Origin of the sequence: Streptomyces sp. MBT53 (assembly GCF_016654115.1) — a bacterium.
Lineage (GTDB): Bacteria > Actinomycetota > Actinomycetes > Streptomycetales > Streptomycetaceae > Streptomyces.
Window position 1 is genome coordinate 1 of the sequence record NZ_JAEQAZ010000032.1, and the last position, 57671, is coordinate 57671.

Consider the following 57671-nt stretch of genomic DNA (forward strand, 5'->3'; position numbering starts at 1 on the left):
GTGGGGGGCAGGGGACAATCAGTGGGTGGAGAAGCGTGCGTCGACTTCGTCGGCGGTGGCTTGGCCGTAGGCCAGCGGGGTGACGGAGTCGCCGTCGACGGCCAGCAGCGTGGGGAACCCGGTGACGCCGAGCTGGACGGCGCGGCGGAAGTCGGCGTGGGCCGCGGCCTGTGCCCCGGGTGCTTCGAAGGCGGCGACGACGGCATCCGGGTCGAGCCCGGCGGCCTGGGCGACCGTCCGGTAGGTCATCGCTTCGGACAGGCTGTGTCCGTCGACGTAGAAGGCGGTCTGGAGGGCCGCGGCCAGCTCCGCCGCGCGGTCGGGGGCGGTCTGGCGCAGGGCGGCGACACCGCGGGCGGCGGCCTCGGAGTCCATCACGAAGGAGCCGTCGGCGATCAGCCGGTCGTAGCCCTCGCCGAACTCGGCGCCGGTCAGCTCGGCGATCTTGGCGTTCGCGCCCTGGACGTAGCCGAACTCGCGGATCGGTACCCGGCGCGACCCGGTGAACAGGCCACCGGAGACGACCTCGACCGGCAGTTCGGGATGGCGGGCGGCGACCTCGCTCAGCGTTCCGGAGAATCCGTGCGACCAGCCGCAGTAGGCGTCGAAGACGTAGACGAGCTTCATGGATGACCTCGAAGGCGTGTCCTGCCCACCCGGTGTGGGCATTCGTCTGACGAAACAGTAACTGACTAGTCAGGTATTTCCTGGTGGGTGTGAGGTGGGACACACGGGTGGAGCTGTGGTCATTACATCGGGGCGGTCGCCCGCCCGCAGGTCAGGGCGGTCGCCGGTCCGCAGGTCAGGGCAGCCGGGGCAGCACGTCCCGGGCGGTGTGGCTGAGGATGCGGAGGTCCTCCGCGAACCGCTCGCGGTCCTCGGCGGGGAGCGGCGCCACGAAGTACCGCTTGATGTTCGCCACGTGCACCCGAGACGCGTGCACCACCGTCTCCTCACCCAGCGGAGTGAGCCGCACCAGCTTCGCGCGCCGGTCCTCGGGGGAGTCGGTGCGCGCCACGAGTCCCGCCGCCACCATCCGGTCCACCAGTCGGGTGGCGCCGCCCGTGGTCAGGACCTGTTCCTGGGCGATGGCCCGCATCGACATGCCCGGTGCGCCCGCCCGTCCGAGAATCAGCAGCACCTCGAACATGAGATGACTGATCCCGCACTCCTCCTCCAGGGCCCGCCCGAGGATGTACTCCAGCCGGTTCGCCGCCCCCTGGAGCCGCCCGAACGCGAGGATCAGTTCGTGGTCGGCGGCCGCCTTCGCCGTACCGATGCCCGCCTGCTCACTCACGGCCTCGCCGCCCCTTCTGCCGTCCCGGGTATCACCGTACCGATCATGCCCGGGACGGCGGGGTGTCAGGTCCGGCGGGCGCGGTCGCGGGGCACCGACCGGCGTGCCCACCCCAGGGCTACACCCCTGGGTGCAGTCCCAGCCAGCCGGGCGTCGGGTCGCCCTTGACCTCGCCGAAGTACAGGGCGAAGGTCTGCTTCCAGCGTTCGACCGCGGCACGGTCGGCCATGAAGCGGGGGAAACCGTCCACGTGGGCGTTCGGGTACTCCCAGATCGGCTTCAGTCCGGCCGGGGGAGTGACGTCGGTGCGGACGGACCAGCCGTTGAACGACCCGTTCTGCATCTCGGTCGACAGCTGCCAGTTGAGGAAGAGCTTGGCGGCCGTGGAGTTCTTGGCCTGCGCGAGGATCGCGGTGCGCTGTCCCCAGGCCATGAAGGGGTGCCCGGCGCCGATGGCGAACGTCACGGGAGAAGTGCTGACGGCGGACCCCGCCGTGCCGACGCCGATCGTCTTCTCGCCGCCGAAGACGGCGTCGCCCGGGGAGTTGCTGCCCCGCCCGAACTGCACGTCCTGTGTGGCGAGTTGGGCCACCCAGTCCCAGCCGTACGTGCGGGCGTACAACGAGTAGAGGTAGAGGACCGCGTCGTCGTCGTGCGGGTAGGCGGAGGCGATCCTGCCCTTCCACTTCGGGTCGACCAGGTCGCGCGGGGTGAGCGGCGTCGTCCCGCCGACCGTCGCCGTGTCGTACAGGAAGCTGAAGGCGATCGCCCCGGTGGCCACCCACGCGCCCTGCGGATCCTTGAACGCGTCGTGGACCTTGGAGAACCCGGCGGGCTTGTAGTGCAGCAGGCGGCCCTGCTGCTTCCAGCGGTCGAAGTCCTGGAGGGTCTGGAACTGGACGACGTCCGGGACGAGGGTGTCGGTGGCGAACTGGTTGTCGACGCGGACGTCGTGGTACTTGCTGTAGTCCACGATCAGCGTCAGGTCGATCTCCGGGAACCGGGCCTTGAAGGCCGCTTTGGTGCCGTCCTGCTGGGTGGGGGTGTCGCCGCCGGCGTAGACGACGAGCCTGCCGCCCTCCGTGAGCGCGGCCCGGTAGAGCTCGTCGAGCGTCCGCGTCTCCTCGCGCCCGCCCGTGCCGCGGAATCCCGCCGGGGCGGCCGCGGCCGGAGTCGTCGTGGCGCCGAGCGCGCCGACGCCGAGTGCGGCGCCGGTGGCGAGGACATGTCGTCTGCTGAAGGTGGACATGGTGGGGTGCCTCTCTGGTGGGGGGTGTCGTACAGAGGTCCGGCGGTGGAGCAGGGCAGCGCCATCGGGGCCCTCTCGCCATGTGTCTCCCGGACGATGGGCAACGTTACCCAATGCTTGAACTTGCAAGCAACTGGTGGGTTGGAGGTCCCACGGGCCCCGGGGCCAGGGTTCTCAGTCCGACGGCCGCGTCGTGCTCCGGCGCGGCACGAGCGTGGGGGAGAGGGTGACCTGGGCCGAACGCCGGCCACGGTCGGCGATCCGTTCCAGGAGGAGGCGTACGGCGTTCTCGCCCATCTCGCGGCCGCCCTGGTCGACGCTGGTGAGCGAGATCGGGCCGAACGCGGCGAACGTGGTGTTGTCGTATCCGGCCACCGAGAGGTCGCCGGGAACGGACAGCCCGGCCTCGGCGACCGCTTCGAGCACGCCCATGGCGACGATGTCCGCTCCGGCGAAGACCGCCGTGGGCCGGACGGGCCGGGCCAGCAGCTCCTTCGTGCCCCGGTGGCCGCCTTCCTGGGTGTAGCTGGTGGAGACGACGTCGATCCACTCCTCCAGCCCGTGCTTCCGCATGGCCAGCCGATAACCGTCGGCGCGACGGGCGTTGGGCATCTCCGTGAGGCGTGTCGGGTCGGTCTCGTGATGTTCGATGTGGGCGATCCGGCGATGTCCCAGGGCGGCCAGGTGGCCGACGACCAGGGCGGCGCCCTCGACGTCGTCGTCGACCACGGTGTCGTACGCGGGCGACGACCCGTGGCGGCCGATGACGACGGTCGGCACCGCGGTGCCGACGCGCTCCAGGTGGGCGCGTGACGACACGGGCGCGACCAGGATGATGCCGTCCATGCCCCGGTCGATCATCGCCTCGGTGACGCGGGCCTCCTCCTTCTCCCCGTTGCAGCCCGGGCCCAGGAGCACCTGGTACTCGGTGTCCGCCAGAGAGGTGGTGACGCCGTCGAGGATCTCGGGGAAGAAGGGGTTGCGGATGTCGGGCAGCATCACGCCGACGGTGTACGTCTGCCCGCGCAGGCTCCTGGCGCCGGCGCTCGGCCGGTAGCCCAGCTCGTCGATCGCGCGACGCACCTTGGCGCGCATCGCCGGGCTGGCGCCGTACGCGTTGCGCAGCACCTTGGACACAGCGGTGGTGGACACGTTCGCGTGACGGGCGACGTCGACGATGGTGACGCGTCGAGGCCGGGCCTGCGGCTCCATCCGGTTCCTTGTCCCTTCGGGAAACGTTGTCGGTGAGTGTAGGACGGAATGCGTGATTCGGCGGGGCCGTCGCAGACGCCGAGCCGTGCCGCCGTCGTAACGATCGCGCAGCCTGCGCGGCATCTTGACGTCACGCGGGACGCTCTCTAGGGTCTGGCAACATCTTTGGGGAACGTTACCCACATCACCCACGACGACGACCGGTCGGCACCCCCGCACAACAGCCCGAAGTGCCGGAGCCTCGATTCGACGCCCAGTTTGAAACGTTTCAAGGAAGGAGGTCCGACGGTGCCGAAGGTACGGCGAGCCCGAACCACCCCGCCCTGGTGGTTCGCGCTGCCCGCGATGCTGCTGTTCGCCTTCGTGGTCCTGGTGCCGAGTGCCCGCGGTGTGTACTACGCGTTCACCGACTGGGACGGTCTCGATCCCGACTTCTCCTTCGTCGGCCTGGACAACTTCTCCGAGATGTTCCGCGATGCCGATGCGGTGCAGGCCATCTGGCACACGTTGCTGATCGCCGTGGCGATCACGGTCGTGCAGAACGCGCTGGGTCTGTTGCTGGCGCTGGGGGTCAACTCGGCCATCAAGTCCCGGAACGTGCTCCGGGTGTTCCTGTTCGCCCCGGCCGTGATCACCCCGATCGTCACCGCCTACCTCTGGCGCAACCTGCTCGGCCCGGACGGCGCGGTCAACAGCCTGCTCGGCGCCGCGGGGTTGAGCGGCTGGAAGCAGGACTGGCTGGGCAGTCCGCGGGTCGCCCTGTGGTCGGTGATCGGCGTGATCGTCTGGCAGTACGCGGGCTACTCGATGGTCATCTTCCTGGCCGGACTCCAGTCCGTCCCCAAGGAGATCCACGAGGCGGCCGCGATCGACGGCGCGGGCCCGGTGCGCCGCTTCTGGTCGGTCACACGGCCCCTGCTGGCCCCGGCCCTCACCATCAACCTGATGCTGTCGATCATCGGCGGCATCAAACTCTTCGACCAGGTCTACGCGTTGACCGGCGGCGGCCCCGGCCACGCCACCGACACGCTCTCGACGCTGATCTACAAAGACGCCTTCACCCTCGGCGAGTTCGGCTACAGCATCGCGCTCGCGGTCGTCCTCACGATCATCGTGGCGGTCGTCTCGACCGGCCAGTACCTCGTGCTGTCCCGCAACGAGAGGGCCACGTCGTGAACCGCTACCGCCGTCGCACCTTCGCTCTGGAACTGTCGATGATCGCCATCGCCCTGGTGGTCGGCTTCCCGGTGTACGTCCTGGTCAACCTGGCCGTGCGGCCCGCCTCGGACACTGCGTCGCCGATCAGTCCGACCACCTCGCCGACCCTGCACAACTTCACCCAGGCCTGGCAACAGGGCGCCCTCGGTGGCGCGTTGGGCAACAGCGTGCTGGTGACGGTGTGCAGCGTCGTCGTCGTGCTGGCCGTCTCGTCCCTGGCGGCGTACCCGCTGGCCCGTGTCACGGCGCGCTGGTCCCGGGGCACGTTCCTGGCCTTCCTCCTGGGGCTGGTGCTGCCCTTCCAACTCGCGTCGCTGCCGCTCTACCAGACCATGCGCGACCTGGGCCTGCTCGGCACCCCGTGGGCCCTGGTCCTCTTCTACTCCGGCCTCCAGGTCCCGTTCACCGTCTTCCTCTACGTCGGCTTCCTGCGCGCCCTGCCCCGCGACTTCGAGGACGCCGCCCTGATCGACGGCTGCACCCCGCTGCAGGGCTTCCGCCACGTCGTCCTGCCGATGCTCAAGCCGATCACGGTGACCGCCCTGGTGCTCAACGCGGTCGCTGTCTGGAACGACTTCTTCACTCCGCTGCTGTACCTCAGCGGCAGCGCCCAGCAGACCATGCCGGTCGCGATCGCCGGGTTCGTCGGTCAGTACGTCACCGACTGGAACCTCATCTTCGCCGCACTGGTGATCAGCATCCTGCCCGTCCTGCTCGTCTACTTCCTGCTCCAGCGCAGCATCATCAACGGCTTCGCGGGAGGGCTGCGCGGATGACATCCGAGGTCCACCCGTCACCGATGCCCGGTGGCCCTTCCCCGAGGGGGACAACATGAAGACACGCCAACTGCCGGTCCTGATCGCCGCGTTGACGGCCGGCGCCCTGCTGGCAGCCTGTAGCGGCGGCACCAGGGCCGGGGGATCCGGCGGCGGTTCGAAGACCCTGACGCTCGCCTCGGTCGACCAGGGCTCGGTCGAGGACGTCGTGAAGGCGTTCGAGAAGGCCAACCCTGGTGTCAAGGTCCGCTACACCACCAGCGGCGCCGACCAGTACCAGCAGCAGATCCGTACCCAACTCGCCTCGGGCACCGCGCCCGACGTGATGTCGGTCTGGCCCGGCAACGGCAACCCGGGCGCCACGGTCGTGCTGGCCAAACCGGGCTACCTGCGCGACCTCTCGGGGCAGCCCTGGGCGGCAAAGATGCCGGACGCCATCAAGACCGTCGCGCAGTACAAGGGCAAGACCTACAACGCGATCTTCGGGCAGAACGGCATCGGCGCCGTCTACAACCAGCAGGCCATGGCGAAGGCCGGACTGACCCCGCCCGACACCTGGACCAGTCTGCTGGCTTTCTGCAAGGCCGCGAAGGCCAAGGGAACCCCCGCCTTCGCGCTGGGTAACCAGGACAACTGGGTGACCCAACTCGTCCTGTACGCGCTGGTCGCCACGACCGTCTACGGCCCCGACCGCGACTTCGACCAGAATATGCAGGCGGGCCGGGCCACCTTCGCCCGGTCGCAGTGGGCCACCGCGCTGGACAAGTACCTGACGATGGAGAAGACCGGCTGCTTCCAGAAGGACCCGCTGGGCACCACCTACGAGGCCAGCCAGGCCCTCGCCGCCTCCGGCAGGACCCTCGGCATCATCCAGGGCAACTGGGTGATCGCCCTCCTGAAGGGCAAGAACCCGCAGGGCACGTTCACGCTCAAGGCGCTCCCGGCCACCGACGACCCTTCCCAGACCCTCGTCCCGGCGGCGGCGGGCGCCGGCTACGGCGTCAACGCCAAGGCGAAGAACCCCCAACTCGCCCTGAAATTCGTGAACTTCGTGATGTCGCCCGCGGGCATGACCCTGTTCGTCAAGAAGCAGGGCGGTCTGCCCTCCCTGCCCGACACGGGCTACTCCGCGGACCCGTCGCTGGCCGAACTCTCCACGTTCATCGGGTCGGACCGCACGGTGCCGTTCATGGACCAGCGGTGGCCCAACGCCAAGGTCCAGCAGACCATGCTCAGCGGCCTCCAGGAGATCTTCAGCGGGCAGTCCACGCCCGAAAAGCTCCTCGACGAGATGGACGCCGACTACAAGGCCGGCTCCTGACCACCCCCCCAACACCCGAAGGGATGACGGTGTGAGCAATGCACCCCAGCACGCGGACGGCACGGACCGTGACCTCGGCAAGAGCGATGCCCCCGGCGGAGGCCACGCGGGAATCCGCCGTAGAACCATGCTCGTGGCGACGGCCGGCGCGGTGCCGGTAGTGGCCGGTGCCGTCGGCGGCCCGGCCACCGCGCAGGCGGCACCGTCCGGCCGTCCGGACGCCTCGGTGACCGGACTGACCGCGGAACACCGCACCGACCCCGTGGGCGTGGACGCCGAACGGCCGCGCCTCGGCTGGCACATGCGGTCCGCCTCGCGCGGGCGGAGCCAAGGGGCGTACCGGATCCTGGTGGCGAGCGCACCGGACAGGCTGACCGCCGGTCGCGCGGACGTCTGGGACAGCGGTCGCGTGCGCTCCGCCGATTCCGTGGCCGTCCGCTACGCGGGCAGGGCCCTGAACGCCTCGACCCGCTACCACTGGACGGTCACCGTCTGGGACGCCGAAGGCCGTTCGGTCGGCACTGCGCCTCGCGCCTTCTTCGAGACCGGCCTCATGAGCACCGACGGCGTCGGCGGATGGGCGGGCGCGCAGTGGATCGGGATGAAGGGGAAGGCCCCCAACTCGGCCGGGGCGCCGATGTTTCGGAGGCAAGTGGTCCTGAGGAAGGGGGTCCGCGAGGCGCGGCTGTACGTCTCCGCCCTCGGCGTGTACGAGGCCTACGTCAACGGACGCCACGTGACCGTCCCACAGGACGACGGCACCGCGATCGAACTGCTCCCCCCGGGCTCGACGAACTACGACGCGCGCGTCAACTACATGACGTACGACGTCACGGACCTCGTGACGCGAGAGCGCGGGGACGTCACCCTCGGGTTCGTCCTGGGCAACGGCTGGTACAACGGCCGTATATCCGACGGCAGTACGTACTACTCGGCGGACGGCAACGCCCTCGCCGTCAAGGTCAAGCTGCTGATCCGGTACGCCGACGGGACGTCGCAGACGGTCGTCACCGGGCCGGACGGCGGTTGGAAGGCGACCGACACCGGCCCCTACCGCGCCGACGACATCTACGACGGCCAGACCTACGACGCCCGGTTGGAGCTGCCGGGCTGGGCGGAGCGGGGGTTCGACGACTCCGCCTGGTCGGACGTGGAGCGAGTCGCCTTCGACGACAAGTTCCCGGACGCGCGGCTCCTCGCCTACCCGGGCGAGACCGCGCGCTTCCTGCACCGCTGGGACCGGCGACCGCGGTCGATCACCGTCGCCACGGGGGTGACCGGGCAGGACGGCAGCCCCAACGGCAGGGGCCGTATCGTCGTGGACCCCGCCCGGACGGTGACCGACCCCGCGAAGGCGGCCTCCGCCCCGGTCACGATCGGCAGCGGCGAGACGGCCGTCTTTGACCTCGGCCAGAACATGGTCGGCGTGGCCCGCTACAGCCTGCGCGGACCCGCCGGAGCCAAGGTCGAGTTCAGGTTCGGCGAGATGCTCAACGACGACAGCGCCGGCGCCGACGGCCCCGAGGGTTCCCTCTACCGGGCCAATCTCCGCAGCGCCAAGGCCACCAGCACGTACGTCATGAAAGGGAACCGGCACGGGGAGACCCACCAGGACTCCCTGACCTTCTACGGCTTCCGGTACGTGTCCGTCACGGCGACGGACACCGTCACGATCACCGGTCTGACCGGCAAGGTCGCCACGTCCGCGATCCGCGAGATCGGCACCTTCACGACCGACGATCCCGACGTCAACCAGCTGGCGAGCAACATCCGTTGGGGTCAGCGCGGCAACTACCTCTGGGTGCCGACCGACTGCCCGCAGCGCGACGAACGCCTCGGCTGGACCGGCGACACCCAGGTCTTCTCCACGACCGGTCTGTACAACGTGGACGCCGGGGTCTTCCTCAGTCACTTCCAGGACACGGTCGTCGACTCCCAGGCCATCTACGGTACGGACAAGGCCCAGTTCACCGGGGTCGCCCCCACCGGACGTTTCAACTTCCCGGGTGGTGGCAGCGGTTGGGCGGACGCCGGTGTCATCGTGCCGTGGGCCGTGTGGCAGATGACCGGGGACGCGACCGTCGTCAAGGACAACTGGCCCGCGATGACCCGCTACCTGGACTGGATCCAGGAGCAGACCGGCGACACCTACGCCGGACAGGGCTCCCTCACCGGCGACTGGCTGGGGCCCCAGAAGACCAGCGCCCAGCTGATGAGCGACGTCTACTACGGCTACAGCACCCGGCTGATGGCACAGCTGGCCCGCGCGATCGGCAGGACGGCCGAAGGGGACGCGTACGACCGGCTGTTCGGACGCATCAGGCAGGCGTTCATCACCAAGTACCTGAGCACAGCGGGCGGCACGGTCACGGTCAGGTCCAGCCTCGGGGACGCCTCCCCGATCGAACCGGGCTCCGACCCCAACCAGAAGACGGAGGACAACAGCCAGACCGCGCTGCTCTGGGTCCTCAAGCTCGGCTTCTACGAGACGGAGGCCCAACACCGCACACTCGTGGGCCTGTTGGCGGACAACATCGGCAACGACGCGGCCTACAAGGCGGCGCACCCGAACAGCAGCCGGGTCAGGTACGCCGAGAACACGCTGTCCGTCGGCTTCCTCGGCGTCAACGTCCTCGCCCCCGTCCTCACCGACGAGGGGCGCGCGGACCTGGCGTACAGGCTGCTCCACCAGGACGCCCTGCCGTCCTGGCTGTTCTCCGTGAAGAACGGCGCCACCACCGTCTGGGAGCGATGGAACTCCTACTCCAAGGAGGACGGGTTCGGGCCGGTCAGCATGAACTCCTTCAACCACTACGCCTACGGCGCGATCATGGAGTGGATGTACGCCTACATGGCCGGCATCGCCCGCGACCCGGACAGCCCCGGCTTCAAGCACTTCGTCCTGCGACCCCACGTCGATCCCACCGGCAGGATCACGCAGGTGTCGGGCTCGCACGAGTCGCCGTACGGCGAGATCAGGAGCGAGTGGAAGACGGAGGACGGAGGCGGGAGCCTCGTGTACGACGCGCTCGTGCCCGCCAACAGCGAGGCGACGCTGCGGCTTTCCGCCGTTTCCGCCGATGCCGTCCGCGAAGGACGGACTCCGCTGGCCCAGGTGGACGGGGTGCGTCTCCTGGGCCACAAGGACGGCGTGGCCTCGTACAGGTTGCCCTCGGGCCGATACCACCTGACCGCCCGGCTCCGCTGACCTGCCGCCAGATGTCGTGCACGGAGAGCCCGTTGCTGCACGGGACTTGGGGCACGGTTCGGCGAGGTGGGGCGAGGGCTTTGGAGAGGCCCTCGCGAAGTTCCGCCACCGATGCTGTGGCCCCCCGGAGCGTCCAGGAATTCCGCTTGCTCCGAGGCGTCGAGGGTGGATTTGGTCATCCAGCCAAGGGCGTGTGAACTGCAGTCGGCAGGGATCACTCGTACCTGGCCCGGTTTGCTGAAGTTCCGACTTTCCTTGTGGCAGGTCGGAGGTCGTTCTCTCATTGATGAGAGGGCGGCCTTTCGGCCACGGCTTCGGCTTCGGGCTTGGGCTCGGGTTCCTCGAGCGGGATGTCGCGCATGCCTCGTAGCGGTGAGAAGAACAGCCACAGTCCCGCGCAGCAGCCGCCGATCACGGCGATCCACAACGTGGTCCGGACGCCGAGCGCGGTGGCGAGTGCGCCGCCGGCCAGGCCGCCGAGCGGCAGGGTGCCCCAGGTGACCCAGCGGGCTGCGGCGCTGACCCGGCCGAGCATCTCCGGAGGGCAGGCGGCCTGGCGGTAGCTGGTCAGGGAGATGCCCGCGACGGTCGAGGAGAAGGTCCACGAGATCCAGCCGACGCCGAACAGCAGGACCCACCAACCGTGCCCGGCCAGGGGGATGAGCAGACCGGGCAGCGACAGCACGGTCATCGAGATCCAGCTGATCCGCGCCGAGCCGAACCTCAGGGCGAGGAACCGTGCCGCCACACCGCCCGCCACCCCGCCGACGGCCCCGAGCGCCAGCAGCAGCCCGACCAGGCCCGGCCGTAGATGCAGCGTGCGGATCAGGAATATCGGGCCGAGGGTCTCCACCATGATGACGAAGAAGTTGGCGGTGCCGTTGAACGCCACCGAGTTGCGCAGGATGGGGTCGCGGAAGACGTGGTCGAGGCCCTCACGGATCTGCGACCGCAGCGTGGGACGCCGGTCGGTCCGTGGCCGGGTACGGTGCGGTTCACGGGTACGGATCGCCGACAACGAGCACGCCGAGAACGCGAAGGAGATCGCGTCGGCGGCCATCGCCCCGGCGGCGCCCACCAGCGTCACCAGCCCGGCGCCCGTACTGGGTCCGGCGATCTGCGCGACCGACCGGGAGGCGGCGAGTTTGCCGTTGCCGTCCATGAGCCGGCCGCGGTCGAGGACCGTCGGCAGATAGGCCTGGTAGGCGACCGAGAAGAACACGGAGAGCACGCCGGAGACCAGTGCGACAACGTAGAGCTGAGCGAGCGTCAGCGCTCCGGCGGCGTGGGCCAGCGGCACCGAGCCGATCACCACGAACTGCGCGAGGTCGCACCAGATCATCAGCCGGCGCTTGGCGATCCGGTCCACTATCGCGCCGGCCGGCAGCGCCACCAGGAGAAACGCACTTGTCTCCGCCGCCGCCAGCAGGCCGACCTGGAACGCGGAGGCATCCAACAACACGACGGCGACCAACGGCAGGGCGAGAACGGTGATCTGCGTCCCCATCTCACTGACCGTCTGGCCGCCCCACAACAGCAGGAATTCGCGATTGCGCCAGATCGAGGAACGCGTTCCGCTGTCGTCGGCCATTCGTCGGATGGTGTCAGCGCGGCCCCGCTCATGTCCATGCCGCCCTCAGCCGCAGACATAGGCGAAATTCCGTCAGCTCCTTGCGGCCGGCCGGTTGTGAGTCAGGTCACCGAACTTTTCCTGTGCACCGCACAACTCACTGAGTGGACAGCGGTGCCGCACAGGCCCCGGACAGCACTCGCCTTGCACAGGAGCGAAGTGAAGATCTCGGAAGACCCGGAACGTACGGTCCGGCGTGCGCGGTTGACGCGGATTCCCCGGTTGTTCATCGCGCTGGCGGTGACGACCGTCGCCGCGGTCGGCTGCGGTGACGTACAGCCCGGAGCCGACAGCCCCGACCGGTCCACCTCCACCTCCGCCGTGCCCACGACCGGAGCCTCGCCTGCCGCTTCCTCCTGCGCCGCTCGTGTCCTGGCGGGAATGAGCCGGTCGCAGCGGGTCGGCCAGTTGTTCATGGGTGCAGTCTCGGCGGGGCCGGACGCCACCGTCGGCAGCGAGCGGGCGCAGGTGGCGGTGTTGAAGCGGCATGACGTCGGTTCGGTCATTCTCATGGGTCCCGTTCGGTCCGGGCTGAGCGGCGTGCGGGGGGTGGTGGGCGACATCGGGCAGCTCGACCTGTCGGTGGCTCACACCACGGTCGGCACCCTGGTCGCCACGGACCAGGAGGGCGGGCAGGTCCAGCAGTTGAGCGGGGCGGGATTCACCGACATCCCGAGCGCCCAGGTGCAGGGCGGGTGGACCGCGTCCCGGCTGCAACAGCAGGCGGCCGGCTGGGCGGAGGAACTGCACGAGGCGGGCGTACGCCTCGATCTCGCCCCCATCGCGGACGTGGTGCCCGTCTCGATCGGCCGGGCGAACGGCCCGATCGGCCGGTACGACCGGCAGTTCGGTTCCGGTCCGGAGACGGTCGGCGGCCAGGACGGCGCCTTCGTCAGGGGGTTCGGCCAGGCGCACGTCCTCACCACGCTCAAGCACTTCCCGGGGCTCGGCCGGGTCCGGGACAACACCGACACCACGGCCGGTGTCACGGACACGACCCTGACCCGCGACGCGCTGGATCTGAACTCCTTCCGCACCGGGATCGCCGCCGGCGCACGGTTCGTCATGGTGTCGCTCGCGACCTACACACGGATCGACCCGGCGCACCAAGCCGTGTTCTCGACCACCGTGATCGACGGAATGCTCCGCAAGGATCTGGGATTCGACGGCGTCGTCGTCTCCGACGACCTCGGCAACGCGGCCGCCGTCCAGGCCGTTCCGCCGGGGCGGCGGGCGCTGGCGTTCCTGCGGGCTGGCGGGGACCTCGTCGTGACGGTGGACACGGACGACGTACCTGCCATGACCTCCGCCGTCCTCGACGCGACGCGGTCCGACCGGGTACTGCGGACCCGTGTCGACGCGAGTGTGCGGCGCGTCCTCGCGGCGAAGCAGGCGGCCGGCCTGATGACCTGCCCCGCCTGATGACCTGCCCGGCCGCCTGATGGCCTGCGCCGCCTGACGACCTGCCCTGCCTGAGGCCGGCCTCGTACGGCCGGCACACACACGCGTGCCATGCCGCGGGTGACGACGTCCCGCCACGGCGGGCGAGCCCGCACCCCCGCACCGCACACACCGAGGCAAGGAGCCCCCACGCCATGCGCATCACTTCCATCGGCCATGCCGGCCTGCTGCTGGAGACGGCCGCCGGACGGATCGTCTGCGACCCCTGGTTCACCCCGGCCTACTTCGGTTCCTGGGTGCCGTTCCCCGACAACACGGGCATCGACCCCGGTCCGCTCACCCATGCCGACTACCTCCACGTCTCCCATCTGCACCGCGACCACTTCGACCCCGACTGGCTGAAGCGGCACATGTCGAAGGACGTGACGGTGCTGCTGCCGGACTATCCCGTCCCGCATCTGCGCGACGCCCTCGCCGACCTCGGGTTCCACCGGTTCGTGCAGACCCGGAACGACGAGGTCACGGAACTGGACGGCGGACTGAGAGTCCTCATCAGCGCTCTGGTCTCCCCGACCGACGGACCGATCGGAGACTCGGCGCTGGCGGTCGACGACGGCCGGGTGCGGGTGTTCAACCAGAACGACGCCCGCCCGGTCGCGTCGGGCCCCATCGAGGAGTTCGGGCCGCTGCACGCGCACTTCCTGCAGTTCTCCGGCGCCATCTGGTACCCGATGGTCTACGACTTCCCGGAGCGGATGAAACGGACCCTCGGGCAGCGCAAACGCCTCAACGGCATGGCGCGGGCGCTCAGTTACATCGAGCAGTACCGGGCGTCGCACGTGCTGCCGTTCGCGGGGCCGCCCTGCTTCCTGGACGAGGACCTGTTCCACCTCAACGACTTCGGCCAGGACGACACCAACGTGTTCCCCGACCAGTTCGCCTTCCTGGACTTTCTGCGCGAACGGGGGAGGGACAACGCGCATCTGTTCCTCACCGGCACCACGGTCGAGCTGACCCCGGACCACGAGTGCGCGGTGACACAGATACCGGACGAGGAGATCGCGCGCATCCGGGACCGGCGCCCGTACCTGCTGGCGTACCAGCAGAAGACCCGGCCGGTCATCGACCGCATCCTCGGTGAACTGCCGCAGGACCGCTCGGACTTGGTCGGCCGGCTCAAGGAGTGGGTCGAACCGCTGCTGCGGACCGCCGACCACACCTGCGCCGGAGTGAACGGCCGCATCCTGCTCGACGTCGGGGCCGTGGACGGCGGAGACGACGAGGCGATCGTCTTCGACTTCCTCAGCCGCGAGATCGTCGCGCACGACGGCCGGCCGTTCCGCTACCGGTTCCGCGCGGCAAGACCCCTGATCGAGCGGCTCGTTCGGGACCGGGCCGAGGACTGGGTGAACGAACTGTTCCTGTCGTGCCGCTTCGAGGCGTCCCGCTCGGGGCCGTACAACGAATTCGTCTATACCTTCTTCAAGTCGCTGTCGCAGGCCCGGATGGCGTACGTGGAGGGCTACTACGCGGAGTCGTCCGGGGTCGAGGAGTACGCCCTCGCCGACGGCCATGTGGTCCAGCGCCACTGCCCGCATCTCAAGGCCGACCTGGTCCGTTTCGGCACCGTCGCCGACGGTGTACTGACCTGCCGACTGCACGGATGGGAGTTCGAGTTGGCGACCGGGCGCTGTCTGACCAGCGACGACCGCAAGCTCGCCGTCCGGCCGCAGGAGCCGCTCGACACCCCGCCCGGCGAGGCGGACGCTGCGTACCCGCGGATCGCCGGTGGCTTCCCGGCCGACCCGGCGGTGAACGGCATCACCTCCTGACCCCACCGCCTTCCGGCCGGGACGCCGTACGAACGGCCGCCCAAGAACCACGAGTTCATCGTTGATCCCAGGGGTCCTCTCGCGTCAGGATTCGTGCTGCGATGACATCTTTCGAGCACCTTCCGATCCTCTCCGCCGCCGACGTCGAGCGGGCCCTGACCCGGGACCGGGCGGCAGCGGCCCTGACTCGCGCGCTTCGGGCGGGACTTGAGCCGGGCGAGGACCTGGAGCGGTCCGTCCTCGACGTGGCCGGCGGTCAGTTGCTGCTCATGCCGTCGGCGGGGGCAGCCGCCGTAGGTCTGAAGGCGGTGACGCTCGCCCCGGGAAATCCGGGCCGCGGACTGCCCCGGATCCAGGGCGCCTACCTGCTGTTCGGCGCGGAGACGCTCGAACTGCGGGCCATCATGGACGGGGTCGCGGTGACGAACCTTCGCACGCCGGCCGTCTCCGTCGCGGCGACCGATCCGCTGCTCACCCGGTTCACCCGGCCGATCGAGCTGGTGGTCTTCGGCGCGGGCCCCCAGGCGGTCGGCCACGTGGACGCGATCCGGGGCAGCCGCTCGGTCGAGCTGGCCGACGTCACCTATGTGGTTCGCCGCCCCGACCGGGCTCGCGAGCAGCTGCCGCCCCACGCCACGGTCGTCGCCGCGGACTCACCGGAGGTGCCGGCACGGCTGGGGCGGGCACAGGTGGTGGTCTGTGCCACCAGTGCCCGTGGCCCGCTGTTCGACTCCGCGCATGTCACGGACGGTTCGGTCGTCATCGCGGTCGGGTCCCATGAGCCGGACGTGCGTGAGCTGGACGGTTCGCTGATGGCCCGCGCGAACGTCGTCGTCGAAGACGTGGGCACGGCGTTGCGTGAGGCCGGGGACGTCGTCCTGGCGATCCGCGAGGGTCGCCTCCGCGCCGACGAGCTGATCCCGATGGCGGACGTCGTCCGGGGGACGCGCACCCTCGCCCCGGACCGCACCGCGGTCTTCAAGAGCGTGGGAATGTCCTGGCAGGACCTGGTCGTGGCCGAGGAAATCGTCGAACAGCACCTGCGCGGCCGATGAGGCGAACACCGCGCGGTCCGCTGCCGGATGAGCCGCGGGCCAAGATGCGCAATTCCCGGGGACGGGCACCTCTCCGTCGCTTTCCCGCCATTCGTCGACCGCGTCCGCGACGGCCGGGGCCCGCTGGAACCGGACAGCTCCGACTTCGGCGTCTCCGGTGCCCGGCGACCGCGTCCGGTCGTCCCGGAACGGTGGCGACGACAGTGCCCACGACCACGCCGGCGGCCTCACCAGCCCCCGGAGCGGTGAAGTCCTCTTCCCTGGCATATTCGATCAGTGCCGGACACCTCTGATTGCCAGTGCCAACGGTCCGGAGAACTCCCGCCGTCACCGGGCACACGGCATGTTTTGCGTCACCGAAGCACCTGCGGGCAGTCACAGATCTATCGACTCGGCGTCAAATGTTGTGCACAAATTCCACACAGACCTCTCTTCAGGCGGGCACACATGGTCTAGATTGACCTTGCTTCGCACGGTGTGACACCAGGCGACAAAAGATGATCTATGTGTCCGGCGATGCAGATGGCCAGCAGTTGTGTCTCTCGCGCCGGATGTGGGGGTGATCAATTCTGTTGGCCCGAGGGGGGCTTGGGGCATGGAGAGCATCCGAGGTCGCTACGGGTTCCCGTGCGGTTCAGGAGTCTGGTGGGACCTGCGAGTCCGTTGTCGACAGGATGAGGTACTCGCGAAGTATTGACATGGCCGAGACGCCAGGCGCCGGGGGCGCGGGCTTCCCGAGGGGGAACAGCGGAGCGGAAGCTTCCGCGGGGGAGTTGCAGTGCGGGGGGCGGGGGCCTCCCGTAGGGGAGTGACAGTGTGCGGCGACCACGTCAAAACCACTGGGGACCTTGGGGGGTTCTGTGCGGCAGGGGGGAATAGTCGGGCCCTTTCCGTCGGCGCGCGAGCGTCTGGCGGGCGGGGCGATAGGACAGCCGGCGATCGAATGGGAGCAGCGGTACAGACGTACCGTGATCTTCAGCGACACCGTGGCCACCGCCTGTGTGGTGGGGGCGATAGGCGACTTCTTCGGGGCCCGGGACGCGGCCAACTGGCATGAGAAATGGGGCATTCTCGCCTTCGGCACCCAGCTGCTGGTGCTGGGCGCGCTGGCGGTGAGCCGCTCGTGGTCCCCGGCCGTGCTCGGCCAAGGAGCCGAGGAATTCCGCCGGTTGGGGCGTTCGCTGTTCACGGCGACGGTCGTGCTCGCGCTCGGCGGGATCGCTCTGACCTCGCGCAACATCAAGCTCTGGATCTTCGTCGCGATCCCCGCGATCGCGATCGTCACCATGACCGAGCGGTATGTGCTCCGCCTCTGGCTGCACAAACAGCGCAACGAAGGCCGCTGCCTGAGACCGGTGCTCGCCGCCGGGAGCCCGGCGACCGTGCGCGACCTGATCAGCCGGACCCGCAAGTTCCCGCACCTCGGCTGGCGTGTGGAGGCCGTGTGCACGACGGACGGCCGCGGGGTCGACGGCGAGCAAGGCGCCCTGGACGGCGACCAGTTGGACGGCGTGCCGGTCATCGGCCTGCTGGAGGACGTCGCCAAGCACGTACGCCACGACGGCTACCGGGTCGTCGCGGTCACACCCGACCCGCACTGGTCACCCGACCGGTTGCAGCGGCTGGCCTGGAACCTCGAGGGCAGCGACGCCGAGATGATCGTCGCCCCCGTGCTCATGGAGGTGGCCGGCCCGCGGCTGCACGTCGACGCGGTGCTCGGGATACCGCTGCTGCGGGTCAGCATGCCGACCTTCACCGGAGGCCGCCGGGCCATCAAGGGGGTCGTCGACCGGCTGGGTGCCGCGATCCTGCTGCTCGTGTTCGCGCCGCTGATGATCCTCGTCGCGCTGTTCGTGCTGCTGGACAGCCGGGGCGGGGTGTTCTACCGCCAGCGCAGAGTCGGCAAGGACGGCCAGGAATTCACCATGCTGAAGTTCCGCAGCATGGTCGCCGACGCCCACAGCGCACGTGCCGCGCTCGCCGAACGCAACGAGGGCGCGGGCCTGTTGTTCAAGCTCCGCCGTGATCCGCGGGTGACCCGGGTCGGCACGGTGCTGCGCCGGTACTCGATCGACGAACTCCCGCAGCTCTTCAACGTACTCACCGGATCCATGTCGCTCGTCGGACCCCGGCCCCCGCTGCCGGAGGAGTCCGCCGCGTACGACCCGGACATCCGAAGACGGCTGCTGGTCAAGCCCGGGCTCACCGGCCTGTGGCAGATCAGCGGACGCAGCGACCTGCCGTGGGAGGAGGCCGTCCGCCTCGACCTCCGGTACGTGGAGGACTGGTCGCTCGCCCTGGACACAGTGATCTTGTGGAAGACCTTGCGTGCCGTGATCCACGGGCAGGGGGCCTACTGATGCGCGGGGGTCGTCCGACCGGCGCGCGGACCGCAGGCCGCAGGGGCCTGCCTGGGGGGAGAGACCGGTCATGAGAGTCAGCGTTTTCGGGCTCGGCTACGTGGGCTGTGTGTCGGCCGCGTGCCTGGCCAGCATGGGCCACGAGGTCATCGGGGTGGACGTCAACCAGGTGAAGGTCGACCTGGTCAACGACGGCAAGGCCCCGGTGGTGGAGGAACGTATCGGTGAGCTGATCGCCGAGGTCGTACGGACCGGCGCGCTGCGCGCCACCCGCGACGTCCGCGAGGCGATCGCGGACAGCGAGGTGTCCCTGATCTGCGTGGGCACCCCGTCGGAGCCCAACGGCAGCCTGTGCACGACCTACTTGGAGCGGGTCACCGAGGAGATCGGCGCCGCGCTCGCCGAGCGGGGCGGCCGCCAGACCGTCGTGTTCCGCAGCACCATGCTCCCCGGCACCTGCCTCAACCTGCTCGTGCCGATCCTGGAGAAGCACGTCGGCGGCACCGCCGGCGTGGACATCGGGGTCGCGGTCAACCCGGAGTTCCTGCGCGAGGGCACCAGCGTCAAGGACTTCTTCGACCCGCCGAAGACCGTCATCGGCGAACTCGACCCGGCCAGCGGCGACGCGGTCGCGGCGCTCTACGACGGCCTGCCCGGCGAGGTGTTCCGGGTGCCGATCCCGACCGCCGAGGCCATCAAGTACGCGGACAACGCCTTCCACGGCCTCAAGATCGGCTTCGCGAACGAACTGGGCGCCGTGTGCCAGGCCCTCGGCGTGGACTCGCACCAGGTGATGGACGTCTTCCTCGCCGACCGCAAGCTGAACATCAGCCCCGCCTACCTGCGCCCCGGCTTCGCCTTCGGCGGCTCCTGCCTGCCCAAGGATCTGCGCAGCCTGGTCTTCGCGGCGCAGCGGGCCGACGTCTCCGTGCCGATCCTGTCCCACGTGCTGGCCTCCAACTCCGACCATCTGCAGCGCGCGGTGGACCTGGTCGAGCGCACCGGCAAGCGCAAGGTGGGCCTCTTCGGACTCTCCTTCAAGCCCGGCACCGACGACCTCCGCGAGAGCCCGCTCGTCGAACTCGCGGAGCGGCTCTTCGGCAAGGGCTACGACCTCAAGATCTACGACGCCAACGTGAGCCTCTCCCGGCTGCTCGGCGCCAACCGCGAGTACATCGAGAGCCGCCTGCCGCACCTCGCCCAACTCCTCGCCGACTCCGTCGACGAGGTGCTGGAGCACGCCGAGGTGTGCCTGGTGGGCACCAAGGACGCGACCGTACTGTCGGCGCTGCCCCACACGGGCGACCCGGCGATCATCGACCTCATCCGCCTTCCCGACGCCGACGCGCGCCGGACCGAACCGGGGTACATAGGCCTTGCTTGGTAACGAGACCAGTGGCGACGGCACGAACCGTCGCGCGCTGATCCTGGTGGAGAACCTCTCGGTCCCCTTCGACCGACGGGTGTGGCAGGAGTGCACCACGCTGCGCGACGCGGGCTGGGAGGTGCACGTCATCTGCCCCCGTGGAGAGAAACGGGACACGGAGGCGGAGGCGGTGATCGACGGGGTGCGGATCCACCGCTACCCGTTGCGCGCGGCCACCGGAGGACCCGCCGGCTATCTGCGGGAGTACGGATCGGCGCTGTGGCACACGCTCCGGCTGGCCCGCAAGGTCGGCCCGGTCGACGTGGTGCACGCCTGCAACCCGCCCGACCTGCTGTTCCTGCCGGCCCTGTGGATGAAGCGGCGCGGCGCGCGGTTCGTCTTCGACCAGCACGACCTGGTGCCCGAGCTGTACCTCTCCCGGTTCGACCGCGGCGAGGACCTCCTCTACCGCGCCGTGTGCGCGCTGGAGCGGCGCACCTACCGGGCCGCGGACATCGTGCTCGCCACCAACGAGAGCTACAAGGACGTCGCGCTGAGCCGTGGCGGCAAGCGGCCCGAGGACGTCTTCGTGGTGCGCAGCGCGCCCGCGACCGACCGGTTCCAACCGGTGCCGCCGGAGCCTGAGTTGAAGCGCGGCAAGCCCCATCTGCTGTGCTATCTCGGCGTCATGGGCCCCCAGGACGGCGTCGACTACGCCCTGCGGGCCCTGGCGAAACTCCGCGACGAGGTCGGCCGGACCGACTGGCACGCGGTCTTCGTCGGCGCAGGCGACGCCTTCGACGCGATGGTCGAACTGTCCCGGCAGCTCGGCCTGACCGACCAGGTGCAGTTCACCGGACGCATCCCGGACGCCGACCTGGTGCGCTACCTGTGCACCGCCGACGTCTGCCTCTCCCCCGACCCGCACAATCCGCTCAACGACGTGTCGACCATGAACAAGGTCCTCGAGTACATGGCGATGGGACGGCCGATCGTCTCGTTCGACCTCCGGGAGGCGCGCGTCTCCGCCGGTGACGCCGCCGTCTACGCGCCCGCCAACGACGAGGCCCAGTTCGCCAAACTCGTCGCGCTGCTCCTCGACGATCCCGAGAAGCGGGACCGGATGGGGAAGATCGGCCAGGAGCGGATCGGCGGACCGCTGTCCTGGGAGAACTCGCAAGCGTCACTGCTCGCCGCCTACACCGCCGCCTGCCGGGACCAGGTCCCGGTGTCCGCGGGTGGGCCGGTCCGTACGGGGAAGAGGCCGCACCATTGAATGACGACACGATCCGTCTGGCCACGATCGGACGGATTCTCCGCCGGCGCTGGCGGCTTCTCGCCGTCCTCGCCGTAGTGGGCGCGCTCTTCGGCTACGGCACCTCGGTGCTGCTGCTTCCGCCGCGCTACACGGCAGAGGCATCGGTCCTGCTGCCGGGCCAGTGGGAAGAGCGCGAACTGCTCACCCAGGTGGACATCGCGACCAGTTCGGCGGTGGTCGACCGCGCGGCCGACGCGCTGAAGTGGGGCGTCAGCGGCACCGAGTTGCAGAAAGACGTGAGTGCCAAGGCCGACGACGGGAACATCATCAAGGTGTCCGGTACGGCCGACACCCCGGAGCGCGCGCAGCGGCTCTCCGACCAGCTGGCCCAGCAGTTCGTCACCTTCGCCACCCGTATCGCGGGCGGCGACACCGACCCCGCGGCGGACACGGCGACGGAGGCACTGCGCAAGCAGGTCGCCGAGACCAACCGCCGTATCACCGACCTGGCCAACTCGGCGGACCCGGGGCAGACCGTGGAGGGCGTGCAGGCCCGCACCGAGCTCGAAGGCCTGCGCACCGGACTCCAGGACGCCATGAAGAAGCTGGAAGAGGCCAACCCGGCGTCCGCCAAGGCCAACATGGTCGTCATGGGACCGGCCCCCGCGCCCACCGGCGCCGCCGCGCCGACCAGGACACAGCTCATCGGCGCCGGAGCACTGCTGTTCATCCTGCTCGGCGTCGTCGGCCATCTCGCCGCCGCACGCGTGAGCCGCAGGCTGCGCACCGAACCGGAGATCGTCGCCGCGCTCGGCTCGCCGCTCCTCGGCACCGTCGACGTGCCCGGCGAACGGCACGGGCACCGGCCCGAGAGCCATGGCGCACGGGCCCGGCTCCGCCGGCTGCTCGGCACCGACGTCCGATGGGACGTACCGGCCCCGCAGCGCTCCGGCGACGAGGCCGAGCGGCGGATCCGCTACCGGCGGGTGTGCGCCCGCCTCCGGGACCAACTGCCCGCCCCCCGGCGGCTGTTGGTCGTCGTACCGGAAGGCGACGAGGTTGCCCGGCTGGCCGCGGGACAGCTTGTCGCCGAGGCCACCAACGACCCCCGGCTGCGGGTCGTGGAGGTCTCGGTGGACCGGCCGATCGTGCCGGACCGCGACACCGAGTCCGGCGCCCTCGCCGTCCTCAGCGCGGGCAGCTGGACCGCCGCCGAACTCGCCGGCATCGCCGAGGCGTGCGCGGACGGCGGGCACGAGCTCGTCGGCGTCGTCGTCGCCGGCACGGTCCGCACCCGGCCGACGGAAAAGACCGCCGACCGACTTTCCGACGACGCCACTTTGACGTTCGCGGTCCATGGCCACGCGACAGGAGATCCAGCGTGACGACGAGCACGACTTCGGAGTCGTCGGCCGCCACCCCGCTCCTCGACCTCCAGGCACTGGTGGTCGCGGTGCGCAGACGCCGCCGCCTGTGGGGCGCCATGGCGCTGCTCGGACTGCTGGCCGGCGCGGCCGTGGCGGTCCTGCTGCCACCTGCCCCGGCCGCCGTGACCAAGGTCCTGGTCGCGCACCAGGAGGACCAGCCGAACGACACCGGAACACTGATCCGCACCGACGCCCAGCTGCTGGCGACCTCGCGGATCGCCGGTGCGGCCCTGAAGATCCTCAAGTCCCCGGAAAAACCCGAGGACTTCATGAAGGACTACCGGGGCACCGGACTCACCAACAACGTCCTCGAGATCGATGTGACGGGCAAGACCGACGCGGAGGCGGTCGCCCGCGCCAAGGCACTGGCCCAGGCGTTCGTCGCGGACCACGCCAAGCGCATCAACGACATCGCGAACGCCAACGCCCAGGGCCTGCTCGACCAGCAGGCCCGGATGCAGGCGGAACTCGCCGACGTCAACAAGACGATCGGCGGCCGGACGCCCGACACCGACCCGAAGGACTCGGCGAACCTCGAATCGCTCTTCGCCCAGCGGGCCGAACTCACCTCGCAGATCTCCGACTTCGGCCAGCGCGCCGAGGAGGCACGCGTCGGCGCCCCCCAGCTCGTCGCCGGCACCCAGATCGTGGACGCCCCGCGCGCGGTGGCGCACTCGCTGCCCAAGGCCCTCGTCACCGACGGCGTGGTCGGACTCGTCCTCGGGCTCTTCGTCGGGCTCGCGCTGGCCGCGGTCGGCGTGGTCGTCGGGGACCGGCCCGTGCTGCGCCGGGACATCGCGGCGAACCTCGGCGCCTCGGTCATCGCCGAACTGCCGCGCCGCTCCGGCAGGTTGTGGCAGCGGCGGCGGACCCGGGTGGCCCGCGAACGCCTCACCACCACGCTGGCCCGCACCTCACGCGGCGCGGCGGAACCGCTGTCGCTGCTGGAACTCGGCTGCGCGCGCAGCACGGCCGGGATCGCCCTCGGTCTCGCCCGGGCACTGGGGGAGGACGGTCCGGTGACCGTCGTCGACGGTCTCCCCGGCACCCAGCTCTCGGGCCGCCGCCCGAAGCCCGGAGACCCCACCGTGGTCGGCGGCGAGAAAGCCGCGACCGTGTCCCCGCAGGACCAGCGGATCGGCGTCGGCTCGGTCGCACCCGGCACGGCGTGGACCGACCTCCAGTACCTCGGCACCCGCACCGTGCTCGTCGTACGCGCCGGACACGGCAGCGCCACCTGGCTGCACATCGTGGCACGGCAGCTCGCCGACCAGGGCATCCCGGTCGTCGGTGTGGTGCTGATCGACCCCGACCCGCGCGACCGCACCGACGGCACGCTGTGGGACGGGCTGGCCAACGCCCTGCGCGGCCGGACCGAGCCGCCCGCCTGGCAGAACGCGCCGGGCCGACGGCTCACCGAACGGCAGCCGATACGGGCCGCACGGGTCCCGGACAACGACCAGGAGGTGCGGTAGACGTGTGCGGCATCGCGGGCACATACCGGTGGCCGGACGGAAAGGCCGTCACCGACCGGCTCACCGACACCCTCGCCCACCGCGGCCCGGACGGCTCGGGCCGCTACGGCCACCCCCTGGGCGACGGCGAAGTACAGCTCGGACACCGCCGGTTGGCGATCGTCGACCTGTCCGAGACCGGCGCGCAGCCGATGGTCTCGGACGGCCTCGCCCTCACCTACAACGGCGAGCTGTACAACGCGCCCGAACTCCGCGCCGAGTTGGAGGCCACCGGGGTGCGTTTCCGGGGCACCTCCGACACCGAGGTGGTCCTGGAGGCCTGGCGGCGCTGGGGCACCGACTGTCTGCCCCGGCTGCGCGGCATGTTCGCGTTCGGCATCTTCGACGAGCGCACCGGCGATCTGGTGCTCGTCCGCGACCAGCTCGGCATCAAGCCGCTGTTCCTGCTCCGGCGCGGCGAGGGCCTGATGTTCGCCTCCGAGCTCAAGGCGCTCGCCGCCGCGACCGGCAAGAAGCTGGAGGTCGACCAGGCCGCGCTCGTGGCCTCCCTCCTCTATTACTGGGTGCCGGACTCGCGCTGCGCGTTCCGCGAGGCGGAGAAGCTGCCGCCGGGCAGCTGGCTGCGGTGCCGGCCCGACGGCCGGGTGGAGCGCGGCACCTTCTGGAACCTGAAGGACGTCGCCGCCGAGGGCCGGGACCGCGCCCTGGCCGGTGAGCGGCCGGACCTCGCCGCCATCGTCGAGGAGTCGACCCGCCGCCACCTCATGTCCGACGTGCCGGTGGCGACCTTCCTCTCCGGCGGCCTCGACTCCAGCTATCTGACCGCGCTGGCCGCCCGCCACCAACCGGGGATCTCCGCCTACACGATCGGATTCCGCGCTGAGGACGCCAAGTTCGAGGCGATGCCGGACGACCTGCGCTACGCCCGGCAGGTCGCCCAGCAGTTCGGCGTCGACCTGCACGAGATCGAGATCGCCCCGAACGTGCTCGACCTGCTGCCGCAGATGACGTACAGCCTGGACGAGCCGATCGGCGACCCCGCCGCGATCAACACGTATCTGATCTGCATGGCCGCCCGGGAGGCCGGGGTCAAGGTGATGCTCTCGGGCATGGGTGCCGACGAGCTGTTCGCGGGGTACCGCAAGCACTTCGCCAACCTGCTCGCGCTGCGCTACCAGCGCGTCCCGCGACCTCTGCGGCGCGGGGTGTCCGGGATCGTGGACCGGCTGCCGGTCGCCTCGGCCACCCGCGGCTACCGGTCGGTGCGCTTCGCGAAGCGGTTCCTCTCCTTCGCCGATCTGCCGGAGGAGACCGCGTTCCGGCGCAGCTACACCATGTACGACCAGGACGAGCTGCTCGCGCTGCTCAACCCGGACCTGGCCGGGACGGTCGACGACGTGATCACCGAGCACACGGACGTCTACCAGGACAACGACCTCGACGACTTCGTCAACCGCATGTGCCTGACCGACTCCCGCATGTTCCTGCCGGGCCTCAACCTCGCCTACACGGACCGCTCCAGCATGGCCGCGTCCACAGAGGTCCGGACGCCGTACGTCGACATCGAGGTGGTCAGGGCGGCGTTCGCCGTGCCCGGCAACCGCAAGATCGTCGGCCGGCAGGGCAAGGCCGTCCTCAAGGAGGCGGCCACCTCGATCCTGCCCAAGGAGATCGTGTACCGGCCCAAGGGCCTGTTCAGCGCCCCGCTGCGGGCCTGGATGAGCCGGGACCTGGCACCGCTGGTGCGCGAGGTGGTCAACGACGGCGAGCTCGTCCGGTCCGGGCTGCTGCGCCGGGACGCGCTGGCCCGGATGGTCGCCGAGGACGCCGCCGGACAGGCGGACTACTCCAAGCATCTGTGGCACGTACTGACCCTCGAGTACTGGTATCGCGACGCGACCTCTGGCCCGGCCCAGAGCGCTCGGACGACGGCTTAGAAAACAGGAGTTCTGGTGAAGCAGGTTGTACAGAACTACAAGAGCGGCGAGCTGGCGGTGCTCGACGTTCCGGTACCGGGGTGCAAGCCGGGCGGGGTGCTGGTGCGCAGCGCCTACTCGCTGATATCCACCGGCACCGAGCTCATGAAGGTGTCCGAGGCCGGCATGTCGATGCTGGGCAAGGCCCGCTCCCGGCCGGACCAGGTGGCCAAGGTCATGCAGAGCGTGGCCACCAACGGACTGCCCGCCACCTACCGCAAGGTGATGGGCAAGCTCGACTCCTACACCCCGCTGGGCTACTCGCTGTGCGGGGTCGTCGAGCAGGTCGGCGCCGGCATCGACGACGTGAAGGTCGGCGACCTGGTGGCCTGCGCGGGCAACGAGCACGCGCTGCACGCCGAGCTGAACTGGGTGCCGAAGAACCTCTACGCCCCCGTCCCCGAAGGACTCGCGCCGCAGCACGCCGCCTTCGGCACCGTCGGCTCGATCGCGATGCAGGGCGTCCGCCAGGGCGAGCCCCAGCTCGGCGAGGTCGCCCTCGTCATCGGCCTCGGCCTGATCGGACAGCTGGTCGTCCAGCTCCTCACCGCCGCCGGAGTCCGCGTGGTCGGCGCCGACCCGGACCCGGCGCGCTGCGAACTCGCCGAGCGCCTCGGCGCCGCGGCCTGCGGCGACCCCGCCTCCGCCGCCGTGGAAGCGGCCGTCGCCGAACTCACCGACGGCCACGGCGTCGACCAGGTCTTCCTGGCCGCGGGCGGCGGCAGCAACCAGCCCGTCGAGCTGGCCGCCCACCTCGCACGGGACCGCGGCCGGGTCGTCGACATCGGCAAGTGCCGCCTCGACCTGCCCTGGAACGCGTACTACGAGAAGGAACTCGACGTCCGCTTCTCGCGCTCCTACGGCCCCGGCCGCTACGACCCGTCGTACGAACTGGAGGGCCGCGACTACCCGATCGGCTACGTCCGCTGGACCGAGCGCCGCAACCTGGCCTGCTTCCTCGACCTCGTCGCCCGCGGCCGCGTCGACGTGGAGCCCCTGGTCTCCCACATCGCCGACTTCGACGACGCCGTGGAGACGTACCAGCGCCTGAAAGACGGCGAGTTGAAGGCCGTCGCCGTGCTGTTCCGCTACCCCGAGCAGACGGAGGAGGCGGGGGAGCCGGAGGCCCCGTCGGTGGCCGTGCCCGCGGTGCCTGCCGCCACCAAGGTGTCCGCCCAGGCCCGGTCCGCGAAGACTCCGGTGCGTCTCGCGTTCGTCGGCGCCGGCAACTACGCGACGTCGATGCTGCTGCCGCACCTGGCCCGGCGCGAGGGCGTCGAGCTGGCGACCGTCGTCACCACGACGGCGCTCTCCGGGGCCAACGCGCAGCGGAAGTTCGGCTTCGCCCAGGCGACCACCGACCTCGACGCCGTCCTCGGCGACAAGTCCGTCGACGCCGTGTTCGTGGTCACCCGGCACAGCTCGCACGCCGAACTGACCCGGCAGGCGCTGCTCGCAGGCAAGACCGTGTTCGTGGAGAAGCCCCTCGCCCTCACCGAGGACGAGCTGGCCGGCGTCCTCGCGGCGGTCGAGGAGTCCGGCAACGACCGCCTCCAGGTCGGCTTCAACCGCCGCTTCGCACCGCTGCTGACGGAGGCCAAGGAGCGGTTCGGCGCCCGGACCGGTCCGGCGAACCTGCGCTACCTCGTCAACGCGGGCAAGCTCCAGCACGGCAGCTGGTACCTCCAACAGGGCGCCGAGGGCTCGCGGTTCGCCGGTGAGGGCGGCCACTTCATCGACACGGCGAGCTGGCTCCTCGACGCCGACCCGGTCTCCGTGTACGCGACGGCCGCGCCCGGCAACGAGGACCTCCAGGCTGTCCTGCGCTACCCGGACGGATCCACCGCCACCATCAGCTACGTCACCACCGGCGCCTCCGGCTTCCCCAAGGAGACCCTGGACCTGGTCGGGGACGGCAAGGTGCTGCGGCTCGACGACTTCGTCCGTGCCTCGGTCCACGGCCCCAAGAAGTGGGTCAGTTCGCGGCTGCCCAAGGCCCGGGACAAGGGGCAGAACGCCGAACTCGCCGCGTTCGTCAAGGCAGTTCGGACCGGTGGACCCATGCCGGTGCCGCTGGAGTCGCTGGTCGCCACCACGGCGGCCACCCTCGCCGTGGGCACCGGTCTGGCCGCCGGTGCTCCGGTGACGTTGGCGAGGACGCCATGACCATGAGCGCGGGCTGGTACCTGCGCCGGCTCTCCCGGATGGGCCCGCGCGAGATCGCGGGCCGGGCGGGCGACACCGTGCGCAGACGGCGGTGGCGTTCGGCGCGGCCCGACTCCCCGAGCGTGACCGGCGCCCGGTTCACCGCCGTCCTGCCCGCGGGCACGGCCGCCGCGGTGCCGCCGGACGCCGTGAAACGCCTTGTAGCCGAGGCGGACCAACTCATGGCCGGGCACGCCGAGTTCTTCGGAGTGGTCCGCGACGACCTCACCGACCCGGACTGGTCCTACGACCCGAAGACCGGGCGCCGGGCCCCGTCCGGCTACGCCTTCGACGTGCCGTACCGCGACGAGGAGTCGGCCGGGGACATCAAGCAGATCTGGGAGCCGTCCCGGCACCAGTACCTCACCGTCCTCGCCGCCGCCTACGCGACCACCGGGGACGAGCGGTACGCCGAGCGTGTCGCCGCGCACCTGCGGTCGTGGTGGAAGGCCAACCCGCCGCTGTCCGGCGTGCATTGGATCAGCGGCATCGAGCTGGGCATCCGGCTGCTGTCCTGGGTGTGGATCCGCCGACTGCTCGACGGCTGGGAGGGCGCGGCCGAGCTGTTCGAGGACAACCCGGTCGCCCTGAACCAGATCTGGCACCACCAGCGCTGGCTGGCCGCCTTCCCCAGCCGGGGCTCCTCGGCGAACAACCACGTCATCGCCGAGACCGCCGGACAGTTCGCCGCGGCCTGCGCCTTCAACTGGTTCTCCTCGTCGGCGCGTTGGCGCTCCGAAGCGCTGCGGTCGCTGGACCGGGAGCTGCGCGCCAACACCTTCGACTCCGGTCTCAACCGCGAACTGGCCACCGAGTACCACGGACTCGTCCTGGAACTCGGCCTGGCCGCACTGGCCGAGGCCGACGCCGCCGACGTGCCGGTGCCCGATTCGCTCCGGCTGGTGCTGCTGCGGATGACCGACGCGCTCGCCGCCGTGGTGGACAACCGGCTGCGACCGCCCCGCCAGGGGGACGCGGACGACGGCTTCGGCCTGATCCTGGACGGCGAGGGCACCGACCGCTGGGGCTCGCTCCTCGCCACCGGCGAGGCCGTGTTCGGCCGGCTCGACTGGTGGCCCGCGGTCACCGGCACCGACGTGCGCACCCCGCTGCTGGCCGCGCTCATCAGGCCGTACGCGAAGGACGGCACCGCCCGCCCGGCGACCAGGCCCGACCGCTTCGCCGACGCGGGGCTCACCGTCCTGCGCGGTCCGGAGGAGATCTGGTGCCGCTGCGACGGCGGTCCGCACGGCTTCCTGTCCATCGCCGCGCACGCCCACGCCGACGCGCTGTCCGTGGAGGTACGGCACGACGGCATCGACGTGCTCGCCGACCCGGGGACGTACTGCTACCACGGGCAGCCCGAGTGGCGGGAGTACTTCCGCTCGACCCTCGGCCACAACACCCTCCAGCTGGACGGCGGAGACCAGTCGGTCTCGGGCGGCCCGTTCCTGTGGACCCGGCACGCCCGCACCCGCGTGCTGGACGTGGACAACTCCGGTGCGGGGGTGGCCCGTTGGGCCGCCGAGCACGACGGCTACCAGGGCTCGGTGCACCGCCGCCGGGTGGAACTCACCGCCGAGAGGCAGGAGTTGAGGATCGTCGACGAGGTGCGCGGCGGCCCGCGCCGGGACGTGCGGCTGGCGTTCCACCTCGGACCCGAGATCGCCGCGGACCTGGTGGGACACCGCGCGGTGCTCACCTGGATCCGCGACGGCGAGGGGCGTTCCGCCGTGCTCGACCTGCCGGAGCAACTGTCCTGGCAGGCGCACCGCGGCGAGAGCGGACCGCCGCTGGGCTGGTACTCCGCCGGATTCGGGCGCAAGGAACCCACCACCACGCTGATCGGCACCGGCTCCGCCGACGGCACGGACGGGTTCACCACCGTGCTCGGGTTCCGCGGCCAGGGGGGCGAGTGCGGAACATGAGACGGCACTGGGCGTCGGCGGTGGCACCGCTGGCGCTGATCCTGCTGACGGCGACCGGCTGCGACAGCGCGTCGAGCGCCCCGGCCACGACGAAGCCGAGCGCCGCGCCGTCCACGGCCACGTCCGCCGCCCGGTCCGTGGCCCGGGTGTGCGCCAACCCCGCCGCCGGACCGGCGAAGGCGCCTGCCGGTGCGGTGACCGTGGACCCCAAGGTGGTCGGCGACCTGGCGACGAAGACCAAGAACAGCCCCCCGAACACCACGTTCTGGCTCAAGCCGGGCACGCACAGGTTGGAACACGACCGCTTCGCCCAGGTCATCCCCAAGAAGGGAGACCACTACATCGGCGCGCCCGGCGCGGTGTTCGACGGCAAGAAGGTCAACCAGTACGCCTTCACCGGCAACGCCGCCGACGTCACCATCCGCTATCTCACCGTGCAGGGATTCGTCGCGCCTCAGGACGAGGGCGTCGTCAACCACGACTCGGCCGACGGATGGGTCATCGAGCACTCGACGATCAAGGACAACTCCGGCGCCGGACTGATGGCCGGCGCCCGCCAGCAGGTCCGCGCCGACTGCCTGCGCGACAACGGCCAGTACGGCATGAACGCCTACAAGGGCAACGGCCCCCTCACCGGCCTGGTGGTCCAGGGCAACGAGATCGTCGGCAACAACACCGGCGACTGGGAGCGGAAGAAGAAGGGCTGCGGCTGCACCGGAGGCATCAAGTTCTGGGAGGTCAACGGCGCCGACATCAGCGGGAACTGGGTGCACGACAACCGCGGTGCCGGGCTGTGGGCGGACACCAACAACAACGACTTCCTCATCGAGAACAACGTGATCGAGGCCAACGACGGTGCCGCACTGATCTACGAGACCAGCTACAACGCGGTCATCAAGGACAACACGATCCGGCGCAACAACTGGGTCGAGGGCCGCAAGGCGGCCGACAGCGGCGACAACTTCCCGTACGCGACGATCTACCTGTCCGAGTCCGGCGGCGAACCCCGGGTCCCGGCCCGCACCGACAAGATCGAGATCTACGGCAACGTGCTGGAGAACAACTGGTCCGGGATCACCCTCTGGGAGAACGCCGACCGGTTCTGCAACAGCCCCGCCAACACCTCGTCCGGCGACTGCACCCTGCTGGTGAAGAAGACGAGCAGCTGCGTGCGGCCGGCGATCACCAAGGCACCGCTCTTCTCCGACTGCCGGTGGAAGACCCAGCGGGTGGACATCCACGACAACCGCTTCGTGCTCGACGAGTCCGTCGTCAAGTGCACGGAGATGTGCGACCGCATGGGGGTGCTCTCCAACTACGGCACCTATCCGGACTGGTCGCCGTACCACGGCGAAGGGGTGGCCGACGCCATCACCGAGAAACAGCACAACAGTTGGCACGACAACGTCTACGTCGGGCCGTGGAAGTTCGTCGCCGAGGACCAGAGCAAGGTGCTCGACTTCGGCCAGTGGCAGACCGCCCCGTACCAGCAGGACAAGGGCAGCACCCTCGACCTCCAGGCAGGTGGTTGAGATGAGCGAGAACTCGACGCGCGGACCGGACCCGGCGCAGACGCCGCCCGGCGCCGCACCGCGCCCGGCCGGCACACCGAAGATCGTCGGGCTCGTCTGGGGGCTGCTGGTCCTCAACACGCTCGGCTCCGCCGGGGCGAAGACCATCGTCCCGCTGCCCCGCTCCCTCATCCAGATGGTCACCATGGGCTCGCTGGTCGCCGCGTTCGGCCTGGCACTCCTGGTCAACCAGCGGGTGCGCATCAGGTCCAGCGCCTACGTGCTGCTGCTCAGCCTGCTGCTGGTGTCCAGCGTGATCTCCAGCGCGAGCCTGGAGTCCGGGATGGGCGCGCTGTTCCGCTGCTTCCGGCTGACGCTCTTCGTCGGCACCCTGTGGCTGCTCAGCCGCTGGTGGGACGGCAGCCTCACGTTCGTCCGGTACCACATCCGGGCCTACTTCGCGGTCCTCGGCTCGGTCGCCCTCGGCCTGCTCGTCTCCCCGGGCAAGGCCCTGCCCGACCTCTACGGCGGACGCCTCGTCGGCGCGCTGTGGCCGCTCACCCCGCCCCAGATCGGGCAGTACGCGGCGGTCATCATCGGGCTCACCGCGCTGCTCGTCATCGGCAGACGGACCGACCGGACCAGCGCCGTGCTGGTCATCGTGCCGTCGCTGGTGCTGCTCGCGCTGACCCACACCCGGACGGCCACGCTCGGCCTGCTGCTCGGGCTGACGCTGGCGATCGGCTCGCTCATCCTGACCAGCGCAGCGGCCCGCCGCTTCTTCAGCTGGTCGGTGCTGATCTCCGTGGTGGCCGCGGTCGGCTTCGCCTCCGCGCTGCAGACCTGGTTCCTGCGCGGACAGAGCCAGGAGAACTTCTCCAGTCTCACCGGCCGGGCCAAGGTCTGGAACGCCCTGCTGGCAGAGCCCCGGTCGACCGCGCAGCAGCTGTTCGGCGTCGGCCTCGGCGACAAGTCCTTCGGCGGGCTGCCGATCGACAACAGCTGGCTGGCCGTCTACAACGAGCAGGGCCTGGTCGGTGTCACTCTCGTCGCGGTGATCATCGTCGTGCTGGGCAGTGTCGCGCTGCTGCGCCCGCCCTCGCTCCAGCGGGCCCGCGCGATCTTCCTGATCAGCTACTGCGCGATCGCCTCGTACACCGAGGCCGGCCTCGGCGACGCCTCGCCGTATCTGCTCCATCTGGCCCTGGCCGCCTCGCTGTTGGCGGCACCCGCCCAGGCCGCTCCGCTGTCGACGCAGCCGGGGAAGCCGCTCGGCAGGCCGCTCGCGAAGCCTCTCTCGAAGACCTTCGCGAAGTCCGAGGCCCCTCGACGGCACGTCCCGCGCTGGGCCCGTGGCTCGGAGGTGAACTGAGCATGCACGTCCTCGTGGTGCACAACCGCTACAACTCGGCGCAGCCGAGCGGGGAGAACAACGTCGTCGACCAGGAGGTGGAGCTGCTGCGCGCGGCCGGCCACCGGGTCGAGCTGTTCGAGCGCCGTAGTGACGACATCGGCGGACGCTCCCTCCTCGGCAAGGTCGCGGTGCCGCTCCTGGTGCCGTGGAACCCGGCCGTGCGCAAGGAGCTGGCGGCCAAGCTGCGCGCCGAGCGACCGGACGTGGTGCACGTCCACAACGTGTTCCCGCTCCTGTCGCCCGCGGTCCTCGCCGCCTGCGCCGACGCCGGAGTGCCAGCTGTCGCCACGCTCCACAACTACACGCAGGTCTGCCCGCCCGGCACCCTCCAGCGGGACGGCCGGCCGTGCACCGAGTGCGTCGGCTCGACCCCGCTGCCCGCCGTCCGGCACGGCTGCTACCGCAACTCCAGCCTCGCCACCGTGCCGCTCGCGGTCAGCCTGTCGGTCAACCGGAAGCGCTGGTGGACCGGCGTCGAGCGTTTCCTCTGCATCTCCGCCGCGCAGCGCGACGTCCTGGTGACCTCCGGCATGCCGGCCGAACGCCTCGCGGTGAAGCACAACTTCGTCCCCGAACCGGACATCCGCCGGGAGGGTGGGGGCGAGCAGCTGCTCTATCTCGGCCGGCTCGCGGAGGCCAAGGGCGTACGGCTGCTCATGGCCGCGTGGGACGAGATCGCGGCGGGCGGAGGTGTCGGCGTCCCGCTCGCGATCGCCGGCACCGGGCCGCTGGAGAAAGAGGTCGTCTCCTGGGCGGCCGGCCGCGACGACGTGCGCTACGTCGGCCTGCTGGACCCGGCGGAGTGCCGCAAGGCCATCGCGCGGTCCGTCGCCGTCGTCGCGCCCTCGACCTGGCTAGAGGCGTTCGGCCTCGTGGTCGTGGAGGCGATGGCGGCCGGGGTGCCGACCGTCGCCGCAGGGCACGGCGCCTTCGTCGAACTCGTCGAGGACGGCGTCACCGGGCTGCTGCACACGCCGGGCGACGCCGCCTCGCTCGCGGCCGGCATCCGCCGGATCGCGGCCGACCCGGACCGCAACCGGGAGATGGGCGAGGCGGCCCGTCACCGTTACGAGCAGGGATTCAGCCCGGCCGTCGGCCTGGAGCGCCTGCTGGAGGAGTACCGCACCGCGATCGCGGGACGGTCAGCACTGGCTCGCGGTGGGGACACCCACGCGGGCAGGGGGGATGGGGAGAGCACATGACACGATGCCGACTCTGCGGCTCGGAAGCGACGGCGAGCGTCGTCGACCTGGGGGCGACACCGCCGTGTGAGAGCTTTCTCGCCGCGGACCAACTGGACCTGCCGGAACCGGCGTACCCGCTGCATCTGCGGGTCTGCACCGACTGCTGGCTGGCGCAGATACCGCCGCTGATCACGCCGGAGGAGACGTTCAAGGAGTACGCCTACTTCTCCTCCTTCTCGACCTCCTGGGTGGAGCACGCGCGCACGTTCGTCGAGGGCGCGGTGGACCGCCTCGGCCTCGGCACCGACTCCTTCGTGGTCGAGGTCGCGAGCAACGACGGCTATCTGCTGCGGCACGTGGTGGACCGGGGGATCCGCTGCCTGGGCATCGAGCCCTCGGTGAACGTCGGCGCCGCGGCCCGCGAGGCGGGTGTGCCCACGTTCACGGACTTCCTGAGCCCCGAGACCGGCGCGACCGTCCGCGCCGAGCACGGCCCGGCGAACCTGGTCGTCGCCAACAACGTGTACGCGCACATCCCCGACGTGGTCGGCTTCACCCAGGGCCTGCGCGCCCTGGTCGCCGACGACGGCTGGGTCTCCATCGAGGTGCAGCACCTGCTGACCCTGATCGAGGACAACCAGTACGACACGATCTACCACGAGCACTTCCAGTACTACACGGTCGCCTCCGCGATCCGGGCCCTCGCCAGCGGCGGACTCACGCTGGTGGACGTCGAGTTGGTGCCCACGCACGGCGGCTCCATCCGCCTGTGGTCCCGCCCGGCCGAGGTCGCGGGGGAGCCCTCGCAGCGGGTGGCCGACGTACTGGCCCGCGAAAAGGCCGCCGGGCTGGAGGAGTTGGCCGGGTACACCGAGTTCTCCGCCCGGGTCGCCAAGGTCCGCCGCGATCTGCTGCGGTTCCTCATCGACGCGGCCGACCGCGGCGAGACGGTCGTCGGCTACGGCGCCCCCGGCAAGGGCAACACCCTGCTCAACCACTGTGGCATCCGCCCCGACCTGCTCGCGTACACGGTCGACCGGAACCCGTACAAGCACGGCCGGTTCACCCCCGGCACCCGCATCCCGATCCTCCCGCCCGAGCAGATCGCGGTCGACAAACCGGACTACGTCCTCGTCCTCCCGTGGAACCTGCGGGCCGAACTGGTCGAGCAACTGGCCTACGTCCACGAGTGGGGCGGCCGGCTCGTTTTCCCCATCCCCGAACTGAGCATCGTCGAGGTCGAGCGGTCGAAAGAGGTCACAGCATGAAGGTCGTCCTGTTCTGCGGCGGTTACGGGATGCGCATGCGCAACGGAACCTCCGACGACGTCCCCAAGCCCATGGCGATGGTCGGGCCGAGACCCCTGATCTGGCACGTCATGCGCTACTACGCGCACTTCGGGCACAAGGAGTTCATCCTCTGCCTCGGCTACGGCGCCCACCACATCAAGGACTTCTTCCTCAACTACGAGGAGACGGTGTCCAACGACTTCGTCCTGCGCGGCGGCCAGACCGAGTTGCTCTCCACCGACATCGCCGACTGGACGATCACCTTCGCGCAGACCGGCATCGAGTCGCCCATCGGTGAGCGACTGCGCCGGGTGCGTCACCACCTCGACGGCGACGAGATGTTCCTCGCCAACTACGCCGACGTGCTCACCGACGCCCCGCTGCCGGAGATGATCGACAAGTTCGCCCAGCGCGACGCGGGCGCGTCGATGATGGTCGTACCGCCCCAATCCTCCTTCCACTGCGTGGAGTTGGGCGAGGACGGTCTGGTGGGCGGTATCACCGCGGTGAGCGACATGCCGCTGTGGGAGAACGGCGGCTACTTCGTGCTCCGCCAGGAGGTCTTCGACCACATACCGGAGAACGGTGACCTGGTCGCCGACGGATGCGCCCAACTCGCCAAGCAGGGGCGGCTGGTGGCGCATCAGCACCGCGGCTTCTGGAAGCCGACGGACACCGTGAAGGAGCGTGCCGCGCTCGACGAGTCCTACACCCGGGGCGACCGCCCGTGGGCCTTGTGGGAGCGGGACAGCGCGGGGGTGCGTGCGTGATCAGGCTCGGAGCCGGTCCGCTCGACCGGATCGTGGCGGTGGGCGCCCACTGCGACGACATCGCCATCGGCGCCGGCGGCACCCTGCTGACCCTGTGCCAGGCGCGGCCCGGCATCCGCGTCGACGCACTGGTGCTCTCCGGCGGCGGCACCGATCGCGAGCAGGAGGAACAGGCCGCGCTCTCCGCCTTCTGCCCGGGCGCCGACCTGCGCCTGACCGTGCACAAACTGCCGGACGGCCGCCTGCCGGCGCACTGGGAGGAGGCCAAGGCCGCCGTCGAGGAACTCCGCGCGCAGACCGAGCCGCAACTGGTCCTCGCGCCGCGCACCGACGACGCCCACCAGGACCACCGCGGCCTGGCGCAGTTGATGACCACGGCGTTCCGTGACCACCTCGTGCTCGGCTACGAGATCGTCAAGTGGGACGGCGACCTCGGCCGCCCTGCGGCCTACCAGCCGCTGGAGACCGAGACCGCCGAACAGAAGGTACGGCTGCTGCAGGAGCACTACCCCTCGCAGCGGCACCGCCCGTGGTACGACCGGGAGGCCTTCCTCGGCCTCGCCCGGATCCGCGGTATCGAATGCCACGCGCGCTACGCCGAGGCCTTCGCCGTCACCAAACTCACGCTCAACCTGGGGGGTTGAACACCTTGCGCGTACTACTGACCGGACACCAGGGATATCTGGGCACCGTGATGGCACCCGTCCTCACCGCCGCAGGACACGAGGTCTTCGGCCTCGACTCCGGCCTGTTCGCCGACTCCGTCCTCGGCCCGCAGCCCGCCGACCCGCCCGGCGTGCGGGTGGACCTGCGTGACCTCACTGCCGAGCACGTGGCCGGATTCGACGCGGTGATCCACCTGGCCGCGCTCTCGAACGACCCGCTCGGCTCGCTGGCCCCGGAACTCACCTACGACATCAACCACCACGCGTCCGTACGGCTGGCAAAGCTGGCCCGCGACGCGGGAGTCGGCCGCTTCCTGTACGCGTCGACCTGCTCCGTCTACGGTGCCTCGGGCGGCGACGACCTGGTGACCGAGGACGCCCCGTTGCGCCCCGTGACGCCGTACGCCGAGTCGAAGGTGCGCGTCGAGGACGACGTGCACGCGCTGGCCGACGACGACTTCACCCCGGTGTTCATGCGCAACGCCACCGCCTTCGGCTACTCGCCCCGCCTGCGCGCCGACATCGTGCTCAACAACCTGGTCGGCCACGCGCTGCTCTCCGGCGAGGTGCTGGTCCTCTCCGACGGCACCCCCTGGCGCCCGCTCGTGCACGCCGCCGACATCGCTCGCGCCTTCACCGCCGCGCTGACCGCGCCGCGCGAGGCGGTCCACGACCGGGCGTTCAACATCGGCAGCGAGGTCAACAACGTCACCGTCGCCGAGATCGCCGAGCAGGTCGCCGAGGCGGTGTCCGGCGCGAAGGTGGTCATCACCGGCGAGAACGGCGCCGACCCGCGCTCGTACCGGGTGGACTTCTCCCGCTTCCGCACCGCGATCCCCGACTTCGACTGCGAGTGGACGGTCAAGCAGGGCGCCCTCGAACTCGCCGACGCCTACCGGAAGTTCGACCTGACCCGGGAGGACTTCGAGCAGCGCTTCACCCGCCTCGCCGTGCTCAAGGCTGCCTCCGAGGCCGGCACCGTCGACGACACCCTGCGGTGGCGCCGATGACCCAAGTCGGCGAGGAGATGCACGCACTGGTGGAGCGGCTGTACCCGCTCTGCCGGAGCATCACCGGCGACGGGGTGCGCGCCACCCTGGACATCGTCGGCGAGTACGTCCCGTTGCAGGTGCACGAGGTGCCGACCGGGACGCAGGTGCTCGACTGGACCGTTCCACAGGAGTGGAACATCCGGGACGCGTACATCGCCGACGGCACGGGCCGGCGGGTCGTCGACTTCGCCGCGAACAGCCTGCACGTACTCGGCTACAGCGTCCCGGTGTCGAAGACCATGCCGCTCACCGAGCTGCGCGAACACCTGCACACGCTGCCGGACCACCCGAACTGGGTGCCGTACCGCACGAGTTACTACAAGCCGGAGTGGGGATTCTGCCTGTCCCAGGAGACCCTGGACGCGCTGCCCGACGGCGACTACGAGGTGCACGTCGACTCCACCCTCGCCGACGGCCACCTCACCTACGCCGAGCACGTCGTCCCCGGACAGGTGGCCGACGAGGTCATCGTCTCCTGCCACACCTGCCACCCGTCGCTGGCCAACGACAACCTCGCCGGCATCGCGGTGGCGACCTTCCTGGCCCGCGCGCTGGCCGAGCAAACGCCGTACTACACCTACCGGTTCATCTACGCGCCCGGCACCATCGGGGCGATCACCTGGCTGGCCCGCAACGCGGACCGGATCGACCGGGTCAAGCACGGCCTCGTGCTGGCCTGCGCGGGCGACTCGGGTCAACTGACGTACAAACAAAGCCGACGCGGCGACGCGGAGATCGACCGCGTGCTGCAACACGTACTCGCCGCGTCCGAACGCCCGCACCACATCAACGAGTTCACGCCGTACGGCTACGACGAGCGGCAGTACTGCTCACCCGGGTTCAACCTCGGCGTGGGCTCGCTCAGCCGGACCCCGTACGCGGGCTACCCCGAGTACCACACCTCGGCGGACAACCCGGACTTCGTCTCCCCGGAGGCGATGACCGACACCCTCGCGGTCTGCCGCGAGGCGTTCGCCGTTCTCGACCGCAACCGGCGGTACCTCAACCTCAGCCCTTACGGCGAACCGCAGTTGGGCCGGCGCGGGTTGTACGACGCGCTCGGCGGGCGCAGCGACACCAAGCAGGCGCAGATGGCCATGCTCTGGGTGCTAAACCTCTCCGACGGCGAGCACAGTCTGCTGGACGTCGCCCAGCGGTCCGGGCTGCCCTTCGACACCGTCGCCGGCGCGGCCGACGCCCTGCACGAGGCCGGACTGATCAAGACATGACATCGACGACCACCGACGGGGAGAAGGCGGCACCGGTGCGGTCCGCCAAGCGGGCCCTCGTCGGCCGGCTCTCCTGGGGGCTGGCCGACCAGGCGGCCTCCAGCATCAGCAACTTCGCGGTGGGCATCTACGTGGCCCGCTCGCTGGGGGTCACCGCCTTCGGCGTGTTCAGCCTCGCCTGGGTGACCTACGGCGTGGTGCTCAACGTCTCCCGCGGCCTGGCCACCGACCCGCTCGTGGTCCGCTTCAGCGGAGTGCCGGAGCCGTCCTGGCGCGGGGCGGTGGCCCGCTCGACGGGTACCGCGCTCTGCGTCGGTTCGGCCCTCGGCGTGCTGTGCCTGGCGGCCGGGCTCGGCCTCGGCGGCCGGGTGGGGCCCGCCTTCGCCGCCCTCGGTCTGATGATGCCGGGGCTGCTGCTCCAGGACGCCTGGCGGTTCTCGTTCTTCGCCGCGGGCGACGGGCGCAAGGCGTTCGTCAACGACATCGTGTGGGGCGTCGCGCTGATCCCCGCCATGGTGGTGGCGGCCCATGTCGACACGGTGGCCGCCTTCGTGCTCGCCTGGGGCGCGTCCGCCACGGTCGCGGCCGGATACGGCTGCATCCAGTCCGGCATCCGGCCCCGGATGGCACAGGCACGCGGCTGGCTGCGCGAACAGCGTGACCTCGGCTACCGGTACCTGGTCGAGAACGTCAGCCTCAGCGGCGCGAGCCAACTCCGGGCGTACGGCCTCGGCGTGATCGTCGGAGTGAGCGCGGTGGGCGCGGTGCGCGGTGCCGAACTCCTCCTCGGCCCCTTCCTCGCCGTACTGATGGGGCTCTCGCTGGTCACCGTCCCGGAGGCGGCCCGCGTGCTGCGGCAGGCCCCGCAACGGCTGGGCCGGTTCTGCCTCTACCTCGGCGGGGGACAGGCCACCGGAGCCCTGCTCTGGGGCTCGGCCCTGCTGCTGATGCCGGACCGGCTCGGCGAGTTGGCGCTCGGCGACGTCTGGCGCTCCTCCTCGCACCTCATCGTGCAGATCACCCTCAGCGTCGCCGGGGCGGGCCTCGGCACCGGCGCCGCCGCCGGACTGCGCGCGCTCGGCGCCGCCAGGCGCAGCCTGCGCTGCCAGCTCTTCGCCTCCGCCTGCTATGTCGGCGGCGGGCTCGGCGGCGCGGCCATCGGCGGCACCTCCGGTTCGGCCTGGGGCGTCGCCGCCGCGACCATCAGCGGTTCGGCCGTGTGGTGGCTGCAACTGCGCTCCGCCCTGCGCGAGCGCCACCGCGAACCCATCCCCGAAGTGAGGACCTCATGACCGACCGACCGCGGCTGAGCATCGGCCTGCCCGTGTACAACGGCGAGGAGTACCTGGCCGAGTCGTTCGACGCCCTCCTCGGCCAGACCTACGAGGACTTCGAACTGGTCGTCTCCGACAACGCCTCGACCGACGGAACCGAGGCCATCTGCCGCAAGTACGCCGCGCAGGACTCCCGCATCCGCTACCTCCGGCTGCCCCGCAACATCGGCGCCACCCCGAACCACAACTACGTGTTCGCCGAGGCCCGCGGCGAGTTGTTCAAGTGGGCCTCGCACGACGACCTCTACGGCCGCGACCTGCTGACCCGCTGCATAGAGGCCCTGGACGAGCGGCCGGACGTCATCCTCGCCCACACCGACCAGGCGGTCATCGACGGCGACGGCCAGGTGACGGTCCCGTACGAGTACACGCTCGCCACCGGCTCCCCGAGCGCGCCGGAACGCTTCCGCAGCCTGCTGTTCGAGCCGGGCGGCGACGACTTCTACGGAGTCATACGCGCCGACGTGCTGCGCCGGGTGAAACCGATGGACAGCTACCACCACGCGGACCGCACGTTCGTCGCCGAGATCACCCTGCACGGCCGCTTCCACCAGGTCCCGGAACTCCTCTACTTCCGCCGCGACCACCCCACCCGCGCCGAACGCGCCAATCCCTCCAAGCGCGCCCGCTGCGTCAACCTGGACCCGCGCCGGGCGGGCGCGCTGCACCCGACGCCCCGGCTGCTCGCCGAGTACATCTGGGGTTTCGCGTCCGCGATCCGGCGGGCACCGCTGTCCCCGGCCGACCGGCGCGCCTGCTACCGCCACCTGGCCTCCTGGATGACCAGTCGGGTCCGCCCGGGCGCCGGCGAGCGGGTCGAGGACCGTGCCCCGGTCGACCCGTCCCAGCTCACGGTCTCCGTGGACGCCCTCGTCGCCGGCCGCGAGGGGAGGCACGCATGACCTCCGCGCCCGAACTGCCGGTGCGCGTCGGGGTGTTCGGCCTGCTCGGCTCCGGGAACCTCGGCAACGACGGCTCGCTCGAAGCCGTCCTCGGCTACCTCCGTACCGACCACCCGGACGCCGTCGTGGACGCCCTGTGCGGCGGCCCCGAGGCGGTGACGGCCCGGTTCGGGATCCCCGCCACCCGCATGCACTGGAACCGCGCCGAGTACCGCACCGCGTCCCGCCTGGGCTCGATCGCGTCCAAGGGCCTGGGCAAGTTCGTCGACATCTTCCGCACCGCCGCCTGGGTACGCCGCCATGACGTGGTGATCGTGCCGGGCATGGGCGTCCTGGAAGCCACCCTGCCGCTCCGGCCCTGGGGCTTCCCGTACTCGCTGTTCCTGCTCTGCGCGAGCGGGAAGCTGACACGCACCCGGGTCGCCCTGGTCAGCGTCGGCGCCGCCGAGATCCGCAACCGGCCCACCCGCGCCCTGGTCCGCTGGTCGGGCCGCCTGGCCGCCTACCGCTCCTACCGGGACGCCCAGTCCCGGGACGCGATGCGGGCGATGGGCGTGGACACCGCGCGCGACGAGGTCTACCCGGACCTCGCGTTCTCCCTCCCGTCACCGCCCGCGAACGCGCCCTCGGACGTGCCCGGCACGGTCTGCGTCGGCGTCATGGACTTCCACGGCGGCAACGACGACCGCGCCCGCGCCGACGAGATCTACGGCCGCTATCTCGACGGCACGATCCGGTTCGTCCGCACCCTGGTCGAGGAGGGCAGGCCGATCCGGCTGCTCACCGGCGACCGGTGCGACGCGACGGTGGTCGCCGCGATCCTCGAAGCGGTGGACTCCCCGCTGGTCACCGCGGCCGAACCGACGTCCCTGGACGACCTGATGAAGGAGATGACGGCCGCCGACACCGTGGTGGCGGTCAGGTACCACAACCTGATCTGCGCGCTGAAGACCGGAACGCCGGCGCTCGCGCTCAGCTACGCGGCGAAGAGCGACGCGCTCATGGAGCGGATGGGCCTCGGCGCGTACTGCCACCCGGCGCGCGAGGTCGACGCCGACCGGTTGCTGGAGCAATTCCGGGTGCTGGAGAAGCGATCGCCCGAACTGCGGGCGACCCTCACCGAGCGGAACCAGGCCGCCGCCCGCCAACTGCAGGACCAGTTCAGCTCGTTGACCGCGGCCGTGTTCCCCGCGACCGGCCACACCTCCCGGAAGGCTCCATGAAAGCGACCGAAGTCCCGGAGATCGCGGGCGCGTTCCTCTTCGAACCGACCCCGTACACCGACGAACGCGGCTTCTTCTGCCGCACGTTCGACGCCGACGTGGTCCGCTCGGTGGGCCTCGACCCGGACGCCTTCGTCCAGGACAGCCTGTCGCGTTCGGTCCGGGGCGTGGTGCGCGGTTTGCACCTGCGATCCGGCGCGGGCGAGGCCAAGTTGGTGCGGTGCTCGTACGGGCGGATCTTCGACGTCGTCGTGGACCTGCGTCCGGATTCACCGACCTACCGCCATTGGACTTCTTTTGATCTCACAGGAGAATCACAACCAACTCTTTACATTCCCGCGGGATGCGCGCACGGTTTTCAGGCACTGACCGATATCGCCGACACCTCGTACCGGATCGACCGCCCGCACGATCCGACCGAGGACGTGACCATCGCCTACGACGACCCGGAGCTGGCCATTCCCTGGCCGCTGCCGGTTGCGCTGATGTCCCAACGGGACCGAGAGGCACCGAGCCTCGCCGAGGTCCTGAAGCACAGAGAAAGCTGAGGTCCTCGTGGACACCGAAGTGCTTGACCTGCCCCTGTCGCGGACAGCCAACGAGCGGCTGCACGCCTTGATCCCCGGGGGCGCTCACACCTACGCCAAGGGCGACGACCAGTACCCCGAGAACTTGGCCCCGGTCATCAGCCACGGCAGCGGTGCCCACGTGTGGGACGTCGACGGCAACCGATACATCGAGTACGGCTCCGGCCTCCGGTCGGTCAGCCTCGGTCACGCCCACCCGCGCGTGATCGAGGCGGTGCGGCGCGAACTCGACCGCGGCAGCAACTTCGTCCGGCCGTCCATCGTGGAGGTCGAGGCCGCCGAACGCTTCCTGGCCACCGTGCCGACCGCCGAGATGGTCAAGTTCGCGAAGAACGGCTCCGACGCCACCACCGCAGCGGTACGCCTCGCCCGCGCCGCCACCGGCCGCTCACGGGTGGCACTCTGCTCCGACCACCCGTTCTTCTCCGTCGACGACTGGTTCATCGGCACCACCCCGATGTCCGCCGGCATCCCGTCGACGACCACCGAACTCATCGCGTCCTTCCCCTACGGCGACCTGGCCGCCACGGAGGAGATGCTCGCCCGGTACCCGGACGAGATCGCCTGCCTGATCCTCGAACCCGCCACCCACACCGAGCCCCCGCCCGGCTACCTCGCCGGCCTGCGCGAACTGGCCGACCGGCACGGCTGCGTCCTGATCTTCGACGAGATGATCACCGGCTTCCGCTGGTCCGAGGCGGGCGCCCAGGGCCTCTACGGCGTCGTCCCCGACCTCTCCACGTTCGGCAAGGCGCTGGGCAACGGGTTCGCCGTCTCCGCGCTGGCCGGCCGCCGCGACCTGATGGAGCGGGGCGGGCTGCGCGACTCCACCAGCGACCGGGTGTTCCTCCTTTCCACCACGCACGGCGCCGAGACGCACTCCCTGGCGGCCGCGATGGCCGTGCAGACCACCTACGTCGAGGAGGGCATCACCGCGCGGCTGCACTCCCTCGGCGAACGGCTGGCCGCCGGTGTCCGCGACGCCGCGGAGGCCATGGGCGTCGGTGACCACGTCGTCGTCCGGGGCCGGGCCAGCAACCTGGTCTTCGCCACCCTCGACGAGAACCTGCAGCCGTCGCAGCAGTACCGCACCCTGTTCCTGCGCCGGCTCCTCGCGGGCGGAGTACTGGCCCCGTCCTTCGTGGTCAGCAGCGCCCTCGACGACGAGGACATCGACCGCACCGTCGACGTGGTGGCCCAGGCGTGCGCGGTGTACCGCAAGGCACTGGACGCCGCCGACCCCAACCCCTGGCTGGCCGGACGAGCGGTGAAGCCGGTGTTCCGCCGCCTCGCGTGAGGTGACGTCAGCGGGGCGCGCGCCGACCGGCGTCGGCCGTCCGGTCGGGTGACCGACGGCCCGGCCGTCCGGCCGACCGATCACCCAGCCGGTCGGCGGTCCGGTCGACCAGCCACGCGGACGCCGGGATCACCGCCAGCGCGGTGCACCAGCCGCCGAGGGCGTCGGTCGGGTAGTGCGCGCCAAGACCGACCTCCGCCCAGCCCATGATCGCGCCGGCCACCAGTCCCGCCGTGAGAACGAGCGACGTACCGGCCGTCCTGCCCAGGCCGAGCCGGTCCGTCGCCAACAGTGCCGCCATGAGGGCGAGCGCGGTGGCGAAGGCGGTGTGCCCGCTCGGGTAGGACAGGTTGCCGGGGCCGTGGATGGTCCGTCCGACCACGTGCTTGAGCAACGTGGTCGTCCCCACGGTCGCACCGGCCCCGACCAGGACGAGCACCGCCGCACGGGGACGCCGCACCAGCAGGCAGCCCACCACACAGGCCACGATCACCATCGCCGATCCCGCGGGTTCCCCCAAGAAGTCCAGAACCAGGGCGACTTGGCGCCACGGCGGACCCACACTGTCCGAGGTCGGCGGGAAGATCCACCTGTCCACCGCGCCGGGCGCGCTGTGCCCGGCGAACAGGATCCCGAGCGCGCCGACCACCAGCGCGGCGAGGACCGAGATCAGGGCGAGCCGGGGGCGCAGCGACGGGGGCAGCACCGTACGCGCCGGAGACCGGTCCGGGCCGGATTCCAGATCCTCTCCTGCCGCGCGATCCAACGCGAGCCCCCTCGTGTCCCCTTTGCGAGCCATCAGCACCCTAACTCCTGGGCATCGAGGACGCGCAGATGAGGGGGTTTCGGGCCGCTAGAATCCGCCAGGTGGCAACGGCGGTAGAGGGGCACGAGTTCGGGCTGCTGGGGTCGTTGAGCGGTCGCCAGGACGGGCGTCCACTGGATCTCGGCAGTCCGCTGCAGCGCGCGGTCCTGGTCCGGCTTCTGCTCGCGGAAGGGCGGCAGTGCGGTCTCGACGACCTCATCGACGCGCTGTGGGAGGAGCCGCCCGGCAACGCGGTGCGCTCGGTGCAGACGTACGTCTACCGCATCCGTCTCGCGCTGGGCGAGGAGCGTTCCCGGCTGGAGACCACGCAGGGCGGATACCGGCTCGACATCCCGGAGCGGGCGGTCGACGCCCTGCGTTTCGAGCGGCTCATCCGTGACGGCGAGGAGTTGCGGGCCGCCCGGCGGACCGGCCCCGCGCTGCGCGCGTTCGACGCCGCGCTCGCACTGTGGTCGGGGGAGCCGCTGTCCGGTGTCCCCGGTCCCTACGCCCAGCGGCACCGCCGACGGTTCGCCGAGCTGCGGCTGAACGCCCAGGTGGCGCGGCTGGGTTGCGCCGACGAACTGGGTGAGCACGCACGCGTGGCGACGGAACTGATCGCGCTGATCGCCGACCATCCCCTGCGGGAGGACCTGTACGCGCTCCGCATGCGCGCCCTCCACCGCGCCGGGCGGGCGGCGGAGGCCCTGGCCGTCTACGCCGCGGCCCGCGACGCCATGGTTGCCGAACTGGGCATGGACCTGGGCCCGGAACTGCGCGAGTTGCAGTCCCGCATCCTCGCCGGCGCCGAGCCCGACCCCGTGGAGTCGCGTCCGGGCAGCGAGGAATCGGGCGCCGCCCCTGACACCGACCGGGCGACGACCACACCTGCCGACGAGGCCCCGGCCGGTGTCCGACCGCAGCAACTGCCACCGGCGCCGGGCGACTTCGTCGGGCGGGAGCGGTTGTGGGAGCGGCTTCGGCTGGCGTTGCGGCCCAGCGGGGAAGCCGTGGCGCTCGCGGTGCTCAGCGGTATCGGCGGGGTGGGGAAGACCGCGCTCGCACTGCGCTTCGCCCATGGCATCCGCGGCGACTATCCGGACGGACAGCTCTACGTGGATCTGCGGGGCGACGGCGGGCAGCCCGCCGATCCCGCGGACGTACTGGTCGACTTCCTCCTCGCGCTCGGCATGCCCGCCGCCGAGATCCCCGCGACGCCCACCGCCCGCGCCGGGGCCTACCGCACCCTGACCGCCGACCGCCGGATCCTGGTGCTCCTCGACAACGCGTCCGACACCGCCCAGGTGACCCCGCTGCTCCCGGGCACACCGGGCAACTCCGCGCTGATCACGACCCGGCACCGGTCGCTCGTGCCGCCGGGCGCGACGCGTTTCGAGGTGCCGCTGCCCGATCAGGAGGAGGCGGTGGCCATGCTGGGCCGGTTCACCGGCGACGCCGAGATCGCCGCCGACCCGGACCTCGCGCTGGAACTGGTGCACGCGTGCGGCCAGTTGCCGCTGGCGCTGCGCATCATCGGTGCCCGCGCGGCGGCCCGTCCGGGGCGCGGGCTCGGTGCGCAGCTGCTGCGGCTGCGCGCCGAGGAGCACCAGCTCGACGAGTTGCGGGCCGGAGGGATATCGGTGGAGGCCACCTTCCAGGTCGGCTACCGGGCCCTCGCCCCCGCACAGGCCCGGGCGATGCGCCTGTGCGCACTGCTCGACGCCGCGGACTTCCCGGTCGCGGTCGCGGCCGTACTGCTCGACCAGCCGGAGGCGGAGACCGAGGACCAGCTGGAACATCTGGTGGAGGCCGGACTGCTCGAACCGCACTCGGCCGACCGCTACCGGTTCCACGATCTGGTACGGGCCTTCGCCGCCCGTCGCGCCGACCGCGAGGACCCCGCCGCGGACCGTGAGGCGGCACTCGTATACGGGCCTTCGCCGCCCGTCGCGCCGACCGCGAGGACCCCGCCGCGGACCGTGAGGCGGCACTCGTACGGCTGACGATGTTCCTGCACGCCACCCTGCTCCAGGCCATGAGCGCGACCGAGCAGGCCGGCTCGCTCAGCATCCACCTCTTCGCCGTGCCGCTGACCGGACTGCGGTTCGCCGACGCCGCCGAGGCACGCAGCTGGCTGCTGGCCGAGCACACCCTGCTGGTCGCGGTGTTCTCCCGGGTGCTGCGCGACATCCCCGGCGCCTCGCAGATCGTCGTCGCCGCGCTGTCGGTGATCGCGTCGAGCGGGCTCTTCGCCGGGCCCGCGCATCAGCGGGAACTGGAGCGGGTCACGGACCACGCGGTCGCGGCGGCGGACCTGGGCGACGACCCGGCGCTGCCCTCGCAGACCCGGCACATCAGGGCCTGGCTCGGCTTCATCCGCGGTGATCTGACAGCGGCGGAGACCGATCTGCGCGAGGGGATCTGGCGGTCCCGCGCCGGTGACGACCCGCTGACGCTCTTCATGTCCACCCGGCTGCTGTCGGTCGTGCTCGTGGACCAGGGGCGGAGCGCGGAGGCCGTCGACTTCTTCGTCGAGTCGGAGGCCGTCGGCGGCGCGGAGGACGATCCGAGCAGCCCGGCCTGCTTCGCTCAGGAGGTGGCCCGGCTGTTCACCGCGCTGAGTTCGGACCGGGCCGAGGTCGACATCTCCGCGGCGGAGCATGTGCACGAGGTGAGCGTCCGGCTGCGGAAGGAAGCGGCGGGGCGCTGAGCCTGTCCGCCCGCCGGGTCGAGCCCGCTTTCACGCGCCGTCGACCGGACGTCGATCCGCGTTCGGCACGGTGACCGACAACGGACCGCACCAGCTTCTCGAACAGGTGACACACATGCTCAAGATCGGACTGGGAGCTCCCCAGTACGGATTGTTCACGGACCCCGCCACCCTCTCCGGGTTCGCCGCCGCCGTCGAAGAGATCGGCTTCGACAGCCTGTGGGTGGGCGACCGGGCCCTCGTACCGACGCGGCCCAAGGACCCCTATCCCGGCGGCGGCCCCGTACCGGAGGAGTACCGCACCTTCCTGGACCCCGTCGTCACCCTGTCCTTCCTGGCCCACGCCACCCGACGGCTGCGCCTGGGGACCAGCACGCTCAACGCCCCCTTCTACTCCCCGCTCCTGCTGGCCCGCGCGCTGGCGTCCGTGGACATCCTCAGCGGGGGACGGCTCGACGTCGGGTTCGGGCTCGGCTGGTCGTCCGACGAGTACGAGGCGATCGGGGTGCCGTGGCGCGGGCGCGGGGCCCGGCTGGAGGAGATCCTGGACGTCCTGGAACACGTCTGGTCCGGCTCCCCGGCCGAGTACAAGGGGGAGCTGTGGACGATCCCGAGCGCGCACCTCGAAACGCTCCCCGCGCATCGTCCCCGCCCGCCGGTGCTCCTGGGCGGTTTCACCCCGGCCACGCTGGAACGTATCGGCCGCCGCGCGGACGGCTGGGCCGGAGTCGCGCTGCCGGTGCCCCAACTCGCGTACGTCATCAGCCAGATCCGGGGGATCGCGGAGGCGGCCGGACGTGACCCCGACGCCCTGCGCACCGTCGTCCGGGTCAACCCCGCGGTGACGGCCGAGGCCGCACCGGACGACGCCGTTCCGCACCGGGGAACGATCGTCCAGGTCTCGGACTACCTGCTCGCCGCCCACGCGGCGGGTGCCGACGAGGTTCTCGTCGACCTGCAGCAGACCGCGCGGAGCGCCGATGAGCTGACGGACCTGGCACACCGTTTCCACGAGCAGCTGAGCAGGGGTTAGGGAGCACCATGTCCGACACAGTCACCTCGAAACCGGATGTCCACGACATGGTCGTGGTGCACCGCACGTTCCGGCAGTCGTGCGCGGAACTGCCGGACCTGGTGCGCGGGCTGCGGCCCGGCGACTCCGCGCGGGCCGCGCTGGTCGTCGACGCGGTGCGGTTCCTGCTCATGGGCCTGGAGGCCCACCACACCAGCGAGGACGAATATCTCTGGCCCCTGCTCACGGCCCGGACGGGAGTGCGCGCCGAGGCGGTCGCGCGCATGGAGGAACAGCACCACCGTCTCGAAGAGCTGGTCACGGACGTGCGGGGCGCGCTGGACGCACTGGCCGCCGACCCCCGACCGCTCCTCGCCGAGCAGGTCGCGGATCAACTCACCGAACTGCGCTCGGTGCTGACCGCGCACATGGACGAGGAGGAGAACACCAACCTGCCCTTGGCCGCCGAGTGTCTGAGCGTCGCCGAATGGGAGGAACTCGGCGAGATCAGCCTGGCGAAGCTGGACAGGAAGCACCTGCTGCGGGCCTTCAGCGCGCTGATGGCCGTGGCGACCCCCGAAGAACAGCGAACCCTCCTCACCAAGGCCCCGGCACCGGCCCGCCTCCTCTGGAGCCTGTCCGGCCGCCGCTCCCACGCCCGCCGGGAGGCCCGCCTGCGCGCTGGGAACGGGGGCTGAGCGGCCGGGCCCGACGTCGATGCGGAGTTGCTTATGGTGCGGCATGTTGCGTGAGAGGCAACGTCGGATCCGGGGTTCACCTGTCCTCTGGATGCCTTGACAAGGGTTTGGGGGCGCCCTCAAACTGACGTTGCGCTTACCGCAATCCGTTTCGCTATACGCACCGAGGTGTCATGATGATTCCCGCGTGCCTTCTCGTGGATCTGCCGCGAGGCGAGGCCTACCGGCTCGACATCGATCCGCCGGTTTCGGTGTTCCACACCGACGACGGCGAGGTCTTCGCCATCGACGACACGTGCACTCACCAGGACGCCTCGCTCGCCGACGGCTGGCTGGAGGGCTGCGAGGTGGAATGCCCGCTCCACGCTTCGAAGTTCGACCTGCGGACCGGCGCGGTGGACGCCCCGCCGGCCAAGCGCCCGGTGCGTACCCATGAAGTGCTCGTCCAGGACGGCATGATCTACGTCGTGCCGTCCACGGACGCCCCGAACCTGCCGCCCTGCGTCGCGTCCCGGCTCGCCGGCGGACCCGCGTGAGGACCGTGGCCGTGGTCGGCGCCTCGCTGGCCGGGCTGTCGGCGGCACGCTCGCTGCGCAGACAGGGCTACGACGGACGGCTCGTCGTCATCGGCGACGAGCCCCATCGCCCGTACGACAGACCGCCGTTGTCCAAGGAGTTCCTGGCGGGCACCCTCGGCGAGGCCGATCTCGCGCTGGAGTCGGACGACGAGGACCTGCGCGCCGAGTGGCTGCTCGGCGCCCGTGCCATCGCCCTCCGAGCCGACGGCGCGGAACGGGTGGTGACCCTCGACGACGGCCGCGAGGTCCGGGCCGACGGCGTCGTCCTCGCGACCGGCGCGGTCGCGCGCAACCTGCCGGGCACCGACGGCCTGGCCGGCGTGCACACCCTGCGCACCCTGGACGACGCCCGCGCCCTGCGCGACGAACTCGCCCTGGGCGGACGGCTGGTGGTGATCGGCGGCGGCTTCATCGGCGCCGAGGTCGCCTCCACCGCGTACGCCCTCGGCCTCGACGTGACGGTGATCGAAGCGGCACCGACCCCCCTCGCGGGACCGCTCGGCGAGACCATGGGCGGCATCGTCTCCGCCCTCCACGAGGCCCACGGCGTACGGCTGTTGTGCGGTGTCGGCGTGAAGGGGCTGAGCGGGGAGACCCGCGTCGACGGCGTGCTCCTGGAGGACGGACGAACGGTCCCCGCCGACATCGTCGTCGTAGGCGTCGGCGCGCGCCCGTGCGTCGACTGGCTCGAAGGCTCCGGCGTCGAGCTCGACAACGGCGTCAAGTGCGGTCCGGACGGCCGTACCGGCCTCGCCGGCGTGGTCGCCGTAGGGGACTGTGCCAACTGGTACGACCCGCGGGCGGGTTCGCACCGTCGGGTCGAACACTGGACCGGGGCGCGGGAGCGGCCCGACGCGGCGGTGGCCGCGCTGCTGTCCTGGGGGGCGGCGGAGCCCGGGGTGCCCCGGCCGCCGTACTTCTGGTCGGACCAGTACGGCGTGAAGATCCAGTTCGCCGGTCACGCCGCCGGTGCCGACAGTGTGACCGTCGAGGAGGGCGCCCCGGGCGACCGGAGTTTCCTCGCCGTCTACCGGTGTGCCGGACAGCCGGTCGCCGTGCTCGCGATGGACCAGCCGCGACTGTTCATGCGGTGGCGCAAACAGCTTGCCGCCACGGTGAGTTGACCGTAACTACGCCGTCCGGAGTCGTTCGTCCCGGCGCGTGACCGACCGATCCACGACGTTCTCCGAGGGAGTGCACTGTGACCTCGACCAGCCTGCCGGACAGCCTGATCGCCACCCTGCCCGGCTCCTCCTACACGGACCCGGCCCTCTTCGCCCAGGAACAGGAACGCATCTTCGAGACGATGTGGTTCTGCGCCGTGCGCTCCTCCGAACTCGCCAAACCGGGCGCCTTCCGGACCGTGGACGTCGGCCGCGAGAGCATCCTGATCACCCGGGCCCGCGACAACTCCATACGCGCCTACTTCAACGTCTGCCGCCACCGCGGCGCCAAGCTCTGCACCGAGGAGACCGGCGAGGTCAAGCGTGCCTTCCAATGCCCGTACCACGCCTGGACGTACGACCTGAACGGCAAGCTGGTCGCGGCGCCGAACCTGACGAAGATGCCGGACGTCGGCCGTACCGAATTCGGGTTGGTGAGCGTCGCCGTCCGCGAATGGCTCGGCTATGTGTGGGTCAACCTGGCCGAGAACCCGCCGTCGTTCGACGAGGACGTCATCAGCGAGGTCGTCACCCGGCTCGGCGACGTGGAGTCCCTCGAGCACTACGACATCGACCACCTCTCGGTGGGCAAGCGCATCGTCTACGACGTGAAGGCCAACTGGAAGCTCATCATCGAGAACTTCATGGAGTGCTACCACTGCGCCACGATCCACCCCGAACTCACCGAAGTACTCCCGGAGTTCGCCGACGGCTACGCCGCGCAGTACTACGTCGGCCACGGCGCGGAGTTCGGCGAGGAGGTGCAGGGCTTCACCGTGGACGGGTCGGAAGGGCTCGACCGGATCCCGGGGGTGAGCGAGGACCAGGACCGCCGCTACTACGCGATCACCATCAAGCCGCAGGTGTTCATCAACCTCGTCCCCGACCACGTGATCTTCCACCGGATGTACCCGGTGGCCGTCGACCGCACGATCGTCGAGTGCGACTGGCTCTACCTCCCGCACGTCGTCGAGAGCGGCAAGGACGTCAGCCGGTCCGTGGAACTCTTCGACCGGGTCAACCGCCAGGACTTCGAGGCGTGTGAGCGCACACAACCCGGAATGAGCTCACGGATGTACGCCAAGGGCGGGGTGCTGGTGCCCAGCGAGCATCACATCGGCGCGTTCCACGACTGGGTGAACGAGCGCCTGGGAATCAACCCGAGGTGACTCAGCCCAGGTAACCCATGCGGTGGCTGATCTCCTCGGCACCCTTCACCAGGATCGGGGCGAGCTCGTGCAGCCGCTCCTCGGTGAACCGGTAGGCCGGTCCCGAGGCGCTGACCGCCGCGATGACCTCGCCGTCCCGGTTGCGCACCGGGGCGGCCACGGCGTGCAGCCCGACCTCCAACTCCTCGAGCGTCCAGGCGTATCCGCGCTCCCGGGCCTCGGCGAGGTTCTTCTCCAGCTTCGTCTTCGAGGTGATGGTCCCCGGGGTCACCTTCTTCAGGCCCGCCTCCGACAGCAGCGCGGCGCGCTCCTTGGCGGGCAGGTGCGCCAGCAGAACCTTGCCGCTGGACGTGGCGTGCAACGGGGTCAGTTCGCCCACCCAGTTGTGCGCGGTGACGGCGCCGGGGCCGCGCACCTCGTACAGGTTGATCGCGTACTGCTCCTGCATCACGGCGATGTTGACCGTCTCGCCGATCTCCTCGGCGAGACGCTCGCAGACCGGGCGTCCCTGCTGGGTGATGTCGATCCGCCCGGTGACCGCACCGGCCAGCCGCACGATTCCGAACCCGAGCCGGTACTTCCCGCGCTCACCCGCCTGCTCCACCAACCCCCGCGCCTCCAGCGCGCCGAGCAGCCGGAACGCGGTCGACTTGTGCACGTCGATCTCGCCGGCCACCTCGCTCACTCCGGCCTCGCCACGCTGGGCGAGAATCTCCAGCACGCTGATCGCACGGTCCACGGACTGCACCCCGCCGGACTGCGAACCTGTCGTTTCAGTATCTGGACTGTAGTTGCTCACAGCGAAACTATACGCGTAGTACGCTACAAGGTGTTTACTGTGGGGACTCTGACCAGGTCTTTTGGGCTGGTAGCTGCTGATTCATGCGCCGGAGCCACCCACCTCTACCTGCGAGTTACGGCCCTTCGGCCTCGACGCCTGGATTCGACCTCTGCGCGCTTTGGTTGTAACGGGGACGGCTCTGGAGCGGAAGCCGGTGCTTGTCGCAGGCCGGCGTCCGGCGATCAGTTGTTGTCCGGCGGTGCCGAACGTGTCCCGGCGGGATGCCGACCGAGACACCGATTCCGCTCGACCTCCGCGTCACAGCGAGTTCACAAGGTTTCCACAAGGTCCGTGGCGCACGATCCGGTGGGCAACGCGGAACGCCGCCGCGGCGGTCGCTCCCCACCCGCATATGTCACCCCAGTGGAAAAGGAATCCATGTGAAGAAGCACCGTATGGGCCGCGTGGTCGCGGCCTCGGCCGTGCTGGTCAGCAGCGGCGCCATAGCCTTCGTCCCCGCGTCGGCGGCCTCGGCCACCGAGGCCGACTGCGACGGCATCGGCGTCATCGGCGTCTTCAAAGCCGTCGAGTCCGGAGCCTCGTTCAACTACAACGGTCGCCGCGTGGAGCTGCAGAACGAGTCGGCGCTCGACCGATACAGCCGCGCCGAGATCAAGTCCGGCCGCAAGGCCGGCGACCGGCTGTGGGTCGACCGCAGTTTCCACGCGTTCCCCGACTTCAAGGGCATCGTCAGCGACCAGTCGGCGAAGAGCGACGGCTGGAAGATGTGCGGCCCCTACACCGGCAGCCGCACGCAGTCCGTCTTCAATGCCAACTACGCCGCACGCGCCTGCGCCGAGATCGACGGCACCACCCTGTGCGGCAAGTGGTACGTGGACTGACGTCTCCCCACGGCGGGGCACCGAAGCGGCGCCCCGCCGTGGGACCGCATCCTGCACGGAACTCCGACCTCGTCGAGGGCCACGTCAACCATACGAACACGGCGAACAGGCCGTGGTGGCCGCCGCCCGGTCCGAACAGCGCGGCTCCCGCGAACCGCGTCAGGGCGGAGGAGGCGATGGTGCCACGAGGAGATGGAAGAGGCCGAGGACCCTCGCGAACGCGGCCGTGGGGCTCGCGCCGCATGCGATCAGCAGGGGTACGAGGGCGATGGCGACTGCGCGTAGACGGCGTATGTGGTGCGCCGGCTCAGGTGCTCCGTGAAGGCGGTGGAGGCCAGGCCGCCGGTGAGCGCGCGGATGCGGTCGCTTCCCCGGCGTCTTTGGAGGACACCTTCGTGTGGTGGGGCTACGGCCTTTTCCCGGACAGGGAAGGCGACTTCGTCGGCAAGCCGATGCGTGAGTGCACCGGCCGGGAGATCCTGGACGAGGCGCTGCAGCACCTGCGGTTCGAGCAGGGTCCCGCAGCTCCTCGACCACTCGATCGTGATCCCGGCGCTGATGCCGTACATCACCAGCCAGTTCCTGGTCCGCAGTAGCGGGGACCGCCCGCAGGTCGTTCCGGAGGGTTCCACCAACCTGGCCTTCATCGGACAGTACGCCGAGGTGCCGGACGACGTCGTCTTCACCGTCGAGTACTCGGTACGCACCGCCTGGACCGCCGTAGCCGGGCTGCTGGGTCTTGACCGGCGGCCACCGCCGGTCCACAAGGGCGGACACGACCCGAAGGTGCTGGTCGAGGCCCTGCGGACGATGCGCCGCCGCTGACCGTCTGTCGGCGAACTCGGTTACGTCGGTCCCGGAACGTGCTGAGAGTGGTGCCCACCCGCGCCCCTGGCCGGCCCTGCGCCGAGAATCACACCGAGAACTCGCGTATCACCGTGTTCCGGAACACCGCGCTGCCGCCGATCGTGAACAGCGCGAGCCGGGTGTCCAGCAGGTACGGGAACACCTGACTGGTGTGCACGTAGCGGCCGTCGTCGACGAACATCTCCACCGACGTGCGGTCCACCAGGATGCGCAGCTTCACCGTGCCGGCGGACGGGTCGAACGGAGTGTGGCTCTCCTGCCACTTGCCGGACGTGTCCGCGTTCACCGTGTTACGTCGGTTGAGGAAGGCATAGTCGGCGTAGATCCCGGCGTCGATGTGCCGACCGCCGTCGGGCGAGCGCCTCAACTGGAGGCCCGCGCCCGTGAGTTGGGACCAGGTGAGCTCGGTCGTCACCTCGTAGGAGATACCGGTGTAGTCGAGCACCTTCGTGCCGTCCACGGTCACGTCGCCCAGGTTCACGGTGCGGGAGACGTACGAGTCGAGGCCGGTGACGGGCTTGGAGGCCAGGTAGTACGTGTTGTCGGACGCTTTCCGCAGGGTGATCTCGCGGACGACGGAGTCCGTGCCGTTGAAGCCGTCGCAGTCGATGGTGGGGGTGGTGTTGGCGTAGTCCCAGTTGTTCACCCACCCGATCGCGTACCGGGCGGCCGTGTCCACCGCGCCGCTCGCGTCCCGCTTCTCGAAGGTGACGGCGCCGTACCAGTCCCAGCCGTGGTCGAGCCACTGCGGATCGCTCGCGTCGGCGGTGAACGCGCTGCCGTCGAAGGAACCCGTCCAGTAGGCGTACGTGTTGGGCAGCCCCGAGCCCTTTCCGTTGGCGCTCACGCCGAGCACCCACTTCACGGTGCCGTCGTCGGCGGTGATGCGGAACAGGTCGGGGCACTCCAGGACGCCGATGCCGTCGTGGACGTAACCGCCCACGTATGTCCAGGACTTGAGGTCGTCGGAGTGGTAGAAACCGACCTTGTCGTTCTCGGCGAGGGCCATCACCCAGCGGCCCCGGTCCTCGTCGCGGATCACCTTGGGGTCGCGGAAGTCGGCGACTCCGGGGTTGGGCAGGACGGGGTCGGTGCCGTGGTTGGTGAAGGTGAGACCGCCGTCGGTCGAGTAGTACAGGAACTGCTCCTGGTGGTCGGTGCCGCCGCCGGGGGACATGGTGACGATGACGACGACCGCGCCCGCGCCGAACCCGGCCGTGTTGCCCGTGTCGACCACCGCCGAACCCGACCAGAGATCGCCGTTGGGTGTGGTGTCCTTGGGGACCGCGACCCCTCGGTCGGTGAAGGAGACCAGGTCCGTGGTGGTGGCCAGGCGCCACGCGGTGCCGACGGCGCCGGTGAAGTAGTCGGCGTTGTAGAGGTAGTAGTAGCGGTACTCGCCGTCGATCCAGACGGGCCGCTGCGGGTCGTTCTTCCACTGGTCGGGGACCGTGAAGTGGTACGCGGCGCGGTAACTCGCCCCGCACGCGGCCGACTTGGTCCCGCCCTCGGCCGTGGCCGTTCCGCTGGACAGCAGCGCGGCGGCAGCCCCCACCGCTGACCCCGCGAACAGTGATCTCCGGGAGATCCCCGTTGAAATCCCCGATGAAATCCCCGATGTTCCGGGCATGGCACATCGTTCCTCTCGTGCGGCTCATGTGAACGAGGACTGTAGACCTAACTCGATAAAGGTCAAGAGGCCTAACCCGTTAAAGGTCAAGCCTCCCCGACCCTTGACAGGCCCGCCGCCCGGTTCCCATCATCTGGGCATCACCCCTGAACTAACACGAGTTAGGCCCGTTGATGACTGACTCGCACATCCCCCGCCGCACACTGCTGCGGTACGGCGCGTACGGGGCCGGAGCAGCCGCCCTGGCCGGGACCGCCGCGAGCTGGGACCGGCTCACGGGAGCCGACATCCCCGGCCGCGACGACGGTTCCCTCGTCGTCGCCACCCTCGGCTCCGCCTTCGACCCGGCCACCGTCGACGCCCTCACCAAGGGCTTCCACCGCATCCACCCCGACATCCCGCTGCGGGTGAACGCGGTGCAGGCCGTCGACTGGTCGGACTTCTTCGCGAAGATCCTCACCCAGATCGCCGCGGGCACCGCCCCCGACCTGGTGTATGTGGCCACCGAGGGCGTGCAGTTGTTCGCCCAGCGGCTCGGCGTGGCCCTGGACCGCTGGGTGCGGCGGGACGCGGCGGAACTGCGCGAGTACTTCGCCGACGTCCACCCCTCGCTGGTGGAGTCGATGATGTACGAGGGGCACCTCTACCAACTCCCGATGGAGTTCAACGCCGCCGACATGTACCTGAACAAGCAGGTGCTGAAGC

General features: G+C 70.5%; 45 protein-coding genes and 1 pseudogene (1 of these 46 running past the window's edge). 38 read left to right on the forward strand and 8 right to left on the reverse strand.

The window, feature by feature from the left end:
- Positions 1–18: 18 nt before the first annotated feature.
- The 4 genes from JHN45_RS14480 to JHN45_RS14495 all read right to left on the reverse strand — a co-directional run bounded on the left by JHN45_RS14480 (position 19) and on the right by JHN45_RS14495 (position 3758).
- Positions 19–627 carry a DsbA family protein gene (locus JHN45_RS14480; protein ID WP_201049256.1) on the reverse strand — a complete coding sequence of 203 codons (609 nt, stop codon included), beginning with the start codon at positions 625–627 and terminating at the stop codon, positions 19–21.
- Positions 628–802: 175 nt separating this feature from the next.
- Positions 803–1297 (reverse strand): MarR family winged helix-turn-helix transcriptional regulator, encoded by a 495-nt coding sequence (locus tag JHN45_RS14485; protein WP_201049257.1) that lies wholly within the window; start codon positions 1295–1297, stop codon positions 803–805.
- Positions 1298–1415: 118 nt separating this feature from the next.
- Positions 1416–2546 carry an ABC transporter substrate-binding protein gene (locus tag JHN45_RS14490; RefSeq protein WP_201049258.1) on the reverse strand — a complete coding sequence of 377 codons (1131 nt, stop codon included), beginning with the start codon at positions 2544–2546 and terminating at the stop codon, positions 1416–1418.
- Positions 2547–2720: 174 nt separating this feature from the next.
- Positions 2721–3758: a LacI family DNA-binding transcriptional regulator gene (locus JHN45_RS14495; protein WP_201049259.1), complete on the reverse strand. Its 1038-nt coding sequence runs from the start codon at positions 3756–3758 to the stop codon at positions 2721–2723.
- A 288-nt stretch (positions 3759–4046) separates the two neighbouring features.
- Here JHN45_RS14495 and JHN45_RS14500 point away from each other — a divergent pair, with 288 nt between their 5' ends.
- The 4 genes from JHN45_RS14500 (at position 4047) to JHN45_RS14515 (ending at position 10281) form a co-directional block, all read left to right on the forward strand.
- Positions 4047–4934, forward strand: a complete 888-nt coding sequence (locus tag JHN45_RS14500) for a carbohydrate ABC transporter permease (protein WP_201049260.1) — start codon at positions 4047–4049, stop codon at positions 4932–4934.
- The gene (locus tag JHN45_RS14505) at positions 4931–5752 is read left to right on the forward strand and encodes a carbohydrate ABC transporter permease (RefSeq protein WP_201049261.1); all 822 of its coding nucleotides are present in this window, start codon (positions 4931–4933) and stop codon (positions 5750–5752) included. Before JHN45_RS14500 ends, JHN45_RS14505 begins: the two co-directional genes overlap by 4 nt.
- 55 nt (positions 5753–5807) lie before the next feature.
- Positions 5808–7073: an ABC transporter substrate-binding protein gene (locus JHN45_RS14510; protein WP_201049262.1), complete on the forward strand. Its 1266-nt coding sequence runs from the start codon at positions 5808–5810 to the stop codon at positions 7071–7073.
- 127 nt (positions 7074–7200) lie between these two features.
- The gene (locus tag JHN45_RS14515; RefSeq protein WP_201049286.1) at positions 7201–10281 is read left to right on the forward strand and encodes an alpha-L-rhamnosidase; all 3081 of its coding nucleotides are present in this window, start codon (positions 7201–7203) and stop codon (positions 10279–10281) included.
- Between the two features lie 280 nt (positions 10282–10561).
- On the opposite strand, the gene JHN45_RS14520 is transcribed toward JHN45_RS14515, so the two are convergent.
- The gene (locus tag JHN45_RS14520; protein WP_201049263.1) at positions 10562–11872 is read right to left on the reverse strand and encodes an MFS transporter; all 1311 of its coding nucleotides are present in this window, start codon (positions 11870–11872) and stop codon (positions 10562–10564) included.
- 198 nt (positions 11873–12070) lie between these two features.
- On the opposite strand from JHN45_RS14520, the gene JHN45_RS14525 reads away from it, so the two are divergent.
- The 24 genes from JHN45_RS14525 (at position 12071) to JHN45_RS14640 (ending at position 44651) form a co-directional block, all read left to right on the forward strand.
- Positions 12071–13333 carry a glycoside hydrolase family 3 N-terminal domain-containing protein gene (locus tag JHN45_RS14525; protein ID WP_307783107.1) on the forward strand — a complete coding sequence of 421 codons (1263 nt, stop codon included), beginning with the start codon at positions 12071–12073 and terminating at the stop codon, positions 13331–13333.
- A 173-nt stretch (positions 13334–13506) separates the two neighbouring features.
- Positions 13507–15144 carry a Rieske 2Fe-2S domain-containing protein gene (locus tag JHN45_RS14530; protein ID WP_201049264.1) on the forward strand — a complete coding sequence of 546 codons (1638 nt, stop codon included), beginning with the start codon at positions 13507–13509 and terminating at the stop codon, positions 15142–15144.
- A 101-nt stretch (positions 15145–15245) separates the two neighbouring features.
- Entirely contained in the window at positions 15246–16199 is a 954-nt protein-coding gene (locus JHN45_RS14535; RefSeq protein ID WP_201049265.1) for an ornithine cyclodeaminase family protein, read from the forward strand.
- Between the two features lie 860 nt (positions 16200–17059).
- Positions 17060–18559 carry a sugar transferase gene (locus tag JHN45_RS14540; RefSeq protein WP_200710472.1) on the forward strand — a complete coding sequence of 500 codons (1500 nt, stop codon included), beginning with the start codon at positions 17060–17062 and terminating at the stop codon, positions 18557–18559.
- Positions 18560–18629: 70 nt separating this feature from the next.
- On the forward strand, positions 18630–19946 hold the full coding sequence (locus JHN45_RS14545; protein ID WP_200710471.1) for a nucleotide sugar dehydrogenase: 1317 nt from the start codon (positions 18630–18632) through the stop codon (positions 19944–19946).
- Positions 19936–21201 (forward strand): glycosyltransferase family 4 protein, encoded by a 1266-nt coding sequence (locus JHN45_RS14550; protein WP_200710470.1) that lies wholly within the window; start codon positions 19936–19938, stop codon positions 21199–21201. Before JHN45_RS14545 ends, JHN45_RS14550 begins: the two co-directional genes overlap by 11 nt.
- Positions 21198–22568, forward strand: a complete 1371-nt coding sequence (locus JHN45_RS14555; protein ID WP_201049266.1) for a Wzz/FepE/Etk N-terminal domain-containing protein — start codon at positions 21198–21200, stop codon at positions 22566–22568. The genes JHN45_RS14550 and JHN45_RS14555 overlap by 4 nt, the downstream gene beginning before the upstream one ends.
- A complete protein-coding gene (locus tag JHN45_RS14560) occupies positions 22565–24085 on the forward strand; it encodes a Wzz/FepE/Etk N-terminal domain-containing protein (protein ID WP_201049267.1) in 1521 nt (506 codons plus the stop codon). Before JHN45_RS14555 ends, JHN45_RS14560 begins: the two co-directional genes overlap by 4 nt.
- A gap of 2 nt (positions 24086–24087) precedes the next feature.
- Positions 24088–26022, forward strand: coding sequence for an asparagine synthase (glutamine-hydrolyzing) (asnB, locus tag JHN45_RS14565; protein WP_201049268.1), 1935 nt, complete (start codon positions 24088–24090; stop codon positions 26020–26022).
- A 15-nt stretch (positions 26023–26037) separates the two neighbouring features.
- Positions 26038–28227, forward strand: a complete 2190-nt coding sequence (locus JHN45_RS14570) for a bi-domain-containing oxidoreductase (RefSeq protein ID WP_201049269.1) — start codon at positions 26038–26040, stop codon at positions 28225–28227.
- Complete coding sequence (locus JHN45_RS14575; protein WP_201049270.1) at positions 28224–30194, forward strand: alginate lyase family protein; 1971 nt, start codon at positions 28224–28226, stop codon at positions 30192–30194. The genes JHN45_RS14570 and JHN45_RS14575 overlap by 4 nt, the downstream gene beginning before the upstream one ends.
- The gene (locus JHN45_RS14580; protein ID WP_200710464.1) at positions 30191–31726 is read left to right on the forward strand and encodes a right-handed parallel beta-helix repeat-containing protein; all 1536 of its coding nucleotides are present in this window, start codon (positions 30191–30193) and stop codon (positions 31724–31726) included. The genes JHN45_RS14575 and JHN45_RS14580 overlap by 4 nt, the downstream gene beginning before the upstream one ends.
- Before the next feature lies 1 nt (position 31727).
- Positions 31728–33077 carry an O-antigen ligase domain-containing protein gene (locus JHN45_RS14585; protein WP_201049271.1) on the forward strand — a complete coding sequence of 450 codons (1350 nt, stop codon included), beginning with the start codon at positions 31728–31730 and terminating at the stop codon, positions 33075–33077.
- A 2-nt stretch (positions 33078–33079) separates the two neighbouring features.
- Positions 33080–34321 carry a glycosyltransferase family 4 protein gene (locus tag JHN45_RS14590; protein WP_200710462.1) on the forward strand — a complete coding sequence of 414 codons (1242 nt, stop codon included), beginning with the start codon at positions 33080–33082 and terminating at the stop codon, positions 34319–34321.
- Positions 34318–35571, forward strand: a complete 1254-nt coding sequence (locus JHN45_RS14595; protein ID WP_200710461.1) for a class I SAM-dependent methyltransferase — start codon at positions 34318–34320, stop codon at positions 35569–35571. Before JHN45_RS14590 ends, JHN45_RS14595 begins: the two co-directional genes overlap by 4 nt.
- The gene (locus JHN45_RS14600; protein ID WP_200710460.1) at positions 35568–36362 is read left to right on the forward strand and encodes a sugar phosphate nucleotidyltransferase; all 795 of its coding nucleotides are present in this window, start codon (positions 35568–35570) and stop codon (positions 36360–36362) included. Before JHN45_RS14595 ends, JHN45_RS14600 begins: the two co-directional genes overlap by 4 nt.
- Complete coding sequence (locus JHN45_RS14605; protein ID WP_200710459.1) at positions 36359–37006, forward strand: PIG-L deacetylase family protein; 648 nt, start codon at positions 36359–36361, stop codon at positions 37004–37006. The genes JHN45_RS14600 and JHN45_RS14605 overlap by 4 nt, the downstream gene beginning before the upstream one ends.
- Positions 37007–37011: 5 nt before the next feature.
- The gene (locus tag JHN45_RS14610; protein WP_201049288.1) at positions 37012–38037 is read left to right on the forward strand and encodes an NAD(P)-dependent oxidoreductase; all 1026 of its coding nucleotides are present in this window, start codon (positions 37012–37014) and stop codon (positions 38035–38037) included.
- Positions 38025–39308 carry a DUF4910 domain-containing protein gene (locus tag JHN45_RS14615; protein WP_374195616.1) on the forward strand — a complete coding sequence of 428 codons (1284 nt, stop codon included), beginning with the start codon at positions 38025–38027 and terminating at the stop codon, positions 39306–39308. Before JHN45_RS14610 ends, JHN45_RS14615 begins: the two co-directional genes overlap by 13 nt.
- Entirely contained in the window at positions 39305–40600 is a 1296-nt protein-coding gene (locus JHN45_RS14620; RefSeq protein WP_201049273.1) for a hypothetical protein, read from the forward strand. Before JHN45_RS14615 ends, JHN45_RS14620 begins: the two co-directional genes overlap by 4 nt.
- Entirely contained in the window at positions 40597–41544 is a 948-nt protein-coding gene (locus tag JHN45_RS14625) for a glycosyltransferase family 2 protein (protein WP_201049274.1), read from the forward strand. The genes JHN45_RS14620 and JHN45_RS14625 overlap by 4 nt, the downstream gene beginning before the upstream one ends.
- Entirely contained in the window at positions 41541–42767 is a 1227-nt protein-coding gene (locus tag JHN45_RS14630; RefSeq protein WP_201049275.1) for a polysaccharide pyruvyl transferase family protein, read from the forward strand. Before JHN45_RS14625 ends, JHN45_RS14630 begins: the two co-directional genes overlap by 4 nt.
- Entirely contained in the window at positions 42764–43315 is a 552-nt protein-coding gene (rfbC, locus tag JHN45_RS14635) for a dTDP-4-dehydrorhamnose 3,5-epimerase (RefSeq protein WP_200710454.1), read from the forward strand. Before JHN45_RS14630 ends, rfbC begins: the two co-directional genes overlap by 4 nt.
- A 7-nt stretch (positions 43316–43322) precedes the next feature.
- Positions 43323–44651 carry a glutamate-1-semialdehyde 2,1-aminomutase gene (locus JHN45_RS14640; protein WP_200710453.1) on the forward strand — a complete coding sequence of 443 codons (1329 nt, stop codon included), beginning with the start codon at positions 43323–43325 and terminating at the stop codon, positions 44649–44651.
- Between the two features lie 7 nt (positions 44652–44658).
- On the opposite strand, the gene JHN45_RS14645 is transcribed toward JHN45_RS14640, so the two are convergent.
- Positions 44659–45450 (reverse strand): phosphatase PAP2 family protein, encoded by a 792-nt coding sequence (locus JHN45_RS14645; protein ID WP_201049276.1) that lies wholly within the window; start codon positions 45448–45450, stop codon positions 44659–44661.
- Between the two features lie 68 nt (positions 45451–45518).
- Here JHN45_RS14645 and JHN45_RS14650 point away from each other — a divergent pair, with 68 nt between their 5' ends.
- From JHN45_RS14650 to JHN45_RS14675, 7 genes are all read left to right on the forward strand, one after another.
- On the forward strand, positions 45519–47459 hold the full coding sequence (locus JHN45_RS14650; RefSeq protein ID WP_307783108.1) for a BTAD domain-containing putative transcriptional regulator: 1941 nt from the start codon (positions 45519–45521) through the stop codon (positions 47457–47459).
- 2 nt (positions 47460–47461) lie between these two features.
- The gene (locus tag JHN45_RS52955) at positions 47462–48166 is read left to right on the forward strand and encodes a hypothetical protein (protein WP_234467941.1); all 705 of its coding nucleotides are present in this window, start codon (positions 47462–47464) and stop codon (positions 48164–48166) included.
- Positions 48167–48281: 115 nt separating this feature from the next.
- Positions 48282–49199, forward strand: coding sequence for a TIGR03619 family F420-dependent LLM class oxidoreductase (locus tag JHN45_RS14655; RefSeq protein ID WP_201049277.1), 918 nt, complete (start codon positions 48282–48284; stop codon positions 49197–49199).
- A gap of 8 nt (positions 49200–49207) precedes the next feature.
- Positions 49208–49876 (forward strand): hemerythrin domain-containing protein, encoded by a 669-nt coding sequence (locus JHN45_RS14660; protein WP_201049278.1) that lies wholly within the window; start codon positions 49208–49210, stop codon positions 49874–49876.
- Between the two features lie 173 nt (positions 49877–50049).
- Positions 50050–50412, forward strand: a complete 363-nt coding sequence (locus tag JHN45_RS14665; protein WP_019069625.1) for a bifunctional 3-phenylpropionate/cinnamic acid dioxygenase ferredoxin subunit — start codon at positions 50050–50052, stop codon at positions 50410–50412.
- Positions 50409–51578 (forward strand): NAD(P)/FAD-dependent oxidoreductase, encoded by a 1170-nt coding sequence (locus tag JHN45_RS14670; RefSeq protein WP_200710449.1) that lies wholly within the window; start codon positions 50409–50411, stop codon positions 51576–51578. Before JHN45_RS14665 ends, JHN45_RS14670 begins: the two co-directional genes overlap by 4 nt.
- 77 nt (positions 51579–51655) lie before the next feature.
- Complete coding sequence (locus JHN45_RS14675) at positions 51656–52786, forward strand: aromatic ring-hydroxylating dioxygenase subunit alpha (protein ID WP_201049279.1); 1131 nt, start codon at positions 51656–51658, stop codon at positions 52784–52786.
- A 1-nt stretch (position 52787) separates the two neighbouring features.
- Here the strand turns inward: JHN45_RS14675 and JHN45_RS14680 are convergent, their stop codons facing one another.
- Entirely contained in the window at positions 52788–53534 is a 747-nt protein-coding gene (locus JHN45_RS14680) for an IclR family transcriptional regulator (protein ID WP_200710473.1), read from the reverse strand.
- Positions 53535–54007: 473 nt separating this feature from the next.
- Here JHN45_RS14680 and JHN45_RS14685 point away from each other — a divergent pair, with 473 nt between their 5' ends.
- Together JHN45_RS14685 and JHN45_RS14690 are read left to right on the forward strand one after the other, a co-directional pair.
- Positions 54008–54469 carry a hypothetical protein gene (locus tag JHN45_RS14685; RefSeq protein WP_201049280.1) on the forward strand — a complete coding sequence of 154 codons (462 nt, stop codon included), beginning with the start codon at positions 54008–54010 and terminating at the stop codon, positions 54467–54469.
- Between the two features lie 383 nt (positions 54470–54852).
- A pseudogene (locus JHN45_RS14690) lies at positions 54853–55294 on the forward strand (oleate hydratase); the annotation flags it as partial.
- An 88-nt stretch (positions 55295–55382) separates the two neighbouring features.
- Here the strand turns inward: JHN45_RS14690 and JHN45_RS14695 are convergent.
- The gene (locus tag JHN45_RS14695; protein WP_201049281.1) at positions 55383–56966 is read right to left on the reverse strand and encodes a GH32 C-terminal domain-containing protein; all 1584 of its coding nucleotides are present in this window, start codon (positions 56964–56966) and stop codon (positions 55383–55385) included.
- Positions 56967–57139: 173 nt separating this feature from the next.
- On the opposite strand from JHN45_RS14695, the gene JHN45_RS14700 reads away from it, so the two are divergent.
- On the forward strand, positions 57140–57671 hold the start of the coding sequence (locus tag JHN45_RS14700) for an extracellular solute-binding protein (RefSeq protein ID WP_201049282.1). The gene runs 878 nt beyond the window's last position; 532 of the gene's 1410 nt are visible here — the first part of the coding sequence; the start codon lies at positions 57140–57142; the stop codon falls past the right edge of the window.

Coding starts and splice junctions, on each gene's coding strand:
- JHN45_RS14480 (WP_201049256.1), bottom strand. CDS start 627: ATGAAGCTCGTCTACGTCTTCGACGCCTACTGCGGCTGGTCGCACGGA.
- JHN45_RS14490 (WP_201049258.1), bottom strand. CDS start 2,546: ATGTCCACCTTCAGCAGACGACATGTCCTCGCCACCGGCGCCGCACTC.
- JHN45_RS14495 (WP_201049259.1), bottom strand. CDS start 3,758: ATGGAGCCGCAGGCCCGGCCTCGACGCGTCACCATCGTCGACGTCGCC.
- JHN45_RS14510 (WP_201049262.1), top strand. CDS start 5,808: ATGAAGACACGCCAACTGCCGGTCCTGATCGCCGCGTTGACGGCCGGC.
- JHN45_RS14515 (WP_201049286.1), top strand. CDS start 7,201: ATGCTCGTGGCGACGGCCGGCGCGGTGCCGGTAGTGGCCGGTGCCGTC.
- JHN45_RS14520 (WP_201049263.1), bottom strand. CDS start 11,872: ATGGCCGACGACAGCGGAACGCGTTCCTCGATCTGGCGCAATCGCGAA.
- JHN45_RS14530 (WP_201049264.1), top strand. CDS start 13,507: ATGCGCATCACTTCCATCGGCCATGCCGGCCTGCTGCTGGAGACGGCC.
- JHN45_RS14535 (WP_201049265.1), top strand. CDS start 15,246: ATGACATCTTTCGAGCACCTTCCGATCCTCTCCGCCGCCGACGTCGAG.
- JHN45_RS14545 (WP_200710471.1), top strand. CDS start 18,630: ATGAGAGTCAGCGTTTTCGGGCTCGGCTACGTGGGCTGTGTGTCGGCC.
- JHN45_RS14575 (WP_201049270.1), top strand. CDS start 28,224: ATGACCATGAGCGCGGGCTGGTACCTGCGCCGGCTCTCCCGGATGGGC.
- JHN45_RS14580 (WP_200710464.1), top strand. CDS start 30,191: ATGAGACGGCACTGGGCGTCGGCGGTGGCACCGCTGGCGCTGATCCTG.
- JHN45_RS14585 (WP_201049271.1), top strand. CDS start 31,728: ATGAGCGAGAACTCGACGCGCGGACCGGACCCGGCGCAGACGCCGCCC.
- JHN45_RS14590 (WP_200710462.1), top strand. CDS start 33,080: ATGCACGTCCTCGTGGTGCACAACCGCTACAACTCGGCGCAGCCGAGC.
- JHN45_RS14595 (WP_200710461.1), top strand. CDS start 34,318: ATGACACGATGCCGACTCTGCGGCTCGGAAGCGACGGCGAGCGTCGTC.
- JHN45_RS14600 (WP_200710460.1), top strand. CDS start 35,568: ATGAAGGTCGTCCTGTTCTGCGGCGGTTACGGGATGCGCATGCGCAAC.
- JHN45_RS14620 (WP_201049273.1), top strand. CDS start 39,305: ATGACATCGACGACCACCGACGGGGAGAAGGCGGCACCGGTGCGGTCC.
- JHN45_RS14625 (WP_201049274.1), top strand. CDS start 40,597: ATGACCGACCGACCGCGGCTGAGCATCGGCCTGCCCGTGTACAACGGC.
- JHN45_RS14630 (WP_201049275.1), top strand. CDS start 41,541: ATGACCTCCGCGCCCGAACTGCCGGTGCGCGTCGGGGTGTTCGGCCTG.
- rfbC (WP_200710454.1), top strand. CDS start 42,764: ATGAAAGCGACCGAAGTCCCGGAGATCGCGGGCGCGTTCCTCTTCGAA.
- JHN45_RS14645 (WP_201049276.1), bottom strand. CDS start 45,450: ATGGCTCGCAAAGGGGACACGAGGGGGCTCGCGTTGGATCGCGCGGCA.
- JHN45_RS52955 (WP_234467941.1), top strand. CDS start 47,462: ATGTTCCTGCACGCCACCCTGCTCCAGGCCATGAGCGCGACCGAGCAG.
- JHN45_RS14655 (WP_201049277.1), top strand. CDS start 48,282: ATGCTCAAGATCGGACTGGGAGCTCCCCAGTACGGATTGTTCACGGAC.
- JHN45_RS14660 (WP_201049278.1), top strand. CDS start 49,208: ATGTCCGACACAGTCACCTCGAAACCGGATGTCCACGACATGGTCGTG.
- JHN45_RS14665 (WP_019069625.1), top strand. CDS start 50,050: ATGATGATTCCCGCGTGCCTTCTCGTGGATCTGCCGCGAGGCGAGGCC.
- JHN45_RS14695 (WP_201049281.1), bottom strand. CDS start 56,966: ATGCCCGGAACATCGGGGATTTCATCGGGGATTTCAACGGGGATCTCC.